We start from the raw sequence: 57,671 nt of genomic DNA, 5'->3' as shown, positions 1-57,671 counted from the left end.
CCTCAAATTTAGGTAACAAGCACCTTCTATTTTACACTTAAATGAGGTATAATTTGCTATAATAAAACTATTATATATAAAGCATTTTCAAAGAAATAACCGTCGCATCTTTGACTTGTTATTTTCTTTCAAATGCATAAAGTAAATTTGCTGAATGGAGGAATAATATGTCATACACCAAGGTTAAGTATGAAGATATAAAAAAGTTGTGTAATTTGGTTTTTGAGAAATTTGGATTCAACCAGGAAGATAGTAAAACCATAACTAGCGTTTTGCTTTTATCAGATCTATATGGAATTGAATCACATGGTATCCAAAGGCTAGTCAAATACTACAGTGAAATAAAAAGTGGCCTTATAAATATCAATTCTAAAATGAAAATAGTAAAGGAAACACCTGTATCTGCAACAATAGATGGCATGGGAGGTATGGGACAACTAATTGGTAAAAAAGCCATGAATCTGGCAATTAAAAAAGCTAAAACTTCAGGAATGGGTATGGTAGTAGTTAGAAATTCAAATCACTATGGTATTGCAGGCTACTATGCCAAAATGGCTGAGGAGGAAGGACTTCTTGGAATTTCAATGACCAATTCTCCAGCTGTAATGGTACCAACCTTTGGAAAAGATGCTATGCTTGGTACAAATCCTATTGCCATATCTTTTCCAGCTAAACCCTACCCATTTTTAATGGATATGGCTACTAGCGTAGTTACCAGAGGAAAAATTGAAGTTTATAACAAAAGGCATGAACCTCTTCCACTTGGTCTCGCTTTAAATAGTGACGGTGAAGATACTACAGATCCCCTAGATGTACTTCTTAATGTACGAAAAAATTCTGGAGGAGGCCTGCTTCCTCTTGGAGGATCAAAAGAATCAACTGGAGGACATAAAGGTTATGGATTTGCACTTGCAGTTGAAATGTTTACAGCAATTTTGTCTGGAGGATTTACTGCAAATAAAGTTAGCTTAGATAGAGAAAATGGATCTGGAACATGTCATTATTTCTTTGCAGTGGATTATGGTATATTTGGGGATAAACAATCCATTGAAGAGAACTTTTCCAGTTACCTAAATGAACTTAGAAATTCAAAAAAAGCAAAAGGCGCCACAAGAATATATACTCATGGTGAGAAAGAAGTAGAATCCTATAAGGATAAAATGGAAAATGGAATTCCAGTAAATGAGACTACTCTTAAAGAAATATACGACATATGTGACTACTTTAATATAAAAGCTAGTGATTATGTAACTAAAGTAATATAATTGTAAATTATTAAAAAGGGGGCAATATTTTTGAATTCAGAAATAATTGAAAATCTAAAAAAGATTACCGGTGCAGACTGGGTTACAAATGACCTATCACAGATGCAAAGTTACTTACAGGATGAAACAGAAGCTTTAATTCGTGTTGAATCCTCAAAAGATTGTGTAGTAGTTAAACCCGGTTCACCAGAAGAAATATCCAAAATACTAACATATGCAAATGAAATCATGATACCTGTAATTGCTAGGGGCGGTGGTACAGGTGTATGTGGTGCGGCAGTTCCCATAAAACCAAGTATAATCTTATCTCTGGAGAGATTAAATAAGATCGTGGAATTTGATAAAAAGAATCTAATGATTACAGTGGAATCTGGCGTAACTTTAGCAAATTTACTTGAAGAATTAAATAAACAGGATAAATTATTCTTCCCAATACATCCCGGTGATGAGGGAGCACAAATTGGAGGAATGGTAGCCGTAAATGCAGGCGGTACAAAGGCTGTAAAACATGGAATTATGAGAAATCATGTTAAAGCTTTAGAAGTAGTTCTTCCTACAGGAGAAATAGTCACTTTAGGTGGAAAACTAATAAAAAACAACATGGGTTATGATTTGCTTCAAATGATGATTGGCAGCGAAGGAACTCTTGGTGTGATCACAAAAGTAACTTTAAAATTATATGCAAGAAATAAATACACAGGTACACTCATAGTTTCCTTTGATTCACGAAGAGATGCCTGTGACTGCGTTCCTAAAATACTTCAAGAAGGAATTACACCTTTAGCTATTGAATACATGGACAGACCTATTTCAGAAAAAGCTGCAGAACACCTTGGAACTAAATGGCCTGCAACCAAAGGCTCTGTGGATTTAATGCTCATGCTAGACGCTAAAACTGAAGATGAACTTTATGATACTAGTGAACAAATTGTAGGAATATGTGAAGAACATAATGCAGTAGACAGCATTATAGCTGAAACTTCAAAGGATCAGAAGGAAATTTTAGCTATAAGGAGCAATGCCTATACTCCTTTTAAAGACCATGTAGCTGACGGACTTGACATGGCAGTTCCACCATCCGCAGTGCCTGATTTCTTTGATGATATATCGGCTTTATCTGAAAAATACCATACTGAAATCCCAGCAGTTGGCCATATAGGCGATGGGAATATTCATAATTTCATACTAAGTGACAATGGTAAATTGCCTTCTTACTATGAAGAGTTTAAACAGGAAATGTACAAAATTGCATTGAAATATGGTGGAACAATAACTGCAGAACATGGAACTGGAAAAACCAGAAAAGAATATATGCCTCTTCAATTTACCAAAAGAGAAATTCAAATTATGGAAGGCATTAAGAAAGCATTTGATCCTAATGGGATTTTAAATCCAGGTACTATAGTAGATTAAAAATAGGGGGACAGTATTCCCCCTATTTATTTTTCAAGCCTATCAATGTTTTGCAGATGTTGTTTACATCTTCATTAGACAAACTATCAAAGTCATCTAACTCTTCCTTAATGGTATCCAAAACCTTGTATTTAAAATTTTTACGTACTTTTTTAGCCTTTCTATCTATAAAATATGCAGAAATGGTACTTGTAAGCGTTCCTATAAATCCTATACCTGTAAGCATTAAAATGGACGCTATTATCCTTCCTGCTGTAGTGGAAGGAGAAATATCACCGTATCCCACTGTAGTTGTAGTTACAAAACTCAGCCAAATTGAGTCTCCCAGTGTCCTGCCTTCTGCAAAATGCATTCCCACTCCTCCCATAAGTATAGTGACTATAGTGAGTTGAAGTATATAATTAAATTTATTAGTTTTTATAAATTCATTTAAACATTTTTGAAACTTAAAGAAGAATGCCAGAGCCCGTAAAGATCTTAAAAAATTTATTAATTTTAAAGTTTTAAATAGTTTTGTACTTTCAACTATCCTTAAACTTTGAAATATCATATTAAATGGTATTATGGCAATTAAGTCTATAATATTTTTCTTTATGAAAGTCTTTTTATTGTCTGAAATTATAAGTCGTGTAAAATAGTCGACTACAAAAATCATCCATATTATATTATCTATTTTGTGAGCTGTATCCAGATCTCTAGCTGTAAGATTTCCTGCATCTTCAAATATAAGTATAATTATAATACTTAAAGACAGTATTCCTATAAAAACATTGTAAACTAATTTTAAGCTTTTTTTAGAAATTCTATGAATCATAACTTTCCCCCGGATAAGTTTCTCTTCTGTAAAAATATTTCTAATCTAGTGTATTCAAAATGTCCTTTATTTTTACCACCGCAAGTCCAATAGAATTATCACATATTCCATAATATATATATAATTCATCTCCACGCAAAACAACACCACAAGGGAAAATAACATCTGAAAAGAAACCCGATTTTTCATAATTTTCTTGAGGCTTAAGAATGGGATCTTTACTTCGTCCGACAACTTTTTCTGGGCAATTTGTATCAAGTAAAAGTGCTCCCATAGAATAATGTTCCATATCATCTACCCCATGGTATAATTCAAGCCATCCTTCATCTGTTTTTATAGGCGGTACCCCTGCTCCTATTTTTGCAGAATCCCAGGAGTTTTCTCTAGTGCATGCCACTATTTTGTGATTTCCCCAGTTGATCAAGTTATCCGATTCAGATATCCATATTACAGGATTGCCGGTACTCTTTGATACCGGCCTATTTAATGCAAAATACTTTTCACCTATTTTTTCTGGAAAAATCACTGCGTCTTTATTTTCAGTATTAAAAATATTACCTAATTTTTTATAACTTTTAAAATCATTAGTTACAGCTAACTCCACTACAATACCATACTTGGATACTGCGCTATAAGTCATATAATAATTATCGTCTATTTTAGTTATTCTTGGATCTTCAACTCCAAAACTTTCATATTTGTTTTCCGGGAAAATAAAAGGAACCTCGTCTATTTCAAAATTTACACCATCGCAGCTTCTTGCAATTCTTATATGTGACATAGAAGTAAGATAGTCAAAATCAACATTGCTACCTACTTTTTTTATAACTCTTGAATCACTAAAATCATAGTTTTCATCTTTTTTATTTATTGTCAGCAATTTAATTTTATTATTCTGATCTAAAAGGGGGATTCTCATATAACCTTCCATTTCCTGCTTAACTCTTTCAGCTATTCTCAAAGCTAAAACCACTTCTCCATTACACTCTGCTGCTCCTGGATTAAATACCCCTACAACCTGAAAATCTTTACTGGAGGGAGTTACCTCACTGCAGGTTATAATTGGATTACCTTTATATCTTCTTATATCCATTTTTCCTCCTATAAATTATCGAAGTATAATTCCGGATTTTTATTCATATAATCATAAAATGGATTATCTATTTCGAGTGTTTGTGCTTCAATGTCACTTATTCCTGCATATAAAATGGCCTTCTTGCCTTTAAATGTGAGTCCTCCACTAAATACTACATCATAAAGTGTTTCATTTTTACTAGGTCCTGGCAAAAAATCATTTCTACTTGCAATTATCTGTACATCTTTATATGCCATAGAATTTATATCAAGTACAAAAGTCATGGAATAATAGTGCTTCATTCCCTTCTCGTCTACTTTTGCTATATGCCCTAAAAGTCCTATATTATTTTGATCAATAGGATATATGCTATTGATTCCCCCCCATTCATCATCATTAAAAAAGTCATTTAAAATAGGGGCGTCTTCAATAACTCCCATACTCAAATCATTTAATCTTTTAATCTTTGCAAAGCCTATCTTTCCTCTTCCACCTTTAGCTCCTTGAGGGCGAGTTAATACACCTATGGTACCATCTTTTAGCTCAGTTATGCGTAAATCTTTCATTCCTTCAGGTCCTACAAAAAAAAGCTTAAGATGAAAAATGTCCTTACCTTTATATATCATAGTTCTCCATATAAGATTATTAGGATCATTTATATCATTAAACACTTCAACTCCACCTACTACCATTTCATTACCTATTTTTGTAAAAAATGGATCTTCCAAATTCATAATAGGTGATTCTATTATATGACACCACGCATCTTCATATTTTTCAAAAAAAAGAACCATGGAATCGTTGCTTCTCTTTGATTCAACTCTACCAGCTATTACTGTTCTACCATTGCTTAAAAAGGGAGCTGTTATATTATAGACATCCTTGTTAAATATTCCTACAAATTTAACTCTCTTGGCTATCTTTTTTGCTTTTTTATTATCATACTCCTTCAATAATTTATCGCAAGTAACAAGCATATTTTCACCTTCTTAGTTTTAATTAACCTAATTATATTATAATTCTTATTTTTTTAATTTTCTATATTTTTACCAAAATAAAACCAGAAAGCATAATTTCACTTCCTGGCTTCATAGAGTTTCTAAACGAAAAATCAAATTATACTCCGGATATTTTACTGTTAATTGATAAAAACATAATTAAAAATTAAGAGTTAATAATTAATAGTTATGGATGATTTTCTTCCGTTAGCACTTCAGAAAATCTAAACTATAACACCATTGAAGCTTTGCTTCAATGAGCTTTAAATTTAAGATTTTTCGCTGCTCTGCGAAAAAAATCTTCATTCACTATTCACTATTCATTTTTAATTATTAATTATTAAATTTGCTTCCCATATCATTTATATATTGAACAAAAGTTTGTCCAATATCATCCAGGGACCAAAGACCTGTAGCTTTATAACCATATTTACTATACGCAGTATAATCTTCATAATTTATGCTGTAAGTTTGTATTATAGGATACAATGGCTTGTCCAATCCGTAAGCTTTATAATCTGCAGCCATTTGATCCAAACATCTATTTACAGACCACTGCATTTCTCCCCAATAACACTGAGGTGCTGAAAAATCACAGTATTTGTTAAAAACTGAATAAGCTATATTCTGGTGATAGCTGGCTATTGGAAAAGACGTATATCCAATTATTGCATTAGGACACTGGCTTCTTATAAGCTCACATATTTCCTCTGTCTGCTCGGTTTTATTTTCTACAGCATCTTCTGCATCAAATACGTAGTAATCACTGTTATTTAACGCTTCTATAATTAAATTGCCCTCACCTTGAACATCATCAAAATGATTGTAACCCCATGTTCCTACTTTAAATCCTGCCTCTTTGAAATATCCAACATACTTCAAAAAATCATCTCTAAAATTGGTGCCTCCACCTGAAGGTCTCGATCCTTCGTTGTACTTAATACATACATTGTCTATTCCCATTGACTTCAATTTTGCTATTAAATTATCTATGCCTCCGTAGGCATCTACTTGATTTTGAAGTTCCCATATCCACATAGAAGTAGAAGCTATACTATCCACATTTTTAGTGGAAGGGTTTATAGTTAAGGACAAATCAACCTCTTTACTATATCCTTTTACTTGTCCTTCATAAACATAATTTCCCGGTGAAGCTAAGGTATTTACCTTTTTATTCCATTCAACTCCTACCTGCACTTTTCCTCCATCAGACATAACTGCAGTTACCTCATCAGGCAGCTTATAACTATCACCTTGATTTATTGACACACTGATATTATCTATATTCTCTATTTTTGCCCCAGTTTTAAAATTCATGGTAAGAGCAGTTTTTAAAACTTTATTATATCTACCCATTAAGTTATTATCAATTTTCAATATATAATAACTTTCAGGATCATAATCTGAAACTGTAGATACAGTCATATAACTATCGTAATTGCTTAAAGATATATTTATAGGCACTTCTGCATTAGTTTTTTTGTTTATAATTTTTACATTTTCTTTGGCTGAAGACAAATCTATAGGTTGGTTAAAGTGAATTATCCAGCTTTTATCCACAGGAACGTTGTCCACATTATCCGCATTTGCTGGCAAAAGATTACCGCTGCTTTCACTTACTGGAGAACTAGAATTACTTTCTGATATGTATTTAGATTCCTCTTGTGATGCTAAAATTTTAGATGTGTCTTGCAATGTTTGAGATTTTGAATTGTCTTTAGTCGATACTACTTGAGTTTGGGATTGAGTTGTATTAGAAATATCACTCGCTAGTACAATATTACACGGATTTAGCTGATACATTACAACAATTGATGCAAACATTAAAAGATTTTTTAAATTTTTAATCAATTTTTTCTCTCCTTTCAGATAAGCAAAAAAAATTTTCTATTTTTTGCAAATTTCTATTGACTTTTAATATACCAGTATATTACCATATTATCTCCTCAAAATCAACAATAGGTGCACAATGCATATTACACCACTTATTCCATATGATCTTTATAAATACATAATTTTCAAGGGAAAAATCAATGAATCTTACTTATTGGGAGTATTAGAGCAGGTAGTCATCAGATAAATAGTGGTAGCATTGTATTTTGTTATGAATATACTATAGGAGTAACCATACTATAGGAGGAACATAATGCACTTATTGCCTTCATTTTTATTTGCCTTATCCGCAAATATAGACAGTTTCACTGTAGGAATATCCTATGGTATTAAAAAAATGAAAATTAGTCCATTAAGTACTATTCTAATAGCCCTAATTGCTACTGCAGGAACATTTCTATCTATGGTTCTAGGTAAATTTCTAATTAAGTTTATGTCTGAAAATATAGCCAATATCATTGGCAGCGGTTTTTTGATAGTAATGGGCATATGGTTTATAATTGACGCTGTTATAAAAGAGCACTGTAATGAAAACGAAAAACTGTGTAATGCTGAAAATAATCTTTTACCCTATAAAAATCTTTTGGACAATCCAGAAATAGTTGACGCTGATAATTCAGGCTATATAGATGTTAAAGAATCTATATTTCTAGCCTTCGCCCTCACAATAAATAATGTTGGAGTAGGTATAGGCGCAAGTATAACCGGTATCAATATATTACTTGCAACTATATTTACCTTCATTCTCAGTACAACAGGCCTAGTTGCAGGATGTGTTATAGGCAGCAGCTGTTTGTCTAAATTTTTCGGGAAATATGCTCCTTTTGTGTCTGGCATTAGTATTATAATTTTAGGTATCTATGAACTAATCATTTAAATTTCCATTTTGCTTATTGGGATAGTCCCTTTCCTGTCCTATGGGTATTATATAGGGCTTCCCAGTAACTGGATTTTTTATTATGCATACATTTATTTTATACACCTTTTTTATGTTTTTTTCTGTGAGTACTTCCCGAGGAGCACCTTGCATCACAACTCTTCCGCTATTTACAAGTATTACATGGTCACTATACTGGGCTGCAAAATTTAAATCATGAAGTACCATTATAACTGTTATCTTTTTGCTGAGTGATTTAACATTATCCAAAATTTCAATCTGATGGTATATGTCAAGATTAGATATGGGTTCATCCAGCAGTATAATATCTGTATCTTGTGTAAGCGCCCTTGCTATTAAAACTCTCTGCTTTTCTCCACCGCTAAGCTGATTTATATACTTGTCATGGAATTTCCAAGTATTAGTCATTTCCATAGCATGTTTGGCAATCACATAGTCATTTTCTGATTCACTTTGAAGTTTCGAAAAATAAGGAGCTCTTCCCATCAAAACTATATCTTGTACGGAAAAATCCATATTCAAATCACTGTTTTGGGGAACTACCGCAAGTTTTCTTGCCAGTGCCTTATTTTTTAAATCAAGTATATCCTTATCTTTTATAAAAACCGTGCTCTTATAAGGCTTTAAAGTTTTAGCAATATTTTTGAGTAAAGTAGTTTTACCGGAACCATTAGGCCCTATAATCGAATAAAATTTATTTTTTTTAAAATCTATGTTTATATCATGAAGTATATCAACTTCATCAAAACTGTAATTTAAATTTTTAACTTCAACTGCACACAAATTTGAATTATTCATTATATCACTCTCTTTTTAGATTTTATTAAAAGATAAATAAAATATGGAGACCCAAATAAAGCAGTTACAGCGCCCACAGGTATTTCAGAAGGAGCAGCTATAGTTCTTGCCACCGTATCGCAAATAATCATAAACACAGCTCCAATTATCAATGAGAAAGGCAAGAGCACCCTATGGTCAGGTCCAAATACCATACGCACTGCATGAGGAATTATCAGTCCTACAAATCCTATTACACCACTTATAGACACACAGGCTGCAACAATTATTGAAGAAACAGCAAGTACTATTTTTTTTACATTTTCAACTTCTATGCCCAAACTTTTAGCAGTATCATCCCCTGTAAGCATTATATTTAAATCTCTTGAAAATAAAAGTATTATAATTATACCCAGGAATATGAAAGGTATTAGCATCAATATTTGATTATAGGTTGCTGCAGAAACACTTCCCATTGTCCAAAAAACAATTTTTTCAACCTGCTGTCTGTTGAATACCATTATTATAGATATTATTGAAGATAAAAGGAAGCTCACAGAAACACCTGCCAGAAGCAGTGTAGTTGGTGGTATCTTGTTTTTTACCCTGGCTATGTTATAAACCAAAACAGTAGTTGCAATAGACCCTACAAAAGCCATCATAGTAATGGCTGTAGACCCTAGAAGCAAAGTATCCAGCTGCAGCATAAATCCAATTGCAGCTCCAAGAGCAGCCCCTGAAGATACTCCAAGTACGTAAGGATCTGCCATTGGATTTTTAAATATTGCCTGAAAGGATGCACCTACTACTGATAATCCCATTCCAACTAATGCTGAAGTTACTATTCTTGGTAAACGTATCTGTAATATTATGAGCATGTGATTTTGTGACATACTTGCTGTAGAAACTAAATTTCCCACAATAGGTATTTTACTTAGTATCACATATAGTGTTTCCTTGAAGGATATGTCTGCAGAACCAAGCATAGCTGATATTACTGCCGAAAAAAATAATATTACTATGCAAATGCAAAAAAACAACTTAAAATGCTTTTTCCGGGAAAATTTCATAAGCACATTCCTCTCTTATATATACTTAAAATGCTTCAGGATGAATTATCTTTGCCAGGGATTCTAATCCATCTGCAAGTCTAGGTCCCTGTCTGCTTATAATATCTTCATCCATTTCAAAAAGTTTATTTTTCTTTACAGCATCTAAATCTTTATAGCCCTTTGTAGACTTAATTCCATTTTTGCTATTAAATTTATTGGAACATATAAGTATATCAGGATTTTTTTCAACAAGCTTTTCAAGGCTGTAATTCCAACCTGTAACATCAGAAGCAGCATTTTTGCCTCCTGACATTTCAATCATCTTGCCTATAAAAGTGTCTTTTCCCGCAGTAAAATCACCACTTGTACCATAGCTTACTACATAATATACTGTAGGGGTGCTCTTTCCTTTTACCTTTTCCTGTACAACTTTAACCTTTTCTTTCATATTTGAAACTATACTATATGCCTTTTTATTAGCATTCAATACTTTTCCTACATTTTCTATATTGTTATAAGTATTCTCAAAGCTTTCATTTTTTGAAATAGTTAAAACCTTTATATTAAGCTGCTGCAGCTTTTTTAAAATATCCGGTTTAGTTAAATTAGTAGCTATTACCACATCCGGTTTAAGCTGAACAATTTTTTCAAGACTTGGGTCAGTTATAGTACCCACAGATGGTATTTTAGAAGCTTCTGTAGGATAAGTGCAAAAGTCAGTTCTACCTACCAAAAGATTTTGTTTGTTTAATGCATAAATTGTTTCTGTAACATTAGGCGATAAAGATATCACCTTTTTAGGCTCACTTTGAATTGTAATTTCCGTATTAGTTGAATCTTTTAATTTTAAAGGATAAGTGGTATTTTTAACAGATTCACTTTTGCTGCTGTCTATATTAGAATTGCTTGTATTAGATGCTCCGCATCCTGCTAAAAACACCGTAATCGTAATCATAATTAGTAAAACAAATTTTTTGCTACTCTTAAACATTAGTTACTCCCTCCAATTAATTAAATAAACAGAGTTCTTAGTATCAGATGGAGTTTTAACTCCACCTGATGCTTAGAAATCGTTATCCAGAGACGTAGCTGCTCTTTTACTCCCACTTGGAAAAGTGGGTGTATTAGAGCAGGTAGTCATCGGATAAACTAAAAAAACTATTACCCATAGATAACAGTTTTTAAGTAAATTAATTTACTCTAAAGCCTATCCACGTAAGCTATCCGTAAATTTTAGGCAGGTCTCCTGGCTCTGATTCATTGTATATTTACGCCTTCCCTGTTCCCAAGTGGCAAATTCATAAATATACTCCTCATTACAGTGGCGGGACCGCATAAGCTCTTCACTTATTTCCCTTTTAAACTTAAAAATCAAGTACCTAAAATTTAATATTAAATTATAAAATAAGTATATCATTTCTCCTATTTTATATCAAATTCTACTTTTTATACCCCAAGCATTTTCAAGGAAATAACCAGCCTATTTTTTATAATAATCTGCATCATATCCAGGTGATACATATTTCCCACGACCTTCTGCTGTTAATATGACCTTTACATTATGTCTCTCAAGAGCAGAAAGTTCCTTGCCATCATTGGTATACTTAGAATTAGGCTTATACCAGGACTTACTTGCAAAATAACTCTTATATGGTTCTGTAGGAAATGTATAGCCATGCCTTGCAAATATTTCATTTCTAGCAAGTGCCAGCTGCTTTTTACTCATACCTTTCAGGTCATTACTAGTAAGTGCCCTTGTATTGCTGTAAGGTATCACGTATTCTCCTGAATTATTATTTGTATCATTTTCATCATTGTTATTTAAATCAGAAGAAACGTTTTGCTTGGATTCCACATTTGAAACATTTTTGCTAGAACCTTTATTTATAAGTGAGGATATCATCTTAAAGGCAACAACAAATACAATTATAGTTAAGATAGTTATACCTATCATTTTCAAATTTAACGGCCGCTTATCCTTAAGTGGAGTATCATCTAACTCCCTGGTAAATTCATCTTTATCTTTTCTATCTGTCTTTTTTGCTTCATGAGATGAGCCAAAATCAAAACTATAGCTGTCCTTTAAACTATCCTCATGTTTTTTATCTTCCTTTTTATAGTCACTATTTTCTTTATCATAGTACTTTGTATCATCATTTTTATCCTCTTCTCTTTCATGTCCCTTTTCCTGTTTTGCACCGCAGTATACACAAAACTTATCATTTTCATTAAGCTCTGTACCACATTCTCTACATTTAGCCATCTACTTGTCACCTCTAATCTTTATTTGAAAATAACTTCTTTAAAAAATACACTAGATTATGTTTATGTTCAACTTGTTTATTTTCCTTCATACATATAGGACTTTCTTTAACTTCTTCATTTTGAGAAGATGGGCACAAAATATTATCATACATATCAATCGTAAATTTTTCTCTAGAACAATCATTATCTGCCTGAATAAAAAATTCATTTAAAACCCGTTCATTTTCTATATTATTCATAACAAAGTCTATAAAAATATGATGTCTTTCATCAATTCCTTCAAGATAGAAATTATTATCTGCCATATCAAAAACATATCCTGCTTTTACATCTTGAGTAATCCTTTTTATACTTCCTTCAAGGAGAAATTCAATATTTATAAACTCCTTTATTTCAGGCTGCTTCACATAAGTTGTAAAACCAACCTTTCTCCTTACTGCAAAAGGAAGTGCCCTATACAAATATTTTAGTATTCCTTTTATAACTTTATCCATATTTTTATTATAAGAAACCACAATATATATCTTTTTATTAAAAGCAGCTGCATCAAAACAAGCTTTTACCATATTTATAAATATATTTTTATCTATGGAAGCAACTAAAAACAAGTCTTCTATAGAGTTAAAAACATCATAAGTTCTATCAACTTTCACTTCTCTCAAACTTTCTATGGAAGTTCCCTTATCCATATCATAATTTTCTACAAATCCTGAGGCGTATATTATTTTTTCAGGATTTTCTATGTATAACTTTCTTTCGTTCTCAGGTATTATATAGCAGTGAGTAAAATACCTATTCCTTTTTAAGGTATAGTCCTTCCCTGCAAAAGCTGACTGTCCTATTATAATTTCTCCATCTCCAGCATTTGCATAAAAAAGTGCCTTAGGATATTTACTTAAATCTTTTTCTCCGGCTAAAAATGCAGGAGCAGCATAAAAGCATAAACTGTGAATAGTGTCTTTTATGAATTCATCCTCAAGTTCGCTGCTTTTTGCAATAGTATCATAACCTGGAGTACTGCTAAATATTCCTCTTTTTTCCCTAGTATAATACTGCTGCTCTATCATATCTATTCCCTGCCCCCATCCAGATAATTCATTTTATAAAGCAGCCACAAAAAAGGCTCATCCACTCTAATAGGATTTATACTGCTGCTTCTATCTATTTCAAGATGATTGGAATTAGAACCCAGAGAAGATACTGCAAAATAACCTGCAGTTTTAAAACAAGCATCCACTGCACCTTTAAATGGGGCATCAGCTTTCAATAAAAATTTTCTAACTTCACCATCAATATTTTCAAATTCATTTAAATTAAAAAATCCTTCATGATTGTAATTTTTAAATATATTACTGTTCTCTCCTATATATTCTTCATCCTTTAAATTCTTAAGCATATCACTTTTAGTAACCACTACTGCCGTAGGTATATGCGTTTTTTCTTTAGATTCCTTGGATATAAAATTTTCAAACAAATACACTATTATATCCTTTGGTTCCTGATACTTTTCCGTAAAGTCACCTTTTTCCCTATTTACAATGCTTAACTTTTTCCTCAAAGTCCTCATTTGAAGTGGATCTACAAGAAATATTATTCCATCTGAATTCTTTATATGTTCTGCATGATTTTCCATATAGGTCTTATCTGTCATACCCTCACCTGGTATATCATAAAAAATAAGAGTCAAAGGTGGAATTTTATCCTCTTTAAATTTCAAATTTTCTATTAAAGGTTCTACATGCTGTTTGGGAGTAGGATCGAGCATTAAATTTTTCTCGAAAATTCTCTCTTGATTTTCTCTTATCTCATCATTATACCCGGAGTTTCCTGCAATAAGAGAGGCCCCTATTCTTTCACAAGTATACTTTTCAAGAACATAAAGAAGAGTTGTCATATATACGGACTTCCCTACTTGAGAAGCTCCTATAACGGATATAATTTTAGAAGGTCCTCTTCCTGAAGTTATAGGCAAATCATTGTGACAGTAAGGACATAATCTTTCATCTGTACTTGCATCGTATTTATCTTTAATTTCAACTAGTACTTTGTCCACTCTCGTCTTATTTCTTTCAGGAAGTGCCTGAGCCTTAACAATGGGATTCATTGGCCCTAATGTTCCTTTTCCTATCTTTTTATAGTATCTATTAAGAAGCTCATCCTCTACCTTTTCATATTCAGGATCTCCCTTTTCCGAGTGGGAAGCCCTAAATACTACATGATCTGATTTAAACTTTTTAAAGCAAAAAGGACATGTTATCATAAAAGGACCTCTTTCATAAGTTGCCTTCTCATAAGTATTTCTAGGTTCACTATTACCACTCCTGAAAAATTTAAAGATTTCCATAATCTCACTCCTCCATATTAAATCTTCTAAGTTGAAAATAAACACATAGTGCTTGCTATAAATATTTCTTCATATTTTCAAGAATAACTGAATATGCATTTGGCCACATATGTATACCTTCTATTGAAAATTCTTCTTTCAAGTTTCCTTCTTCATCCATTAATCCATCATTTACATTAATAAATTTGTAATTATGTTTTTTAGCTAATTTTTCAACATCTTCATTTGCTTCTAGAATAATAGCATTTGTACGTGTCTTAAATCTACTTTTTTTAAATTCTTCATCTACTCCAGGAAAGTCAGCTTTTGCATTCAGTGGATAATAAGCCATTAAATGCACTTCGCAATGAGGGAGCTTTTCACTTATTTGAGTTAAAATCTTATCATAGTTCTTAATTAAATTTTCCTTCTTATAATCTGGTGTATTCATATCATTTGTTCCTATATTAATAAATATTTTTGATGGTTCTAACTCAAAAATACATTCGTTCATAGAAGCTAATAATTCTGTTGTTACAAAACCCGCAATTCCGCGATTATAGATAATACAGTTTTTCTCTAAAGTTTGCTGCATCTCATTAATTGGGAAAAATTCCATTAATGAAGAACCAACAAACAAAATTTGTCCTTTCTTAACAGATTGATTAAGTATCTTATAACTTTTTAATTTGTTTCTCTTTTGCTCCTGTATATAATTATATAATATAGCCTCACGTACACCCTTCATATCTAGTTTCTTTAGTGTTTCCATAGTTTTTTCATCCATCACCTTAGTACCTCTATTCTATTGATTATTTTAACTATACTTTATTGTATATAACATCTTTAAACAAATTACTAAATTAAATTATAGACTTTATAAGAAAAATGAAATTTTAATTACAACACCAAAGATAAATATGCTGCATAAAATTAATAGTATCCCATCTGATTTTTTACCCTGCTTATAAAAGTGCAAACCATTAAAAATTTGAAAAACACCTAAACAAGTAAGCATATACGGCATTACTATTCTACTATCAATGTTGCCAATAAATATGCTTATGGCTAATATAATTATTAATATTCCAAGTATAAACCTAACTATTGAAAAATTTCTTTTCAAAGTCCTCCCCCTTTTGATATTTATATTTGGTTCGATTTGAATTCAAATATTGCTAATTATCAAATAGTTTCGGGTATAAGTACAATAGACATCCATCTACTATTCCAAGTATAATATAATTAATTAGATTACTTTTTAGTTTGATAACCTCAAATCCTATAAAAAATGTTAAGAAAATAATTACGAAATTTATTAATGCAAATAATTTATTCTTTTTCATATTTTACCACCTATCATCCATTAGTAGTTGAGAATCTAATATTGACTATTTATATATGTAATTGTAAGTAAAATTTTACTTAAAACCTACAAAGCTTTTGAAAAAAGCAGACTATTACCTAATTGATGTTTATTGGACTATTGGGTATATTTCCAGAAATAATTTCTAAAAAAAGATTGCCAATTTGCGGCGTGAAAAATTCTTCGTTCGATGATACTATCTCATCTACGCTCCACCATTTATAACCCTTTAGAGTTCTTACCTCATTGGGTGTCATGCTTTTAAAGGATATATCTGTATTCTCTGATTTAATAAGATAATACCTCTCATAACTAACAAAATCTCCTTTTTTGCCATTAAAGACTACTTCTCTTGTCCATATCCAAGATCCTATTGAATAGAATACCAAGCCTGTTTCTTCAAATAATTCTCTTCTTAATGCTTGTTCAAAGTTTTCGCCTTCCTCAACTCTACCACCAGGAGTCACCCATAAAACCTTCTCACTTTGATATTCCAATAGGACATGACACCATACAAAATCCACAAGAATGTTTTCTATGATGTGTTTTTATATAAAGGCTTCTTTTCTGATTACATAATTTATAGTTAATTAATTTTTCACGTTTTGTATCTATGTTCCATTTATAACCACTTAAAGCCTTATGAGGACAAGCATTAACGCATATATTACACTCTGTTGGACATTTACTCTTTGTAATTGGGCTTCCTATTGGCAAATCAAAATTAATTAGTATTGCAGATAATCTTACTCTTGGTCCATACTTTTCTGTAATCAAAACACCATTTTTACCTATCCACCCTAACCCTGCATTAACACTTGCAAATTTAAATGAGAATGGTGCAATGAGTGTTTCTTCATTTGATTGTGCAACGGGTGGTATATAATATTGAATTTTGTATTTTTTTAATACGGTGGTAATTTTTTCTAATAATAATTTAATCCTATCACTTGATTCCCGTATTAAATTTTCAAGTTTCTCTTCTTTATAACTATTTTTACTCAATAAATTCGTATGCGGAACACCAAAAACTAATGCACATTTATAATCTGATTTATATTCACTAAAGTCTATATTTGAAGTACCAAATAGAATATCAGAATTTTTCTTAAAAATCTCCAAAATATCATTGTATAAGTCGCTCATATATATTGCTCCTTTTATATAAAATATTTTTCTTCATCATATTTTACAAATGCAAACTCTCTCATAAATTGCTAATAAAAATATCTTATAGTAGTTGAGACGCTAATATTGACTATCTATATGTGATCTTAAGTAAAATTTGAACTTATACGAAGAGATATTTTACAATAATGAAGCACATTTAAATATTTTGTACATAAGTCTTAGTAAAAAATTTGTGAAAATCTTAGAACTTTTGAATTGTTTGAGGTACGAGTTTTCGAAAGCTCTTAGATTTTCTAGAATTTTTTGCTTAGACTTATCAAAATATTTAATAGGCTGAAGGTTGTAAAAATATCTCGTAGTATACTTCAAATTTTACTTACAACCTACAAAGCTTATAACTACCACCGTATTTATCAACATCCTTTATAAACACTTTTACATATTCATCCTTTTTTACTGTTATTTCCGGCATTTCATTTATGCCAACATGAATATCACAGATAAAATCAAAACTTATGCCATCCTTATTGTTCATAGGATAAGAATCTCTCTTTTTTACATAGCACAATACATCCTTATGAAGGGGAATTTCTGACTTTATAGTTATCTGCAGCTTTTTATCCTTGGAAAATAAACCTTTTAGAGATTTTACTTCTTTTATGTCATAGTATATGTCAGGTTTCCCTGTACTCACTACAATTTGATTTTTACCATTATCCTGTTTTACAAGCAGTATATCATCATCACTTTCAACCGCTGGAAAAACATAGTACCTATACTGATTTATTTCTTTAATGGTCTCACAATACCCATTGAATTCTTTATACTCTTCCATAGTATATAATTTTGTACTTTTCAACTCTGCATCATTCAAAGAAAAATCATCCAAGTTGTCAGTTTTCATTACATACACTATATCTGTATCTTTAGGCCATTTCCATCTTATATAAAGCCTGTCTTTTTCAACTTCGCAGCTAATTTCACATATTTCATTGGAGCTATCTTCAAATTCAATTATCTTCATTGCTATACCACCCAATTCTAAATATAATTAATAGTTAAGAATGAAGAATTAATAGTTACTGTGGATTTTTTCCGTTACACTACAAAAAATCTTTGATTAAGATTTTCATCAATGTTTTGCTAAAGCGAAACATTGATAAGTTATATAAATTTAAAGATTTTTTGCGATAGCTAAAAATCATCCTTCACTATTAATTTTTCATTATTAATTCTTAACTTGCGAGCTTTGACTCGCAAAGTCTTTATATTATGTGCAAAAGTTGAGTAATTACCTAAAAGTATTACCTTTAGTTTTGTCAAAACTAGTTCTCTGATTTCCCCTCAAATAACTACTTTTAGAATAATCTTTTATATCAACCATAACTGGAATAAGTGTAAATATAAGCGCAATCATAATAACTAAAAGTGCCCTATAAAGAGAACCATGGTCTGGGTAATTTAAAAATCCTACTTCCATAATAAGTCCTCCTAAAAATCCAGCTGCAATTCCACCTATTAAAAATCTCTTAAGTAAATTTTTATTATCAAATACAAAACTTATAGACATTGTTATAAGTCCAGATATAATTGTAATTAAAAGTACTCTAAGTATCATATATAAAGTAGAAGATTCAGTTAATCCATCTCTTCTGTCTACTAATAACCTCTGCTGAGTTGCATAATATATCTTACTAAAGGTTCCCTTTAAATCACTGGCATTTTTTACATTATAATATTCTCCATGAGTATCTTTTGCAATTTTCTTAAGGGTAGTAAAGTTATTTTCATTAGACATGCCTATTGTATAAATAGATATATTTGAATCTTTAAAAGGTTTAAGAGTCTCATCAAATTTTTTATTTAATCCAAAATTGTCTTCACCATCTGAAAGCAAAATTACCGCAGCCTTTCTTCCAGGTTTTTTAGTTGAATTTATTTCATCATAAGCACTGTTAATGGCTTCTCCCATGTTGGTATTTCCAGCTGGAGTTTCATATTGTTTCAACTCTTCCTCAGCATTTTTCTTAAGTGAATCTGAAACCTCTGTCATAGGTATTATTCTCTTTGAAGTATCATCAAACTTATATATTGAAACCCTATTTTGTGTGTTCATATTATCCATAAGATTTAAAACCGAAGAAAATCTCTCATTTTGAGGATCAGTATTTGCCATACTTCCTGAAGTATCTATTACAAAAACTATATCGTTCACCTTTTGAAACTTCAATCCGCTGCTTTCATATATAAATTGAAAAAGCATGCCAAATACAAAAATTGCAATAAAAGTACAGGGAATCAAAAATTTAAAAGAAGTCTTTAAGTAATTGTTTTTCCACGTAACTCCATTCAACCTTGGATTTATCATCTCTCCTACAAGGCAAAAAGTACCTATGCAAAGTGCTATGATTCCAAAATAAAACCCCATAAGTAAGCTTCCACTCATCTTATACTTATAAGCATTTATAAAAATTTCCCCTATAATAAATCCTATGATGCCTCCTATTAAACTCATAACAGTCATAGTTAAATTTACTCTTTTTTCTACCAACTGGATACCTCCTACTTGTTATATAAATATTCTAAGTAAAATTAGATTTATATATAAAAATCTTTTACTCTTAATGGATAAAAATACAATTAATAGTTAAGAGTTAAGAATTAATAGTTATGGATGATTTTCTTCCGTTAACACTTCAGAAAATCTAAAATGTAACGCCATTAAAGCCTCGCTTTAATGAGCTTTAAATTTAAGATTTTTCGTAACATAGTGGAGAAAAATCCTCATTCACTATTCATTCTTAATTATTAATTCTTAACTAATTTCTGGCAGCAGTTTTTCATCTACTCCATGGATCAAATATCCATTTTCCATACAATAATTATAAAATTCCATTGAATTTCTTACATAAATAATATCCTTTGCTCCAAAACCACCCATTAAATTCAACTTTTCAATACCACTGCTCTTTATTTCATCTATGTATCCTATTTTATAATTTCTGGTTTTCCTGTCAAAATCAAAAGCATACTTTATAAAATCACTGCTGTAATCTCCAAAAAAGTATTTTTCCATGTAGGGCTTTACATCATAATTCATTATATAAATTTTCAAAGCTGAATTTTTATCCAGCATGTCGTAAAGCTTTCGGTATAATTCTTCTTTTGAAAGCACCTTAGTTTCCAAATTAGGAACATTCACATTGGCCCTTTCATTAAATTCTTCTTCAAAAGATTTTTTAAACTGATCCTCACTTAAAATATATTTAGTGCAAAAATATATTACCTTCCCCAGAAATTTTTCATCCGATTTCTTTAAATTTTCTACTGTATTTCCCAGGTATTTATCTTCTAAATAAAATGCTTTTCCAAAATTTTTTTCAAGTTTATCCAATATATCATTTACTACATTTTCATAGTAAGCCCCTACATTTTGAGCTGTATATTTATCCTGTTTTTCTATAACTTCATTTTCACAACTTTTTATTGTCTGTCCTAGATCCTTTATCCTATTTATATAACTTGAAACTTCACTGTGAACCTTTAAAAGAACATCCTCGTAAATATCAAGAATTTTCTTTGATATATTTAATTTCAATATTTCTAATTTTCTCCCATATACATCCAAAAATATTTTCTCCTGAGCTTCTTTTACCTGAGCACCTTTTGAAAAAAAACTTTTAATACCAAAGCTAGGAGCAAATCTTGTCTCATATATATCCTCAATTTCATCATTTAACTTACTTACAAATTTCAAGATAGAATCTCTTCTATTTCTTATATAACTTACAGTTTCTCCTTCCTCCGAGGTCCAGTTAAAGGCACAATATAAATTAAGCTTATTGTCCTCAAGTATATTTTTTCTAATCAAAGTCCTCATATTATTTTCTAAATCACAGTTTTTCACCGATTCCTCAGAAGGCTTTTGAAAGTTTTCAAAGAAAAACTTTTCGCATCTATCATCGTATAACTTTTCTTCTATCTCCCTTAAGTTAAAGCTTGATATTTTTTTCTCTACCTGTTTCAAATTATCTGCCATAATCCCCTGCATGTCTTCTATTGTTACTCCCCCAGGAAGTATTTCTTCAACTTGAAGTTCAATACTTGCCTCATCAATTTTTAAAACTTCATTTATAAATTCCTTCTGCTTTTTAGAGAGTGTATTCATTTCATTTAACATTCTTCCATAAAATGCTCCAAGCACAGAAATAGCAATGGCACTATTAGGTCTTTTCACCTGTGAAAGTCCTGCTGAAATATACCTATTCATAGAATTATCATAACTTATGTTTGATTTAAATATATTGTTGTCATAATACTGATTTTCCGTATCCGAATAGGCATTTGATGATGCCTCCCTATTTTTTATAAGATTTATATAGGAAATTATTTCATAGTTGTTATCCATGGAACATTTAGGAATTATGCCCTTCTCATTTTTTTCCTCCAGAACATAGGTAAGATAAAATAGAGGCCCTTCCCAGGTAACATTAAGCTGTGTCTCATCTCCATAAACAGCTATGTCTTCTTTAAAGCTAAAGCTATCCTTTTGAAAATATTCCACTTCCCTAAAAAATCCTACTGTAACTGCCCCTTCATAGACCTCATCCTCTAAATTTTGACTTTTAATTAAAACATAGAGATCTGCAGAACTGAGTTTAAATACCTCCAGCATCCTCTTTTTTAAAAGTACAGTCACTTCTGTAAGTATTACATTCAATGGATCCTTAGACGTAGTAATTACAGAAATATTTATGCTGTCAAAGGAGTTAAACATGTCCCCCTCTGACAACAACTTATCTCTAGCTTCTGTAATTTTTCGATTTAAACTTTTAAGATCTTCCTTATTACTGTAAAATCTATCTCTTATATCTTTTCTCAACGTCTTTTTATTTTTAAAATTTTCATGGAGCTGGATGCTAAAAGAATTATCCGTATCTTTAACAGATTTTGTGGAAACATTTATAAAAACTGCACCTCTGCCATTGCCCCATTTTTTATTTATACTATTTCTAATATACTCATAGGCATCTTCAGTACTATTTCCTATAAAGAGAAAAAGTATGGGGTTATTCACATTCCTTTTAGTGTCACCATCATATATTGTTTTTTCCACCTTTAAATCATACTTTTCCACAAAATTTTTTAAAACTTCTTCCATGAAAATTCCTCCCAATTACAGATCCATATTATCTAAGCCAGCAATTTTTGTACTTCTTGAAGTCTTGAAAGTATGTCATTATAAAAAGCATACAATTCGTCACCATCTACCATCTGATACTTTCTAGTGTCCAGCTCTCCAACAGATGATTTAACTTCTTCTATAATAGAACTTACTTTTGATTTTAATATTTCAACTCCATCTCCTGTAGAAAGCTGTTCTAACTTTCTATCTGAAGTTTTATCTACAATAGTCTTTTCTCCCTTATCTAAAGTCTCATATTTATCAAATATTGCTTTATACTGATATTCCTTTTGTTTTAATACATTTATAAAAGGTTCTATATCTACTTTGCTATCTTCACTTCCATTATAGACATAAAGCAAACCCTTCTTTATTATAGTTTCCGTATAAAGTGCCCTTAAAAAACTATCTACATTAGCTTCAGCTTTGCTCAAATCTGATATTATATTTTCAAGCTCCTTTTTCTTATCTATTATTTTTTCATACTTTTCCACTTCTTTTTTTACGAGCTCTGTAAGCTCTGGAGTTCTTATCAGATCAATTTTAGCCTTTTCGCTGCTGCTGCTTTCATAAATATAATATTTCTGGCTGTCACTATCTTGTACAGGGGTCAGCTTATCCTGAATAAGTTTGTTCATATCCCCTATGGCCCTTTTTACCTCTCCTATATTTACCTTGTCACCCTTCATATCCATATTATAATTTTTCATAAAATCATCTATATTAAATTCTTCAGTAATAACACACTTGTATCTTTCATTGCTCCCCTTTTGGGTATCTACTATGCATCCAAGTTCTAAGGCTCTGTCAAAGAGATTCCTTACTTTTTCATTATATTCTTTTACTCTATCATTTACATAAGTTGTACCCCAAGCTTCTTCTGGAATAGGTGATGGAAGGTATACCCAATTTTTCTCTCCATTTTGATATAAATGCCTTCCTATTCCATCCCGTTCAAACATAGTCTTTTCGTAAATCTCTTCGTAATGTTTTATAGGAGCATAGGAATACAATGGAACTCCATTTTTAGTATTAAGCCAGAATATCCTATTTGTAACCATACTCTCCTTGATGTTAATGGCATTGCCTTTATTGGAGTTTTTCTTATATTCCCTAATTCCTTCAAGAATTTTCTTTGCATTTCTAGGCACTGAAACCATACTCCATGCTGGGAAATTCAATGCCTCCGTATTACTTAAATGGAAAATAGGCACTGCATCCCTATCAAGCTTTGGTGCAATTTCATCCTTAACTATATTTATTATGGATTTATCTTCTCCGTATTCTAATGCAAGGAAATCTTCCATGGATTTTGTTATTACATCTCCATATTCTTCTGAGACAAAACTTGAAATTGAGCCAACTACATCAATATGCATTTCATCAATCCATTTTTGGGATTCCTCTAAAAGTTTCTCAGAAAATCTCCTTACAATGTCATCTGCTTCTTCTTTATTCACAACTTTTTCAATATAATCTACTAAATCCGGAACTTTTACTACTGTCCAGGAATAGGTTCTTCCAAGAGCTCCTTCTATTTCCTCTCCCTTTACAAGTACATCTCCATCTTCTTTAAATATCCTGTTCAACTCATTTAATATTTCAGTATATACCCTATAAATACTGTTATTCAGTTTGCTAAGTTCTTCAATTACACTGCTATAAAAGTCAGCCATCCTCATTATTCTCTGTTCTTCAGATTTTAATAAATACTCCTCACTTTTAGCCTCTATGTAATCATTTTTCTTGCCTTCTTTAGTAAACAATAGGGCTTTTCTAGCTTCTACAAACTTATCCTCAGCTAGTTCTTCTGCAGACTTTATTTCCGTAGAAATATTCATAAGTCTTTCATTTAAAGAAGCTACCTGTGTCTCTAAAGTCCTTACAACACAAAATCCATCTGAAAACAATACTCTAGATGCATAAAAAGGTCCTTTTTTAGGGTCTTTAAAAATTTGATTCACCATATCCTTAACTAGTTTTAAAATTTCACCTGGATACTGTGTTTTCACTTTGTCATATTCGTTAGTGCAGTCCCTCAAGTACTCTTTCATCTCTTCATCTATATTCACGGACTGCTTTTTTATTACATTGTCGTAATTAAACTTTTCCCTGTTTTTATAACCTGTTAGTGGCTTTCTATTTTGAAGATGTTCTTCAAATCTGTCTATTACAGAATCCTCATCCAATCTTGCCTTCCTTATAAATTGGTCTATTTCCTGTTCTTTAGGTATGTTCTCAAACATATACTGTATTTTTTGAAAAAGTTTATAAGCCATATAGGTAGTTATTTCTTCAAGAGGAAGTACTGCAGAAGAGGCACCTATCATTACATATTTGTAATTGGCCATATATGGTTTTGCCATGTTGTCTGTATTCTGCTTCAAGTTGCTTATATAATCCTGTATTGCAAATACTCCTCCAGATTCTCTAACCTCATTTGACATGAAGTTTACAATATTTTCTGCAGTTACATTCATGCAGTAGTCATAAGCATTGCTCATAGGTCTGCCGTCTACATTTGTAGCAGAAATAAGATGACACAGATTAAAAGGAGGCATAGGTGAATCAACTGTAAGCCTGTTTCTGTATTTTTGAGTAAATCTCTCATGTCTGTCTCCAATACCCATAAGATAATCCAACTCTTTAAGTGCTGCAAATCCATTTTTTATAATATAGGATTGTGCAGATTGGTTGTCAGAAGTCTTAGATAAGTTAACATCTGGCATAAATAAATAGCTCATAATATTTACCTTGTCATCGCCTTTTGCTCCGTAAATATTATTCATTATTCCCCTTACTATATAGGCAATATCTATGAATGTTCCACTTCCAGTTCCTCCTGAAAGTCCAGAAAGTACAAACACATGTAAAATTTCCTCTGTATCTTCCTGAAGAAGTCTTATTTTCTTTTCTAAGCAATCCACAATCTCATTAATTTTTGTAAAAAGCAGCAATCTTCCAACCTGTCTAACTCCACCAGCACCATCAGTACCGCTTTCAGAAGATAACTCTGGTGCCAGCCACTCTTTTATACAATCATCCAGTATCTTACGATCGTTTAATATAGACCTGACTTCTGCATTTGAAAGCATGACAAGTTCACTTTGAGGATCAAGTCCTACCCCACCATTCATGGGATATCTCTTATTTTTTTCTCCCTGATTTGTTTCAAAACCTAAGAATTCAACTTTCTTAGGCTTATCTTTTCTTGTATTTGAAATACTGTCCTGCTCCAGCACAAATCTTTTATTTATTTGATATTTTAATCTCAGCATAGCATCTATACCTGTTCCTCCAAGTCCTATTACAAGAACTGGATTAGGTATTGTTTCTATACGTATCTTATCACTTATTATTCCTCCACCTTTGCTAACTTCAAGGTCTTCCAGGTGTTCCCTAACTCTAGTATTCATATTCTACCTCCCTTTGGCACTATTTTGAGTGAAATTCTAATGTTATACTTTTTGTTACTTTATTTAAAAACACTGTTACTTTATCTCTGTTATAAAGAACTAGATTAGAACTTTCCTCAAGCTTTCTACCAGACTTTTGAAGTACACAGCCTGACTTATTTACAATTTCTATGCTGTCATCTTCTTTAAATATAAATTTTATATTATCTGTTTCTGCATACTCTTCTTTTAATCCTAAGACTTCAAAAAGTGTAAAACTTCCATTGTAATTGTCCAAGTTTCTAAATTGAGGTGAAAGAACCTCACTAGTATTTTCATCCTTAATGTGAATTTCCAGTCTTCCAAATCCCTGTACACGTCTTTTCTTCATCAGTACAAAGGCTGCAAGGCCTATAATAATTAGTGCTGCAGCCACAGCTGCTCCTATGGCCTTTGGACTTTTAAGTGCAGACTTATTGCCTTCAATATTTCTATCTGAAGAATTTTGTTTTCCCTGATTTTTATAATTAAATACATAACTTATCTTTATATTGCTGCCGCTTACACCTTTTACCTTTAGATTCCACTGACCGCTTGCAGGTTTTACAATCTTAAGTACTGAATACTTCTTTGACTTTGTAAAAACCACATCACTTGAAGGTATCTGTACTTCCTTACTTGAAGGATTTATAAGCTTTAATTCTAAAGGTTTGTCTGTAACCATGGATATATTGGCTTCCAAAACATTTGACCCTGGTACATTTATTTTAAAATCCTGAAAGGTTCCATCAGCCACAATATTTCCCTGATCCTGAACTTTTACATTTGCGCTGTCTCCATATATATCCTTTAGTATGTCTGTAAGGTCTGATGCCTTATTGGTTATATAATTTTTTCCCTTTGTCTCACTGGCTATTTGAGTTAACTGTGCTTTATCCACAGTTCCATCATAGTTGAGTCCTATAGTGTACACAGGATAACCTTTGCTTTTGCATGTGCTTATTGCACTATTTAAATCCTTTAAAGATTCACTGGCACTCCTTTGAGAATCATTTTTACCATCGGACAGCAGTATTATAAGTGGTCTATTATTGCTATTATGTCCACTATCTAATACTTTTGCACCTTCCAAAAGACCTCTTCCAATATCGGTTTTCTGCCCAAGGGGTATATTAGAAGCCATTTCCTCTATTCTCTCTTTATCCGATTCAGAATTTATTGCATCCAGGTTATGTTCTTTTATTATGGTATCTGAATAAGCCACAAGTCCTGCCTTGTTTCCCTGTACCTGTCCCATATCCAAAAACATCTTTATAGCTTCTGTCCTTATCTCTTCTGGATCACTTTGTTTCATAGATCCACTTGAATCAAGCACAAAAACTACATCTACATTTGGAGATGATGTACTGGCATATACCTTTTGTGAAGGTATAAAACTCAATTGGAGAACATACACAAAAACTGCAATGAGAACCATCTTAGCTCTAGTTTTCACAGTAAATAACACCTCTTTAAATCATTTTTTAAAAAGATCAAGTATACCCTTTTTCTTGCCCTTTTCCTCTGCTTCTTTTTCAATTTCAAGCCACTTTTCTCTAATATAAACTTGACTTTTTAATTTACTTGTCTTATCAACAATATAGGCAGTATACTCTTTTAACTTTTTTTGAGAAATTTTTATAAGTATTTCTATTACTCTATTATATATAATATTTTCCCTTTCTTCACTTAAATTTTTCTTATTTTTATATAAGGTTATGAAAAAATCCAAAAATATTTTATACCTCTCATTATATCGAGAACCCATTAAGTTTTTATATTTTTTTGTAAAAAGTATATCCTCTATACCATTAAAATATACATTGTAAAAGGTATCTTCATATTTGGAACAAAAAAAAGTCTTTTTTACCTTTATATGGCCTGTAAATCCAGAAGACTGCACTAATATATTAGGTAAAAGCCAGCTTAAGTATTCTCTATACTTTTCCTCACTCATATATGAAAAGTTATATTTGACCTTCTTAAGAAGTCTTTCATTATAGTCCATATCTGGATTTTCAATTCTCTTACCAATATACAAAAGTTCTGATATATTACAGATGGTTGTAATATTATATTTTCTTTTTAATTTTAAAATTGTTTCAATAAGTGCATTTTCTTCTCCTGCATTATCTATACTTAACTTTTCTTCCACATCCGTTATAAACTTCTCCATTACTTTTTTATCCACAATGTGCATATTTAAGTTCTCAATTATATAATTCAGTATGCCTTTGTAACTTTCAAGGGCTGCGTCATCTCCATTATAAAATTCCAAATATAATTTAAAAGCATCTGAAAATTTTTCACTTCTGTATTCTTCAAAAGAATTGAATATTTCACTACAGTAATTTATAAAAAAGTCCTGATTTTCAGTATTTTCTTTTAGCTCAAAAACATATAGAGAAAATAAAAAATTATAGGAGTTTGGAAGGTTGTACATATTTAAATAGACTTTTTTCTTCCAATTGCCATCCTTATTTCCCTCGTCTACAACAAATTTCGCAAGCAAATCCAAAATAGCTTCGCTTCTACCTAAATAATAGTTTATGCAGTAAATTCTAATAATAATTTTTGAGATACACTCACAATCATTTTTAAAATAATTGAGCACATATAAAGTGTTGTCCTCAGATAATATTAAAAATTTTATGCAGTTATTTAAAAGCAAAGTAACATTTTTATCTCTAAAAGTGTAACCGGAGTAAATTATATCTGATATTGTAGAAATTGAATAATAAACCGGGTTTTCTTTTATATAATCTTGAATATTTTTTATTCTATCTGGACTCAGCGAGACTTCTAGAAATTCACCCATATTATCCACTTCATCCTGTGCCATTCTTTTACGCAAATTCAACATTTCATAAATATCAGTATCTTTGCTGTAAACTGCAATATAATCAAGAGAGTCAAAGAAAAATTTATAAGCCTTTACTATATAGTTATCATCATCTATGTCTCTGGACACTTTAAGTAAAAATGTAGTTATCATATAGCAAAGCTGTACATCTACCTGTGTGCTTATCTTTTCAAGTCTTGCATTAATCTGATGAAAGAGTTCCTCATAGGCATCTTCCGATTTATACTTAATTGCAAAACTAAGAGCCTTTTTCACATCTTCTATGCTGCATTTTTCAAGTCCCTTTTTTACTATATTATAAAGAGTTACACAATTATCCACTTCTTCATCCAGTTTATTGTACTCAAACTGATCTAAAAATTTTAAAAAAGGCAGAAATACTTCTTTTGAAACAGTGTATCCTACTTCAGCCCGCTTTGAAAAACTGCTTTTGCTCCTTGGACAATCTTCTGAAAAATTCATAGCACTGTACTCATACATCTTTCGATTGTCTGCAAAATTAAATTTGCTGCCATTTTTACTTATACCACAGAGTATATAGTCTGTATTGTCTGGGTTATAGCTGTAAGTAGTAAAACTAAATTGCAGCGCCAGCTTTTTAGGTAGTGACATACAAACTGCCCCAATCCAAAAAGGAATGTTTTCTTTTACATCTGCAAGTATAATTCTTTTTTTGGAACTATTATACATCACAACACGTTCTAAAAGACTTGTAAATTTCTTACCCTTATCTCCTCCACTGCCTTTTAAAAAATTACTTATTTCATCAAAATCAACTACATTACCTAGTGGAATCTCCGTAATTTCAGGAAGATAGTCTATTTCAACAGCATTTTTTTCTTCTTCACTCAAACAATATCTAAAAATAGGCGATTCATAAAGCTCTATGGGATAAAATTCCCAAGCATTATTCGATATAAGTACATGGCAAAAGTAATTTCCATATCTCTCTGAATAATCTTTTCCCACATATTTAATTTGTGAAATACAGTACTTTCCATTTTCAAGTCTAAAAGAAGAAAAAGATATAGGAAACAACCTGTCTATCTCTTCCTTGGTAGGTTGTGTTGGAAGATTAGAAGGCGGTATGTATATGCAGTGGCTTTCTATTTCCATTCTCTCGTTATCCGTAATGCCCTTTGACATGGAATAAGTTTGAAATCCCATTCCAGAGGACAAGCCTTTTTTACAGGACGTATAAAAAAGCTGCTGAACTGCCATTATCTATCACTTCCTCTTTTCTCCCTTAATAAATTTGTATTTATAGAGAAGCCACAAAAAAGGATCTTCTACCCTATGTGGTCTAAGCTTAGTTATTCTATTACTTTCAGGATTGCATCCAAGAGCTGTCAATCCAAAATAAGCGTACTCTTTAAAATTTGAGCTAAGCTGATTTGCAAAATTTTCTCCGCCCCAGCTCCTAACTAAAGATTCCATTGTTCCATTTACATCCTCAAAATCTGCCAAATCAAAATATCCCTTGCTTACATGGCTGCTTGGATAATTTATGCAGCTTGATGGATCAATCAGTGATTCCACTGCATCAATTTTTGAAAAAGCCACGGCCACAGGTATGTCTATAAGCTTATCCATTCCTATACCATTTGCCTTTCTAATGAGGTTTGCCGTTCTAGAAAGCAAGTCTTCTATCTCTGTATTTTGCTGCGGCAATTTAATATTTTTAGGCAGTTTCCTCCTAACTTCTTCCAGTTGAAGAGGGTCAAGCAAAAATATTATACCTGAAGAGTTATATATGTACTTATTTACAGTTTTCATAGTATTTTCAGAATCTAAATCCTCACCTGCAGTATCAAAAAAAGCAATAGTAACTGCATTGCTTATCCTCTTACTTTTTAAAAAGCTTCCAAATATTCCGTTATCCTTAAAAACAAGATTATATATAAGAGGCTGCTTTACAGAGGCATCAGTTTTAGCAGAATGAGTTACTCCTATAATTTCATTTCTCTTAAAAATAGGATTATAAAAATCATTTCTATATCTATTCATAGTAGCATCATCAACTGCTGAAAGACTATAATTGAAGGCCGAAGCTATCTCATTCATTATCTTTTGAATCAAAACTGCAATGTAATGGCTTTTTCCTGCCTCTTTTGCACCAATTACTGCAAATATTAAATTATCATATTCTCCAATTGAATATGGAAGTTCCTGGTTACAGGTTGGGCATACTTTTATATTGGTTTTCTGTCCACACTCATTGCAAAACACATAATCCGGCATTTCATTTTTGTCCTCAACGTTCTTTGGTTTTATGGGCGTTAGGTTTCTTGCATTTTCACATAAATCAGGATCATTTTTGCATATAAAATTCACTTCATTTAAAGCATGTTTAGAAAAACAATAGGGACATATATAATCATCTTTTTTTCTAAAGTTAAGTTTCACAGTTAATCCTCCCCTTATGTAATTAAAAATTAATAATTAATAGTGAAGAGTGAATGATAATTTTTCTCCACTATGTTACTAAAAATCTTAAATTAGAGCTTATTGAAGCAAAGCTTCAATTGCGTTATGTTATGATTTAGATTTTCTGTAGTGTTAACGGAAGAAAATCATCCATAACTATTAATTCTTAATTATTAATTCTTAACTAAAATATAATTTCTATTTAAAGTACAGCTTTTCCTTAGCTGGCGAAACTATCCTGTATAACTTACTGTTAGAGTCATCTACAAAGAATAATTTCACATACATATTTTTTTTTATATTTTCAATAGGCAAATCAAAGTCTATGATTTCATCATTTTTTAAAGTTTCATAATCTATATTAAACAAAGTTTCTCCATCAGATTTTTGAATAGGCATATTCCCTATCTTACTGATTAAAACAAGCTGCGGCAATTCTATTTCTCCCTTTGGAGAAGATTTAGAAGATGGCGCAGACAAGCTTATCTTAGCAGATTTTAATTTACCCAAGAGACTTCTTTTTAAGTCTATTTCATAAAATATTTCCTGAGGTACTTTATTTACCACAAGCCTTCTCTGACCTTCAGAATATAATGTCTTGTTTTCATATTCCACCACAGCATAAATACAGAAATAATAATTTCCTTCTTCTATTTTACTTATGGTATAATCTCCTGTTTCGAAATCTTCCTCTCTCTCTATGATTACATGAGAAGCACTGGAATCTGAAGGTGTCTCTGGAAATCTATCCATCCTGCAGCATAAAAGTACTTTGTCTATACCTTCTGGCCATCCCCATTCCAGAGACAGTTGTCCATATTTTATTTCTGCTCTTACAAAGGGTACATCCGGAATGTTTCCATCATCAAAAATGGGTTTAATTTTATTATCCTCTGATTTCTCAGGTAATTCATCTATATGTAATTGTAAATCATCATTTACATTTTCAATTTTATCTTCATCCAGTTCTTCTAGAGAATCTTCAACTTTTACTTCATTGACACTTTCAGAGTCTATATTTTCTGTGGAGTTTTCATCTTTTTGATCTGAAGACGAATCTTCTATATAGGAATTATCTTCAGTAATTTCTGATATTTTTTTTCGTATATCATCTTCAGATAACTCAGTAAATTTATTTAGGAAGTTATTTATTTCACTCTGAGAAATATTATCTTTAACTGAAAATATTATGTCGATTTCCTCAGCTAATTCTTCCATTTCCCTCTCCTTTTTTTCGTCCATTTTACTCATACTCCCTTCAATATTAGTATATACCATTGTATTAGGAGTTCAAAATTAAAATTTTGTAAATATAAAAAAGTTCCTTGTTGTAGTCATTTCAATATCTACAACAAGAAACTCTATATACATCTTACTTTTTAAGCATTATAGTTCACATAGTTAGAACAAATTACCTGTCGACCTGAACTCAAAAATTTTATTTCAGGTCTCATATACATGCAATCATAAGATGACTTTTCACAGTTCAAACAAAAAGAACATCCTGTTCTAGGCATATTATTAATGCTTTTTATATATTCTTTAATCTCAGATGATGCTTCCGCAAACTTCGAATTGTTTTTATAAAAAAGAATATATTTCGTATATGGGTGAATAGGATTTTTCAAAATTAAGTCCTTTTTTCCATATTCAATTACAGTTCCTCTATACATAATTGCTATATTATCTACAGCTTCAGCTACAACCCTAGCATTTTTGGATATGAATATCAAACTAGTGTTATTCTCTTCCCTTAACTTTTTAAGTTGTGCCAACATATAATTCTTTATTTTATTATCCAGTCTAAAGATAGTATCATCTAATATTATAAGTTTTGGTTTAACTAAAAACGCCATGGCAAACATAAGACGCTGTTTCTCATAAGCTTCTAATTTAAAAGGAAAAGCTTTAAAAATAGTCCCACTATTATCACAACCTAATGTGCTCAACATTTCTTCCAATTTAGATTTTGATTCTTCAATAGTCAATCCAGTGTACCTGGAAATAACTTCAAAGCACTGTCTTCCCACAGACTTTATAGGGTTTAAGGATGTTAAATAAACTTTTATCAAAGATATAAATATATTGTCTATTGTTTTAGTGTACTTTGTTGCAATATCTATAATGTTTTTACCTTCAAAAGTAATTTTACTGTTTTTAGATAATTTTTTCTTTCTATTTACAACTAACAATGCATCCCCAGGTTTTACATCAATATCAATGGTTTGTTTTGATAAAACTTCATTTTTTTCCACAAATATGCACCCCTTTTAATAACTATATATCATGTTATTATTTTAACATTTCATTTGTTACTATTTTAACATTACTTTTCAGAAAAGTCTATATATTTATAAAATTGTTTCTATTTTAATAAAAAAAATAACATTGCAAATTTATTTTACAATGCTATTTCCTATATAAGAGCTACGATCTTACTTGTCCATCTTTTATCTGTATTATCCTATCAGTTTTATTAGCTATACTTACATCGTGAGTTACAATAATAAAGGTAGTACCAAACTTATCATTTATTTGTCGAAAGAGTTTATAAATACTCTCTGCATTTGTAGAATCAAGATTCCCAGTGGGCTCATCTGCAAGAACTATGCTGGGATCGTTCATAAGTGCCCTAGCTATAGCAATTCTTTGCTGCTGTCCCCCTGATAAGTCATATACCTTCTTTTTCTTGCATCCAGAAAGTCCAACTAGTTCAAGAAGTTCTTCTGCCTTTCTCTTAGCACTTCTACCGCAAAAAAAATGCTTTATTCTGTAAGGCATAAGTACATTTTGTATTGCATTAAACTCGGGGAGAAGATAATGAAACTGAAAAACAAAGCCTATACTTTTATTTCTCACTGAAGCCCTTGAATTTCTTCCTATACTTTTTATACTTTTACCCTGTATGTACACTTCTCCTGTTGTTGGCTTATCTAGCATACCCATTATATTTAAGAGAGTGGTCTTTCCACTTCCCGATGCCCCTATAATGGAATTAAAAGATCCCTTTTCTATAGATATATTTACTTCTGACAAAACTTTATTTTTAACTCTTCTTCCATATATCTTATTTACATTTTCAAGTTGAATGATATTATCCATTTTTTATTACCTCCACAGGATTAAGTCTAAATGACTTAAATGCCGGAAAGAGTGCTGCAAAGGTTGACGCAGCTACATCAATAATAGATGATGCTAAAATAAATTTATGGTTCACAACTATATTAACTAGAGGCAATCCTTCAGAATTAACTATATATCTGTTAAACCCTTTTATATACAACCATGTAAAAAGCAGTCCCAAAGCCGTTCCCAATACTCCAAGTATAAAAGCTTGTACAAAAAATATAAAAGCTGCACTTCCATCCTTTATACCCATGGCCTTTAATATACCTATCTGTTTATATTTTTGAACTACACTTATACCCAGTATACTTATGATGCTGAGAACTGCTGCAAGAAGTACAAAGAATTGAATTATTATTGTACAAATTTTTTCTCCAACCATTCCACTGGCTAAAAATTTATTCTGATCTTTCCAATTCTGCACATTAACGCTGTTATCAGAAAGTATTTTAGTTATTTTCTTTCCTTCCAGGTCTGCATTATATATATCCTTAACTGCAATTTCCATAGAAGTAGCCTTGTTTCCAAAACCAATTAAATTTTGAACATCACTTAAATCTGTAATAACCCAAGCTCCATTTATTTTAGTAGCTCCAAGATCAAAGAAACCAACTATGTTTAAAGTCAACTTTTTTCCACCCATGGTAAACAAATCTATATTATCTCCAAGCTTTAAATCAAGCTTCTTCTTCAAATCTTTTCCTATAATAACTTGCCCACTATTTTCATACATTTTTCCTTCATATATACTGCCTTTTATGTTATAAAGTGAGTTAACATCTTCAGGCATAAATCCTCTGATCTGAACAGGTTGGTTAGTATCTTTTAATTTAATAAAAACCTGAGAATCAACTACAGGCGCTGCAGTCTTTACATTTTTATCTTCTTTTACAATTTTATTTTTTATATCACTCCAATTTTCTATGCTGCCGTTATTAGAATAAACCGTAACTTGAGCTGAATTTCCTGCAATTTTATTTAAAATAGTATTTTCAAGTCCACTGCTTAAAAGTCCTATAAATATTTGCACAGAAACTCCTACTGCAATTCCCAGTATTATAACAAAGGTTTGCAATTTACTGTGTTTTAAAAATTGAAGAGCCACTTTTGATGATATAAACAACAATTATCTCCTCCTTAGAACATATTATCCACAAATTTTATATTATTACTAATTTTTATTAAAGACAAGATAATTATTTTTTCTATACATAATTAGCTTTTACACATATAAAGTTTTTTTAATTAATAGTTAAGAATGAAGAATTAATAGTTAATGTAGATTTTTTTCGTTACACTACAAAAAATCTTTGATTAAGCTTTTCACCACTCGTTTCGCTAAAGCGAAACATTGCTGGTTTATATAAATTTAAAGATTTTTTACGACAGCTAAAAATCATCCTTCACTATTAACTTTTCATTATTAATTCTTAACTTGCGAAGCTTTGCTTCGCAAAGTTGAGTAATCAATAAACGTTAGTACAAATAGGTGCCTTTTTTAAATATTTATAAAGTCCATTCTCCATATTTAAATCCAGCATACCTTTTTCATTAAGATATCTCACATAGGATACTAAAATTGTTTCTGTTAATCCATATTTTACTCTGTTATCCAGGTTAATGTTAAAATCTTTAGTTACTGATCTAAAAATTTCTTCCATTGTCATGCTTCTATTTCTATCCATTACATCATATATGCTATTTGCCGTATCTTTATAAAATTTTATATTGTCCTTTATGAGCTTTGTAATATCATCATATATGTCTTTATGTGCCACAATATATTTACTGCATTTTAAGTCATAAAGTTTCTCTTTGCTTTTCAAATCATCCGTAAGGGAATAGGAATAAGGCATTTTAGCTTGCTCCATTAATTCATATCCAACAAGGGCATCTCCTAAATATGCCACATCATCAGGAGTAATAACACATATATGAGCAGCACTATGTCCTGGTGTATGAATAATTTTGAATTTGACACCACAAACATATATATTTTCTTGATCAGGTGTAATCATAATATCTGTTTTACAAACCATCTGTCCAAAATGTTTTGCAATTTCAGCCATGTTATAATTATTATGATAAAACTTCAAGTTAATAATTGAACTGCAAGTAACAGCTTCACATTCCGGCATAGCAATAATACAATTGTACTTTTCTTTCAAATATTCAGCATTGCCTATATGATCCATATGAGCATGAGTGCATATTATAGCAGCTACTTTTAAATTATTCGTTTTTAAAACTTCAGCTATACCTTCTCTTTCTCCTCCTCTTGGCCATCCAGAATCCATCATAATTATTTCTCTATAATTGATCTTATAAAAAGGTATGCATGCCATTTTAGTATCAATGCAAAATGTATTTCCCTTTATATTTTTTATTTCCATATATCATTTTAGCAGCAAAATTACTTAACATAAAACTGCTAAATACTCGCTTCCCTTCTTTATGATATTTTTCATTCAAAATTTTATTATAAAGAACCTTCCTAACATATAAAACCAATTTCATACATTAAGAAGGTTCTATTTGCAAATTAATAATTGCACATAGCCTTATTCTTCTTTTATCCGATGACTACCTGCTCTAATACTCCCACTCCTCCAAGTTGGAGTAAAGAGCAGCTACGTCCCTGGATAACGATTTCTAAGTATCAGGTGGAGTCAAAACTCCATCTGATGCCAAGAACTCTGTTTATGGTCTAAACTGCTGATCCATTTTCATTACTTTACCATCTTTAATGAATAAATTAAATACAGGCTTATCTTCGTATTGACCATTGACCATATCAATGAAATTAGGTTGGTTATAGAATATATTTCCATTACTATCAAAATGAATTAGTTTTATGCTCACATCACTATCTACCTCTAATTTTACCTTATCACTTATGGTCATGTCAAAGCCATCATCTAATATAAACCACTGTCCATTATCTTCTTCAACTACACTGCTATCTCCTGTTCTCTTTACATAATCTAAAGCTTCATTTATATCTGTAACATATTTTAAATAATTACCTTCTATATAATACTTTCCATCTTCACCTACATACTCATTGGTTACTTCAAATAGCTTCTTTTCTATTCCTTTTAATTCATTTTCCACATCTTCACTTACAGCACCACTTCCCCCAAGTATAATTTCATCTGTATACTTTGTGGTATCTATATACTCTTTTTGAGTTGATATATTCTTTCCATCAGTAAGCAAAATAGGTGCCTGAAGTTTTGCTGCTAAAGCACTCCCGGACAAAGCATCTGGAAAATTTTCTCCATTTGCAATAACTACAGTACTGCTGTCCAAATTAAAATATTTACATATGTTTAATGAAGTTTCATATCTATTCTTTCCCCATATTCTTATAATATTTCCATCCTCTATAGTTGTGTCCAATTTCTTTATCTCAGAAATAATATTATCACTTAATGCACCTTGTCCTCCTATTATGTACACAGAAGAAGGACTTATTGTGCTTATCTTTTCTTTTACTTCATCCGGTAGTGTATCTGTATTGCTTAAAATTATTGGATAACCTTTCATACCTGCTATGCTTGATATACTCAATGCATCTGGAAAATTACTGCCATTAACTACAACTAGAGGGGTTCCCTTACTTACATTCATATTTTCTACTATTACTTTGTTAGTTTCAAATCTATTTTTTCCACCAAGCCTTTTAATATTGTTAAACCCCAAAGATTTAATATAATTTATATATTCATCACTTACAGAAGCATATCCACCTAGAACGTATACAGTTCCACTTACATCCAAATGATCTCTTATATAATTAATAGAATCCTGACTGTCACTTAAAGACTTGTCTACCAAAAGAATAGGGGCATTTAATTGTTTTGAAAGCACACTACCAGCTAAGGCGTCGGGGAAATTGTTTCCACTGGTTACAATAACATTTTGTACCTTCCCGCTGCTAAAGTTGTTGCAAATATTTATTGAGGTTTGGTATCTACTTGATCCGTAAATTCTGCTCACATTATGGCTAGCAGCAGCAGATACAGTTCCAGGGAAAGCGAGTCCTAAAATTATTGCTTGCCCTAAAGCCAGTTTAAATATTTTTTTCATATGTTTTCCTCCAATATTATAGTTTGCTAATACTCAACTTTTGTACATATAAAATTTTTTTAATTAATAGTTAAGAATGAAGAATTAATAGTTAATGTGGATTTTTTTCCGTTACACTACAAAAAATCTTTGATTAAGCTTTTCATCACTCGTTTCGCTAAAGTGAAACATTGCTGATTTATATAAATTTAAAGATTTTTTGCGACAGCTAAAAATCATCCTTCACTATTAATTTTTCATTATTAATTCTTAACTTGCGAAGCTTTGCTTCGCAAAGCTTTTAAACTGCGACAGTTGAGTTAATAAAAAAAACAAATTATACTCCTTCTTGTCTCTAAAAAACTTTATTCTATGTTTACGTCCCTTACGTAAGGAATCTTCAGAAGACTTACCATCATATCCTTCATTTCATTTTGATTTCTGCTATAAACTTTAAATGTAATCCTTACTTCTAAATCCTTATTGGTTTTATTATGATGCCTGTTAACCTGAATATTAGATATTTTCATTTTTGAATTTTTTAATATATCCAGTGTAGAATTAATACCTTCTTCTGATAAATTTGCCCTTCCTATAGAATATACCTCGTTTTTTTGAAGTTTGTTGAATATTTCAAGTCCTATAACTATAAGCACTGTAGCTCCCACACCAGGTATATACATGCCTGCACCAATTGCTATACCAATACCTGCTGTAGCCCACAGTCCAGCTGCAGTAGTCAGTCCTCTTACAAATTGGTGTTCCACAATAATAGTTCCTGCTCCTAAGAAACCAACACCGCTTACAACCTGAGCAGCTACCCTACTTGGATCTAATGACACCGAATTCATACCAACTAAATCCCAAAATCCATATTTAGACACAAGCATAATAAGGGCACTTCCAACTGCTACGACAAAATGAGTTCTAAGTCCTGCTTGCTTAGAGTGGCTTCTTCTTTCAAATCCTATTAAAGCCCCAAGTACTCCCGAGAGTACTAGCCTGAGTATCATTTCCCATTCTCCCATAGTATCCCTCCGATTTTAACATTATAGATTTAATTATAATATATATGGCAGATAAAATACATATTTTTATAAAAACTTTTATAGAGTTTCTAAGTAGAAAGTTAACTTATACCAGCCATATACTAACAAATTTCATCACACTAAAAACTTTTTATAAGTCTAAAGCTCGGTATTTTGAAAATCTAAAGAAGCTTATATAAACTCGTACCTCAGACATATATAAGCTTCTAAGATTTTCTAAAATACCTCACTAAGACTTATAGAAAAAGTTTTTAAGTGTGATTTCCATTTTGTTAGTATATTTTATGTATAAGTTAAAATTTCAATTAGAGCTTTCTAACTTAAAAATCAACTTATACGCAGGCATATTTTTACAATAATGAAGCTCTTTTAAATATTTTGCATATAAGTCTTAGAAAAAAATTCGTAAAAACTTAGAACTTTTGAATTGTTTGAGGTACGAGTTTTCAAAAGTTCTTAGCTTTTTTAGAATTTTTTACTTAGACTTATCAAAATATTTAATGAGCTGAAGGTTGTAAGAAATATCCGGAGAATAAGTTGATTTTTTTGCTTAGAAACCACTATATTGAAACTCTAATCAGTCTTCTACTTGTCTGGAATTTATTGTATAAGACGTATACTTGTTGTCTGTATAAATAATAGATACATTTGAAATTATGGTACAAGTTTCAGAGCCATAATTTCCTTTGGAATAGACATCAAATGTATAGGTCTTTATATAATCACTATCTTGCGGCATTGAGATATTATGCATAAGTCCAGCTTTATATACTTCCATATTGTCATTATAAAGACCAGCTTTGTTATAATTATTAGTTATAGAGTTTCCTGAAGATATATCAAGTTTATTGTTCTTAATATTGTTTTCAATATCATCATTGACATAATTTATAAAATCATAGATACCTGTCTCAGCACTATAATATGCTCTAGTTTTATCAGAAGTATCTGAAGCTACTCTATTGCTTTTTATACTAGTATCTACCATAAATGCAGCCAATAAAAAAGTTACTGTCATAATAATAATAACAACTATAAGGGCAGAACCTCTTTTTTTCATCAATATCCTATTTCTCCTTACAAATTAATTTGCCTGAACATTAACGGCAGTAGAACTTTTAATCTGTATATTCCCCTCTGAAGCTGAAACACTTATAAAAATCAATCCATTTTTATATGAAAAATCAACTGAATCTATATTAAAGCATTTATTGCCATCATTATCCTGAAGAGTTTTACTTTTTATATCATAATATATATTAGAAGGAGGAACATTAGATTCTGTTGGATTTAAAATCAAATTAATTATATCCTTATTAGCTGCACCAGCATTACTAACAGAACTAACTTCAATTTTGCCATCCTTGTCTTTAGATCCTAATTTAAGAATGTTGTTTCCATCTGAAGATGTTAAAGTTTTAGTATCATTAGTTGAGCTATAATTTCTTATTTGATCCGTAAGCATATTTAAAGCCTTATTTGCATTATATTGAATATCTATATTATTCTTAAAGTTAAAAGATTGTTTTATCTCGGAAAAAAAAGTTTGATAAAGGTATATTGAAAATATGGAAAATATAGCCAAAGTTATCATAAGCTCTACTAAAGTAAATCCTCTTTTTTTCATACTGAAAACCTACCACCTTATTTTTTTAAAAAATGTGACTTTAACACCACTTCATTTTCCTCATCATCAATATTATTCCTAACTTTTACTGTAATCTGAAAAAGATTGGGTGAATCAGCCTTAACCGGTACTGAACTTATATTAATATAATAACCGTCCATCTTTTTATAACTGTCATTTTTATATTCACTACTATCCGGATTATTTTTACTTTCCTCAAGACACTTTTGTGCTTCCATCATCATATTTTGCTTTAAAACCTGTTTGTTTACATTTTTATTAGCTGTAATATTAAGTCTAATAACAAAAGCAGATAACATTATAAATACACCGATGGCCATCATTACTTCTATATAAGTAAATCCTCTTTTCTTCATTTTGATCCCTACTTCTAAATATTTTAGATATATTATTTATCCGATCCCTACTTTTGCTAACACCCCCATCACACTCTGTGAAAGCGACTATAAGCAAACTCCATCTGAACCTAAGAACTACTTGATTCTAGCTTAGTATAATCATACTTACTTCCTGTATAATCTATACCATAGACTTCATAACCCTTTGCATCTGAAAGTACATCTACAATAACTGTACCCTTGTAATCAGTAACATAATTTCCCGGGGTAAGTTCTATAACTAATGAATTCCCATTATCCTTGTCAAAATTATAGGTATCTGTCCTTGTGCCAGTCCAATCTGGTATATAGGAATTTTTTAAATTCAACTGCTGAAGTTGACTTTTTGCCAGAGACTGCAACTCAGTAGTTCTGTGGTAGGTGTCCCAAGGGTAATTATCCTCAGCCAATTTAACATTTGCAGCAAGATTATTCTTTAGTATACTAGCAACAGAATTTACATTATTTTTTAATACAGCAGTCATATCTCCTGTTACTTCTGTAGAAAGATTAATTGGCTTTTTATAAACCGTTTTGCCGCTCTTATCGACTCCGTACACTACATATCCCATTGGATTTTTGCTCATATATGCAACTACAGTACCCGGGTGATCAGAATATTTACTATCTATATTTGAATAATCTGAAGGATTAGCATTAACTATTATAGAATAATCTCTATTTATGCCAGGATCTCCATTAGTATGATACCCATCATCATCAATTGCATCCTTATTCAAATAATATGGATTGACAATATGATTTGAAGCATTTCCTGGAGTAAATTTATTGCACAAACCCTTATATAACGGTTCCTGGATTACTTCATAAATTTTGTTTTCAGGCACTCCCATTATTATCCTTCTTATTGCATCAATTCTTATATAGTTAATTACTTTATTTACATTTGTTTCCATGTCAGAATCAGTATTTGTGTTTTCATTAATAACCGTGGAAGCTTTAAATTTAATGATATATGGATTAACTATCTTACCAGTGTTGTCTATTCCATATAACGCATAGCCTCCAACTTTATCCTGGGTACTTCCATAGACAACAACTACCACATTTCCCTTCTTATTCTCTCCACTAGGAAGAGTACTATCACTTGCTATCTCATTATCTTTTGGTAAAGCATTAGAAGAATCGGAAAGTAAAACAGATGAATTTCCAGACAAATCTTTAGTAATAGACTTGCTGCTATTAAAAGGATTTATCAAAGAATTACTTCCTGAAAAATTAGAATTCATATCTGTTTCAATATTGTTTAAAATAACAGTAAGAGCTTGATCTTTTGTTTGATTTTGATTTACAGCAGTTTTATATGCACTGCTGTCTTTTGCACATCTATTTTCAAGATAAGTTCTAACTAAAAGCACATTGGTGCTTACACTGTTATTTTTTGATTGCAGCTTAAGAGCTCCTACCTTGGGCACCAAGATTATGGAAAGCAATCCTATTATTGATACTACTATCATAATTTCTATTAATGTAAAACCTTTTTTCCTATTCACAATCTGCACCCCTTACAATCAAAAAATTTTACTTGAACATATCAGCTATACTGTTAAATCCCTGTTTTTGGCTATCATAAAAAATATAATTATCGGGGACTTTTGTATTGCTGCTTCCGCTGCCCTGTACATATTGATAAAAAATAATTTCTCCGGGAAGTTCATCTCCATTTTTTTTAGCATTATCAATAGATTTACTACTATTATCCTTGCTAACTTTTTCATCAGAACTCTTTAATTCACCATTGTTCAGTTCTTCATCATCACTAGAACCAATAGTAATGCTTTTTACATTAAGCTTTCTTTTAGTAACAGTATTTAGATTTCTTATAAAATTCTCTATATTCGCCTTGTTTCCTGTAATCTTTAAGTCTATTATAAGAGTATGAAAATTGTTACTATTTGAACTGCTATCCCCATTCAACAATTCAAAAGAGATATTTTCTCCATTTACTCCAAATAACTTGCATCCATTATAGAAATCATATATAAGCTGGGGTGTATCTATTTGCTTAGGAACCATACTATCAAAACTAGAAGTCTCCTGTCTCAACTTTTTTAACTCCTGCTGCTTAGTCTCAATAGATTTTTTCTTAGCCTTAAGAGAATTTAATTCTTTTGTTTTTAAAGCATACTTATTTTTAGCCTGCTTCACCGTATCTAATTTATAAGTTATAAAATATGTATAAATCACATAATTAAATCCTATAAACAATATTGCTATTAAAATCATCAAATCCCTTTTATTTTTTTCCATCTTTATTCACGCCTTTATATGATTCTAATAATTTCAATTTAAGTTCAACCTCTTTTACATCATCATTAAGATCTACCTCGGGAAGCTCAACAGGCTCAAATGCATTCATAGAATTTATTGCCACAATAAGTCTCGCCGCATCTATTGTATTTTTATTCACATCAAACACAACATTTATATTTTGTTTATCCATGGTAATCCCTTTTATAGTTACACCTTTAGGTAAGCCGTTCCTCAAAGTTTCTAGTACTCCTATGTAGTCGAAATCATCACCTTCAATTTTCTTTATATAATTAGCTTTATCCTCATAAGCTTTGTTTTCCTTATCTAATTTATTCACATCATTTTGTACACCACTTAAAACAGCTATCTGTGAATCTATGTCCCAAGTATCATACTTTAATAAATTTAACTTTGTATATATAAGTGCTGCTCCTATTATAATAATAGTTATTAAAAAAAATAATTCTATTTCATGTATAATTAACTTATTTTCAAATTGTTTCTTCTTATTTTTTCTATAAAACCTATCAAGAAAGTCTATACTTTTATTATATATATTTTTTACCGGTATAGAATCTCCAAGTATATCAGGATATATGTTTTCATCTACTGTACTCTTTTTAATTAATTTTGATGCTTTAATATTGAATCCTATATTAGTTTCTATTGAAGTTTGAGTACTAATAAGCTCACAAAGCTTTGAATTTGTATAAAGTTCTCCTAATACATATATCTTGTCAATCTTACTCCCGAAATGCCTTGTTGAATAAAAATTAAAAAAATAATCAAGACTTCTCATTAAGTCATTAAAATCTTCATCCTCTGTTTCATTTAATATATTGGAATAAAGAAATATTTTCCCCTTATCCAGTATAGTTAAAGTAGTCTTTTCTACATTTGCATCTATGACAGCTATACTGCAATAATCTTCATCTAAAAACAAATTTGATACGGAATCAGGATATATCCCTATTGACTGTGGGACCAATCCACAATATTTTATAAAATCCAATACCTGTTTTAATTTTATTCTAGGCACAACTGCAAGCATAATGTCCATTTTTTCCTTATTGGTTAAGGAAATAACTTCATAATCATAAAGATATTCATTCATGTTAACAGAAAAGTACTCTTCTATATTATTCTTTATAAAACCTGCAAGTTCCTTTTTATTCATAACTGGAGTTTCTATTATTCTTGTTATAATACTTTCCCAATTCAATATTATTCTTACATTTTTATTTTTAATCTTTAACTTTTCTCTAATACTTTTGATCTTATTTAAATTATATTCATCAGCATAAGGTTTTCCCCCAGAAATAAATTCATTCTTCTCATATATTCTACTTATTTTTTTTATTTTTGTTTTGTTTATTATCTTTGACGCAACAGCTACATCTGCATAATTTTCCTTAAAACTAAATATAATTTTTATTTTATTTCACCCCCTGTGCCATTTGAACTATAGGTAATGCTACTCCTAATATAACTACCCCAACAATTAAACCTATAACCAGAGTTAAAATAGGTTCCACAAGTGACATAATTCTAGCAACTCCTGTTTCTACTTTCTCATCATAAATGTCAGCCAGTTTAAACATAATCTCATCAAGCTTACCTGTTTCTTGTCCTACTCTCATCATCTGCGTCACAAGCGGCTTGAAAATATTCTCACTTTCAATGGAATCAGCAAAAGTTGTACCCCCAATTAGCTGGTTTTTAACTTTATCTATTTTTTTCGATATAAACACATTTTCTACAACAAGCTGCACATTATCCATTATAGTTATAATAGGAATTCCAGACTTTAAAAATATTCCCATACTTCTGGTAAACCTAGCTGTTATAATATCTAGCTTAACATCTCCTAAAATAGGAATTTTTAACTTAAACTTATCAACAAAATATGCAACTTTAGAAATTGTATTTATATATTTTAAAAAAATTACTGCTATAATCGTACAGATAATTATATACATATAATTATTATCAAAAAAATTCATAATACCAAGTACAATTACTGTTATAGCAGGTAATTTCATGTCTTCAAATAGACCTTTTATTTCAGGAAATACAATAAAATTAAAGAATACAAGCATTCCTAGTGCTACAATTAAAATCAACATGGGATACACAGCTGCACTTTTAATCTTACTTTTTATACTGGCCTCTTTTTTATAAAAACTCTCCATGTTATATAGTACGGTATCTAAATTTCCACTGATTTCTCCTGTTTTGACCATATCAATTAATAGTTTTGGAAATTTACCACAGCTTTCCATAGATACATCCAAACCATTTCCTTTTTTTATACCATCCGTTATATTTAAAATTATTTTCTTCATATTCTTATTTTTAATTTGCTGCTCCATTATTTCAAGTCCATTTAAAAGACTTATTCCTGAATTTAAAATCATAGCAGTTTGCCCACAAAAATTAGCCAAAATTTCATTATCAAGTTTCTTATCTAAAAACTTAAATCTAGATAAACCAAATTTTTCTTTTACATATATTACTTTCAACCCTTTACTTTTTAAATTTCTAAATGCTTCATCAGCATCATTATCTTCAATTTCTTCCTTTATTACATTAAATTCATCATCCCAAGCTTTATATATAAATTTTTTCATATATTATCTCCATAAGTAGCCCTTAACATTTCTTCAACAGTAGTTACTCCATTTAAGACCTTATTTATACAGGATTTCCTTAAAGTATTCATGCCCTTATCCACAGCTAATTTTTCAATTTTATTTTCAGTATAATCTGTATCTATAATATTTTTAATGTCATTATCTATTTCAAGTATTTCAAATATACCTATCCTTCCTCTGTAACCTGTATTATTGCACAAGCTGCATCCTTTACCTCTCTTTAGTTTAACCGGTTCTTTAAGTCCAAGTATTCTCATTTCTCTCTCATCACTCATATATTCCTCGGCACAACTTGGGCATATCTTTCTAACCAGTCTCTGAGCTATAACGCCTGCTAAAGTAGAAGATATAAGAAAAGGCTTTATGCCCATATCAAGAAGTCTTCCAATAGTTCCTACTGCATTATTGGTGTGGATAGTTGATAGTACCAAATGTCCTGTAAGTGCAGATCTTATAGATATTTCCGCCGTTTCATTATCCCTTATTTCTCCTACAAGAATTATATCAGGATCTTGTCTTAGTATGCTTCTTAAGCCGCTGGCAAAATCAAATCCTATTTTAGTATTTACCTGCATCTGATTAATACCTTTTAAATTATATTCCACGGGATCTTCTATTGTTATTATATTTTTCGATACATCATTTAATATGTTTAATATAGAATATAGAGTTGTAGTTTTACCACTTCCGGTAGGTCCTGATACCATTATTATACCATAGGGACTTGTAATCATTCTCTTTAGTTTCATTAATTCATCATTTTCAAGGCCAATTTTTTCAAGATTCATTGAAAAGCTGCTCTTATCAAGCAGTCGCATTACAATTTTTTCACCTAAAATAGTTGGAATGGTAGAAACTCTAATATCTATTGTATGCTGCTTAACTTTAAAGTTAATTCTGCCGTCCTGGGGTATCCTATTCTCAGCTATATTTAAACTGGCCATTATCTTTACCCTGCTTATTACAGCAGAAAGCATATCTATATCTGTTCTCATAATTTCCCTAAGCATACCATCTACTCTAAATCTGACTCTCATTTCTTTTTCATCCGGTTCTATGTGAATATCCGAAGCATTGTATAACATTGCATTTTCAATTATAGTATTTAGAAATTTTATAACTGGTGCAGCTGTTTCGTCAGCTAACTCCTGGTCATTTTCCACTGTCCTATTTGCAAAGTTTTTTCTATAATCCTGTACTGCTTCTTGTGCCTTACTTTTTCCATAATATTTATCAATATTTTTCAATATACTATTTCTAAGTGCTATAGCTGTTTTAACATGATAGCCTGTTGCTACTTTTATATCCTCTATGGCAAAGTAATTTAAAGGATCACTCATAACTACAAGTAAAGAGCCATTTACAATGTCTATGGGAATAGCCTCACGTTTTTTTGCAGTACTTACAGGTAAAATATCTATAATACTCTGGGATACATTGATATTATCTAAATTTATCAAAGGTATTCCAAGCTGTTCTTTTACTGCATTAACTATCTGCTCATCTGTTGTAAATCCCATATTTACAAGTACTTCTCCAAGTTTTTCACCTGATTCCTTTTGCATTCTGAGAGCCTTCTCCATAACTTCTTCAGTTATAACTCCCTCATCTACAAGTATCTGTCCCAGACGTTTTTTTATTTTTGGCATAATAAACACCTCCTTAAATCATTATATTAACTTTCACACATATAAAATTCTAACTTAATATAAAAATATTGTGAAGCAAAACTTCGCAAGTTAAGAATTAATAATGAAAAATCCACATTAACTATTAATTCTTCATTCTTAACTATTAATTAAAAAAATTGAGTCATTATATTATAAAGAACATGGAAAAACCATGTTCTTTAATTGCTTTATTTAACTTTAAATGTTTGAGTAAGATCTCCACCTTTATCAACACCAAAAACAACATATCCATCCTTACATACATAAATTACAACTTCACCATCGGCACCATCACTAGCGCTTGTCTCTACGGTATCTACTGTATTATTTGTTGCACCTGATGATTTATCAGCAACTGCAACTGATGCTTTAGTTTTATCAAAAGGATTAACTAATTGTTCACTTGAGCTTGAACCGGTAGGTACAAAAGTTGATGAATCTAAACTAAAATTTGATGCTATTGCTGTTTTCAAGGTAGCCGCATTCAAGTAACTATCAGCTCCTCCGTTATTGGTAACCTTCGTTTCCAGATAGCCCCTTACAGTATTTACATTAGTAGTTACACCTGCATTTTTAGAATTGTTCTTAAATATTTGAGATTTAGGAATTAAAACTACAGCAAGTATGGCAATAATAGCAAGTACTATCATGAGTTCAATAAGTGTAAAGCCCTTTTTCTTTTCTAATGTCATTACATTTTCCACAGACATCCCATCCCTTCATTAAAATAACTCAATAGCTCAACTTTCCATATATGGAATTTGGGCTTAATATAAAAAAATTGTGAAACAATTTTTTAAAGAACAAAGTTCAAAGTTCAAATATCAAATAAGGATAATTTTCTTCCTAACGTCAGAAAATATTAAAATTATAGATTTCCTGAGGTACGATGGAAATCATCTTTATATGTTCTTTGTTATTTGAACTTTGTTATTTTCAAAAGCTTTGTTTCGCAATATTTTTAAACTATGAAAGTTGATTTAAAATAACATATTATAAATTAATATATGTCTTACATTACCCTTTTGCTATAAATACCAATTTACAATATTTTGTCCACAAAATACTGTAATAATAGATGCTAGTACAATAAATGGTCCAAAAGGTATGTAGTCTTTTCTTGACTTCTTTCCTGACAGAATAAGTATTACTCCTGCAGTGGCTCCTATAATAAAGGATAAAAACAACATTAGGAAAGTAAGTTTAAGCCCGAGAAACAAGCCGCACACAGTACAAATTTCTGCATCTCCCCATCCCATGCCACCTTTTGTTATGAGAATGATAAGAGCTAAAAGTCCACCGCCTACTATACCTCCATATACATATGTCTTTATAGGCAGGCCATTATAATAATATATTCCTAAAAATATAAATGTAGAAATCAGACCTACTACTGTGGTTTTAAAATAAATGTCAGTGGTATTCAAATCTATCATTCCTACCACAATTAAAATACTTATAAATACAATATATTTTACAATATCTATGCTAATTCCAAATTTAACATAAAGCATAGTGTACAACAAACCAGTTGTAAATTCTATAATAGGATATCTTGCAGATATCTTCTCTCCACAATTTCTACATTGTCCCTTTAAAATAACATAGCTTACTATAGGAATTAAGTCATACCATTTAATCCTGCTGCCACAATTTGTACAATGAGAAGGTGGATACACAATAGATTCCTCCATTGGTATTCTATATATGCATACATTTAAAAAACTTCCTATTATGGTTCCAAAAACAAAAACAATAATACTACAATAAATATACATATGCACTCCATTTTTAGGGTTAAATAAAGCCTTATGATTATAAAAAAGCTCTATAATCATAAGGCCGGTTGCATCATTAACTCAATACACACCAGATGCCCATATAAAGTGCGTATTTCATTGTTTCCCATTAATATATTAAATCATTTATTATGATTTTACCATAAACTTCACCAAAATATAAGTGTTTTTAAAACTTTGTACTTTATTTTTTACTTTCTGAAAAGATGCTATTACCTGGCTTACTAAAGTTTGATGTTTTCATAAAATTTACAAGATCATTGGAACTAAGAGGTTTTCCAAAGAAAAAGCCCTGTACATTAATGCAATTAGCTTTTTCTAAACATTTAAGCTGCTGTTCTGTTTCCATACCTTCTGCCACTACCTCCAAATTTAAGTCATTTGCAAGATTGATAAGATGTCTTACAATAGTAAACTTTTTTTCAGATTTATCTATACCATTAATAAAAGATCTATCTATTTTTATTCCATCTATAGGCACACTGTATAGGTAATTTAAAAATGAATATTGAGTTCCAAAATCATCAACAAATATTTTTATTCCCATATCTTTTATATTTCTCAAGGCAGATGTAATTTTTTCAGTAGAATTAATAGCCGTCCTCTCAGTTATTTCAAAATTAATATATTCAGGCTTAACCTGCGTTATTTCCAATATATTTTTAATAAAAGTAATAAAAAAATCATCTTCAAATTGTCTTATAGACAAATTAACAGACATAATTAAATCGGAGTATCCAAGGCTATGAAGTCTTTTTGCCTCAAGACATGCCATATAAAAGACAATTCTGCCTACTTTCTTTATTTCGCCATTTCTCTCTATTCCATCAATAAAATATGAAGGTGTTAGTATCCCAAACTCTGGATGATTCCATCTGATAAGAGCTTCCACTCCATAAATCTCACCGCTGTTAACGTTTACCTGTGGTTGATAATATAATATGAACTCATGATTAATCAAAGCATCTTGTATATCAGTTCGAATTTTTTCTTCCATAGCATTATTTTCATACATATTAACATTAAAAAATTCATATGTGCTGCCGCGTTCTTTATTTGCACAATTTAAAGCTATACTTGCATATTTAAATACATTACCAAGCTTCATATCATCATAGGGATATAAAGAAATTCCTAGTTTTATTTCCAATTTTAATTTTTTATCTGCCAATAGAAACGAATCATCACTTATTTCCATTATTCTTTCTACAATCTCTACAGAACTGCGTCTAGATTTTATATTAGGTACTATAATAAGCAATATGTTCCCGCCAAACTTATAAATATATGATTTTTGATTAATAAGACGTTTTATCCTGTTCACAATATTATGCAATAAAACATTGCCGTATTTGTACCCTAATATATAATTGCATAAACCTAAATTAGACATATTAAGAAGACATATTGAGAAGCTATCTTTTTCCTGTACATATTTATACATAAATTCATCAAAATTATAGATAGAATAATTTAAGTCATAATTGTAAGGTAAGAAATCCTTTTTCATGGACAATATATCACCGCCCTTATATTTTGATAAATGCTCCAAAATATAATTAATTTCATATTTTAATAACTTATTATATCATACATTTAGATTTAATTCAAATTAATAGGATAATTGTATAAAATTAACTTGTATAAATAATACCTTGAATAAAATTAAAACCACCAATTAGCTATCATATAACTAACTGGTGGTTAAGCAAATCCTAACTCTTTTGAGTACTCTGATCTTACCTGAATATTCATCACCCTTTTTCAATTACCATTACAATGTATTAATACACTATAAAAATTTAATTTATTATTTTTCTTCAAACACACTTCTAAAAACACACTTCTAAAAAACTTCAATTAACTTTCTACCAAAAGACTTACCTTTAAAACTATACTGCTTTATTACATAACACTTTAATCTAAACTTACCAAATTTCATACATTCTTGTTGAACATTCTTACAAATTAAATATTCACAAGTATTTTTCAGATATTCCTTATAACTTATTCCAGTGAATATTTAATCATATTTACTTTCGTTCTAAATAAGTGTATTAATATCTGATTTTTTAAACTTTCTACTGCTTTAAAACAATTTCCTTAGTACTCTTTTTGAGTTAGGATTGCTAGAAGAAGTTGTATCTTTCTTCTTGGTTTTATTATATAGTAAACGTTTAAATAAGTCAACACTTTTTTATATTATTTTTGCACTCCTTCAGTGTAGGCCATAACTTATCCCTTTCAGAAAAAATAATATTGTCAATTTCCTCAAGAGGCCATTTTATATTTATATCAGGATCATTCCATATAATACCGCCTTCATCTTCAGGATGATAAAACTCAGTACATTTATAGCAAAATTCTGCTTCGTCTGAAATAACTAGAAATCCATGGGCAAATCCCTTTGGAATATAAAATTGTTTCCTGTTTTCTTCAGATAATGTAACCCCTATCCATTTCCCATAGGTAGAGGATCTCTCCCTTAAATCTACAACAACATCAAATACCTCCCCTTTTTCTACTCTCACCAATTTTCCTTGAGAATAGTTTTTTTGAAAGTGAAGTCCCCTTAAAACGCCCTTCTTAGATTTAGATTTGTTATCCTGAACGAACACCTCATTAAGACCTGCTGACTTAAAATCATTATAGTTATACGTTTCCATAAAATAACCTCTGTTATCCCCAAAAACACCTGTTTCTATTATGTACACACCTTCGATATCTACCGGTTTAAAATTAAATTTACCTATTTCAATCATATCCCTTCCTGTTCAATTCACAATTCACGATGCACAATTGAAAGTTCAAATAACAAATATCAAATGTGGAAAATTTTCTTCCTGTGTCACAAAATAATTATATTCATTTTGCCTATATCAAAATTTCATTATTTGTTCTTTGATATTTAATCTTTGTTATTTATTTTCGTATAAAGGATTTAAGTGCATCTTCCCACTGTCTCATGCCATCACCAATGCTGCACCGGAGCATCATATTATCAAGAGAAGAAAATTCCGGTCTTTTAGCTGCCCTGTTTAGTTTTTCCGAAGTCATAGAAGATACAGTGCAGTCTATGCCAGCATACTCCACAATTTTGCAGGCAAAATCATACCAGCTGCATTCACCCTTACCACTGCAGTGGTATATACCATATTCACAAGTAAGAGCAAGCTTTAAAATATGATAAGCAAGATCTTCTGCATTAGTAGGATTACCTCTCTGGTCATTTACCACATCTAAATGTCCTTTTCCCTTTGCAGCTTTTAATATAGTATATACAAAATTTTTACCGTATAAACCATAAAGCCAGGACGTCCTTATTATAAAATACCTGCTAGAATTTTCTCTAATATACTGTTCTCCTAAAAGTTTAGTCTTTCCGTAAACACTAACAGGATCAGGCAAGTCATATTCCCTAAAAGGTATAGTACCCCTGCCGTTAAAAACATAATCAGTAGAAATATGTACAAGTTTTATTTTTGTATTTTGTGAAGCTAATGCTAAATTTCTAGCTCCTAAGGAATTTACTTTAAAGGCACTTTGAAAATCAGTTTCGCACTTATCCACATTAGTATAAGCAGCACAATTTACAACTATGTCCGGTGCATAATCAGTTATAAAGTCTTTGACATCATTTAATTTTGTTATGTCCAGTTCTTCCCTGCTGGTGAATCTTACTTCAGCATCAGAATAAACTTTATCAAGTGCTCCTATTTCAGATTTTCCTCTGATTAAAATTTCTCGCAGCTGCCCAGCAAGCTGTCCTTTTCCTCCTGTAATCAATATCTTCAATTGTATTCACTCCTAAAATATGAATGATGATTTTTATCAAGTAAGCCTAAAATATATTTCCCATAAGCAACTTTTTTAAGAGGCTCTGCCAGCTTTATCAGTTGATTGTCATCTATATATCCTTCTCTATAGGCAATTTCCTCTATACAAGCTATATAAAGTCCCTGCCTTGTCTGAACAGCCTCTACAAAATTAGCGGCATTTAGAAGTCCCTGGGGAGTTCCAGTATCAAGCCAGGCCATTCCTCTTCCAAAGAGCTCCACTTTAAGTTTGCCTCTTTTTAAATACTCATTATTTATGTCTGTAATTTCAAGTTCTCCCCTTGAAGAAGGTTTGATATTCTTTGCTATATCCACCACATCATTTGTGTAAAAGTAAAGCCCTGGTACTGCATAATCGGACTTTGGCTTTGAAGGTTTTTCCTCTATGGAAATAACATTGAAATCATCATCAAATTCCACTACACCAAAATTTTCAGGGTTACTTACATGATATCCAAAAATAGTTGAACAGTTATGTCTGTCTGAAGCAGCCCTTAACCTTTCGGTAAAGCCATATCCATGAAATACATTATCCCCTAAAACAAGAACTACATCGTCATTCCCAATAAATTTTTCTCCAACTATAAAAGCCTCAGCAAGTCCCTTTGGCTCATATTGCACTTCGTACTGAAAGTGAAGTCCAAGCTGACTTCCATCACCAAAAAGTTCTTTAAAAGCACCTGTATCCCTTGGTGTCGATATAATGAGAATATCGCGTATTCCAGCTAGCATAAGTACAGAAATTGGATAATAAATCATAGGTTTATCATATATTGGAACAATCTGCTTTGATATTGCCTTAGTCATTGGGTAAAGTCTGCTTCCAGAACCACCGGCGAGTATTATGCCCTTTCTCAAAGTTTAACACCACCTTTTTTAATTAAGAATTAATAGTTAAAAATTAATAGTTATGGATGATTTCCAATTGAAAGTTTAAACATCAATTAAAGTTCAAAGTTCAGATAACAAATATCAAATTAGGAAGATTTTCTTCCTGCGTCAGAAAATAATTATATTTATTTTGCCTGTAGCAAAATTTCATTATTTGTTCTTTGATATTTGAACTTTGTTATTTATTTCTGTACATTTTCTCATAGTATTTCTTATACTCCCCTGAAGTCACATTATTCATCCAATTTTTATTATCTAAGTACCATATTATAGTTTTTATTATTCCGTCCTCAAATTTTGTTTCAGGATACCAATCGAGTTCATCTTTGATCTTTGTAGGATCAATGCCATATCTTCTGTCATGCCCTTTTCTATCTTCTACATATTTTATAAGATTTTCATCTACAGAAGAATCTACATTGTCATGTATATATGAAATTATTGTTTTAACTATATGAATGTTTGTTCTTTCATTATGGCCGCCTATGTTATAAACCTCTCCTAGTTTTCCGTTATTAATAACCATATCTATAGCCCTGCAATGATCTACTACATAAAGCCAGTCTCTTATGTTAAGTCCATCACCATATACAGGAATATCTCTTTTATTTAGACAGTTGTTTATGACAAGTGGAATGAGTTTTTCAGGGAATTGATAGGGGCCATAGTTATTGGAACACCTAGTTATATTCACAGGCATTTTATAAGTATCAAAATAGGCCTTTACCATCAAATCAGCAGACGCTTTACTTGAAGAATAAGGGCTGTGAGAATCCAGTGGAGTTTTTTCCGTAAAGTAGCCTTCCTTTCCAAGCGACCCATAAACCTCATCTGTGGAAACCTGAAGATATTTTTTGCCCTGTTTAAATTCACCTTCTATAGTCCATGCATTTCTTGCAGTATCCAAAAGTGCGGCAGTTCCCATCACATTCGTTTTTACAAAAGTTTCAGGGTCTTTTATGCTCCTGTCTACATGAGATTCTGCTGCAAAATTTATTACATAGTCTATATCATACTTTTGAAATAGACTATGCAGCTTTTCTCTATCACATATGTCTCCCTGGATAAAGCTGTAGTTAGGGTTTTTAGATATGGTCTTTAGGTTTTCAAGATTACCTGCATAAGTGAGTTTATCATAATTTATTATTTTTACATTTAAGTATTTTTTTAACATATAATGAATAAAGTTAGAGCCAATAAAGCCTGCTCCTCCTGTCACCAGGTATGTTTTCATATAGGTATCCCTCACTTTTTTAACTTATTTAAAGTTATATAACTCAACTTTCACAGTTTAAAACCTTTGCAAAACAAAGCTTAGCAAGTTAAGAATTAATAATGAAGAATTAATAGTGAAGGATGATTTTTAGCTATCGCAAAAAATCTTTAAATTTATATAAATCGGCACTGTTTCGCTTTAGCGAAACAAGTGGTTAAAAGCTTAATTAAAAATTTTTTGTAGTGTAACGGAAAAAAATCCACATTAACTATTAATTCTTCATTCTTAACTATTAATTAAAAAAATTGCTTCGCAATATTTTTAATTTTCACATCAGTCATCATCAAATCTTACAATATCATCTTCTTCTAAATAGTTCCCCATCTGAACTTCAATAATCTCAAGAGGTATCTTCCCTGGATTTTCAAGTCTGTGTTTTTGTCCAGGTTTTATAAAAATACTTTCTCCTGCAGGTACCAGCTTTTCTATATCATCTATTGTAACTTTTGCCATACCATTAACAACTATCCAATGCTCACTTCTATAATAATGCATCTGATAGCTTAACTTTTTACCCTGGCTTACTTTAATCCTTTTAATTTTAAATGAATTTTTCTCTTGCTCTAGAACTTTATAATTCCCCCAGGGTCTGTAATCCTGGACATGATATTCTACCCTACTATCATTTCTTTCTTTTAAAGCTTCTACAATTTTCTTTACCTTTTGTGACTGGTCTTTTTTACAAATAAGCAAGGCATCTCTATTATCAACTACAATTAAATCATTAATACCCACAGCTGCAACTAACTTGTCTTTTTCCGAATATATGTAATTTTCCTTTGAATCAATAAGTATACTATCAGCATGAGATATGTTATTATTTTCATCTTTATCAAAAACTTCATAAAAAGAATCAAAACTGCCAAGATCATTCCAGCCTATATCTACGGGTTTAACTGCAATATTTTTACTTTTTTCCATAATGCCGTAGTCCATTGAAATTTTTTTATCTATTTTTCTAAAAGCTTCCTTTATGGTATTACTACTTTTAAAAGCATTATATATATTTTCAGCATAAAGCTTTACTTCATTTATAAATATCTGAGTATTAAACATAAATATTCCTGCATTCCAATAATATCCCCCATTAACATATGTAACAGCTGTCTCATACTCCGGCTTTTCTTTAAACTCTTTTATTTCATATCCATTTAATTTTTTATTTCCCGGTGCAATATACCCATATCCGGTATTCGGACTATCCGGTTTAATTCCAAAGGTTATAATTGAATCTTTAGTTAACGGTTCTGAACTTTTAATAATATTTGCAAATTCCTTACCTTTTATAATCATATGATCAGAAGGAAAAACAACTACTGTATCATTACCTTTTTTAGCTATTTCATAAACACCTGCGTAAATTGCAGGGAGAGTATTTTTAACTTCAGGTTCAACAATTATATTAGATTCATTATATTTATAATCTAATTCTTCAACTTCACCCATTACTAAAAATTTATACTTTTCATTGGTTACTACATATATATTATCTAAATCTGCCAATAATAAGCTTCTCTTAAAGGTTTCCTGAAATAAGGATGGTTTATTACCTTGCAATTTAATAAATTGTTTTGGATACCTGCCACGACTCAGCGGCCATAGTCTTGTTCCACTTCCACCTGCCAGGATTATTACTTTCATTACATCAATCCTCCCTTTAATTCAGCTTCTTAATTTAATACATTTGTTACTACTATAGGGTTTCTAAGTGATAATTTAACTTATACTAGGAAACTTCTAGCATAAGCTAATGAATGAATCTTAGCAAAATTAGAATTAAGTTCGTCAAAAAGAATTTTAATATCTGATACTAATTCCCAT

General features: G+C 30.8%; 48 protein-coding genes and 2 riboswitches. Of the genes, 3 read left to right on the top strand and 45 right to left on the bottom strand.

Annotated features, from left to right (window positions below; genetic code table 11):
• Positions 1-167: 167 nt before the first annotated feature.
• Both CLRAG_RS03500 and CLRAG_RS03495 read left to right on the top strand, forming a co-directional pair.
• Positions 168-1,265 (top strand): Ldh family oxidoreductase, encoded by a 1,098-nt coding sequence (locus tag CLRAG_RS03500; protein WP_065077106.1) that lies wholly within the window; start codon positions 168-170, stop codon positions 1,263-1,265.
• 30 nt (positions 1,266-1,295) lie between these two features.
• Positions 1,296-2,678 (top strand): FAD-binding oxidoreductase, encoded by a 1,383-nt coding sequence (locus CLRAG_RS03495; protein WP_065077105.1) that lies wholly within the window; start codon positions 1,296-1,298, stop codon positions 2,676-2,678.
• A 22-nt stretch (positions 2,679-2,700) separates the two neighbouring features.
• Here CLRAG_RS03495 and CLRAG_RS03490 read toward each other — a convergent pair whose 3' ends face one another.
• The 4 genes from CLRAG_RS03490 to CLRAG_RS03475 all read right to left on the bottom strand — a co-directional run bounded on the left by CLRAG_RS03490 (position 2,701) and on the right by CLRAG_RS03475 (position 7,416).
• Positions 2,701-3,492 carry a potassium channel family protein gene (locus tag CLRAG_RS03490; RefSeq protein ID WP_065077104.1) on the bottom strand — a complete coding sequence of 264 codons (792 nt, stop codon included), beginning with the start codon at positions 3,490-3,492 and terminating at the stop codon, positions 2,701-2,703.
• 40 nt (positions 3,493-3,532) lie between these two features.
• Positions 3,533-4,585, bottom strand: coding sequence for a glycoside hydrolase family 130 protein (locus CLRAG_RS03485; protein WP_065077103.1), 1,053 nt, complete (start codon positions 4,583-4,585; stop codon positions 3,533-3,535).
• Between the two features lie 8 nt (positions 4,586-4,593).
• On the bottom strand, positions 4,594-5,544 hold the full coding sequence (locus tag CLRAG_RS03480; protein WP_065077102.1) for an MTP-1 family protein: 951 nt from the start codon (positions 5,542-5,544) through the stop codon (positions 4,594-4,596).
• A gap of 354 nt (positions 5,545-5,898) precedes the next feature.
• Positions 5,899-7,416, bottom strand: coding sequence for an Ig-like domain-containing protein (locus CLRAG_RS03475; protein WP_065077101.1), 1,518 nt, complete (start codon positions 7,414-7,416; stop codon positions 5,899-5,901).
• A gap of 295 nt (positions 7,417-7,711) precedes the next feature.
• On the opposite strand from CLRAG_RS03475, the gene ytaF reads away from it, so the two are divergent.
• Positions 7,712-8,335 carry a sporulation membrane protein YtaF gene (gene ytaF, locus CLRAG_RS03470; RefSeq protein ID WP_065077100.1) on the top strand — a complete coding sequence of 208 codons (624 nt, stop codon included), beginning with the start codon at positions 7,712-7,714 and terminating at the stop codon, positions 8,333-8,335.
• Here the strand turns inward: ytaF and CLRAG_RS03465 are convergent.
• The 41 genes from CLRAG_RS03465 to CLRAG_RS03270 all read right to left on the bottom strand — a co-directional run bounded on the left by CLRAG_RS03465 (position 8,324) and on the right by CLRAG_RS03270 (position 57,491).
• Positions 8,324-9,154 carry a heme ABC transporter ATP-binding protein gene (locus CLRAG_RS03465; protein WP_065077099.1) on the bottom strand — a complete coding sequence of 277 codons (831 nt, stop codon included), beginning with the start codon at positions 9,152-9,154 and terminating at the stop codon, positions 8,324-8,326. The genes ytaF and CLRAG_RS03465 overlap by 12 nt on opposite strands.
• Positions 9,154-10,203 carry a FecCD family ABC transporter permease gene (locus tag CLRAG_RS03460; protein WP_065077098.1) on the bottom strand — a complete coding sequence of 350 codons (1,050 nt, stop codon included), beginning with the start codon at positions 10,201-10,203 and terminating at the stop codon, positions 9,154-9,156. The genes CLRAG_RS03465 and CLRAG_RS03460 overlap by 1 nt, the downstream gene beginning before the upstream one ends.
• A gap of 25 nt (positions 10,204-10,228) precedes the next feature.
• The gene (locus CLRAG_RS03455) at positions 10,229-11,176 is read right to left on the bottom strand and encodes an ABC transporter substrate-binding protein (protein WP_065077097.1); all 948 of its coding nucleotides are present in this window, start codon (positions 11,174-11,176) and stop codon (positions 10,229-10,231) included.
• Between the two features lie 228 nt (positions 11,177-11,404).
• Positions 11,405-11,583: riboswitch (cobalamin riboswitch) on the bottom strand.
• Positions 11,584-11,665: 82 nt separating this feature from the next.
• Positions 11,666-12,448 (bottom strand): YARHG domain-containing protein, encoded by a 783-nt coding sequence (locus CLRAG_RS03450; protein ID WP_065077096.1) that lies wholly within the window; start codon positions 12,446-12,448, stop codon positions 11,666-11,668.
• Positions 12,449-12,461: 13 nt separating this feature from the next.
• Complete coding sequence (locus CLRAG_RS03445) at positions 12,462-13,517, bottom strand: GAP1-N2 domain-containing protein (RefSeq protein ID WP_065077095.1); 1,056 nt, start codon at positions 13,515-13,517, stop codon at positions 12,462-12,464.
• A gap of 2 nt (positions 13,518-13,519) precedes the next feature.
• Positions 13,520-14,794, bottom strand: coding sequence for a TRAFAC clade GTPase domain-containing protein (locus CLRAG_RS03440; RefSeq protein WP_065077094.1), 1,275 nt, complete (start codon positions 14,792-14,794; stop codon positions 13,520-13,522).
• Positions 14,795-14,849: 55 nt separating this feature from the next.
• On the bottom strand, positions 14,850-15,560 hold the full coding sequence (locus CLRAG_RS03435; protein WP_242872083.1) for a GDSL-type esterase/lipase family protein: 711 nt from the start codon (positions 15,558-15,560) through the stop codon (positions 14,850-14,852).
• Positions 15,561-15,650: 90 nt separating this feature from the next.
• The gene (locus CLRAG_RS03430; protein ID WP_065077093.1) at positions 15,651-15,899 is read right to left on the bottom strand and encodes a hypothetical protein; all 249 of its coding nucleotides are present in this window, start codon (positions 15,897-15,899) and stop codon (positions 15,651-15,653) included.
• A 52-nt stretch (positions 15,900-15,951) separates the two neighbouring features.
• Positions 15,952-16,119: a hypothetical protein gene (locus CLRAG_RS20400; protein WP_154104929.1), complete on the bottom strand. Its 168-nt coding sequence runs from the start codon at positions 16,117-16,119 to the stop codon at positions 15,952-15,954.
• A gap of 118 nt (positions 16,120-16,237) precedes the next feature.
• Positions 16,238-16,606, bottom strand: coding sequence for an NUDIX hydrolase (locus tag CLRAG_RS03425; RefSeq protein ID WP_065077092.1), 369 nt, complete (start codon positions 16,604-16,606; stop codon positions 16,238-16,240).
• A 13-nt stretch (positions 16,607-16,619) separates the two neighbouring features.
• Positions 16,620-17,285, bottom strand: coding sequence for an epoxyqueuosine reductase (locus CLRAG_RS03420; protein WP_065077091.1), 666 nt, complete (start codon positions 17,283-17,285; stop codon positions 16,620-16,622).
• Positions 17,286-17,646: 361 nt separating this feature from the next.
• Positions 17,647-18,294, bottom strand: coding sequence for a hypothetical protein (locus tag CLRAG_RS03415; RefSeq protein ID WP_065077090.1), 648 nt, complete (start codon positions 18,292-18,294; stop codon positions 17,647-17,649).
• 267 nt (positions 18,295-18,561) lie between these two features.
• Positions 18,562-19,821 carry a vWA domain-containing protein gene (locus CLRAG_RS03410; protein WP_065077089.1) on the bottom strand — a complete coding sequence of 420 codons (1,260 nt, stop codon included), beginning with the start codon at positions 19,819-19,821 and terminating at the stop codon, positions 18,562-18,564.
• Positions 19,822-20,085: 264 nt separating this feature from the next.
• A complete protein-coding gene (locus tag CLRAG_RS03405) occupies positions 20,086-22,431 on the bottom strand; it encodes a hypothetical protein (protein ID WP_065077088.1) in 2,346 nt (781 codons plus the stop codon).
• Positions 22,432-22,463: 32 nt separating this feature from the next.
• Positions 22,464-25,871, bottom strand: coding sequence for a tubulin-like doman-containing protein (locus CLRAG_RS03400; protein WP_065077087.1), 3,408 nt, complete (start codon positions 25,869-25,871; stop codon positions 22,464-22,466).
• Positions 25,872-25,890: 19 nt separating this feature from the next.
• Positions 25,891-27,345: a vWA domain-containing protein gene (locus tag CLRAG_RS03395; RefSeq protein WP_065077086.1), complete on the bottom strand. Its 1,455-nt coding sequence runs from the start codon at positions 27,343-27,345 to the stop codon at positions 25,891-25,893.
• 21 nt (positions 27,346-27,366) lie between these two features.
• On the bottom strand, positions 27,367-29,973 hold the full coding sequence (locus CLRAG_RS03390; protein ID WP_065077085.1) for a GAP1-N2 domain-containing protein: 2,607 nt from the start codon (positions 29,971-29,973) through the stop codon (positions 27,367-27,369).
• Between the two features lie 6 nt (positions 29,974-29,979).
• Positions 29,980-31,158, bottom strand: a complete 1,179-nt coding sequence (locus tag CLRAG_RS03385) for a zinc ribbon domain-containing protein (RefSeq protein ID WP_065077084.1) — start codon at positions 31,156-31,158, stop codon at positions 29,980-29,982.
• A gap of 219 nt (positions 31,159-31,377) precedes the next feature.
• Positions 31,378-32,421, bottom strand: coding sequence for a hypothetical protein (locus CLRAG_RS03380; protein WP_065077083.1), 1,044 nt, complete (start codon positions 32,419-32,421; stop codon positions 31,378-31,380).
• A 137-nt stretch (positions 32,422-32,558) separates the two neighbouring features.
• On the bottom strand, positions 32,559-33,434 hold the full coding sequence (locus CLRAG_RS03375) for an oligopeptide/dipeptide ABC transporter ATP-binding protein (protein ID WP_065077082.1): 876 nt from the start codon (positions 33,432-33,434) through the stop codon (positions 32,559-32,561).
• Positions 33,435-33,606: 172 nt separating this feature from the next.
• A complete protein-coding gene (locus tag CLRAG_RS03370; RefSeq protein WP_065077081.1) occupies positions 33,607-34,281 on the bottom strand; it encodes an ABC transporter ATP-binding protein in 675 nt (224 codons plus the stop codon).
• Positions 34,274-35,431 (bottom strand): ABC transporter permease, encoded by a 1,158-nt coding sequence (locus CLRAG_RS03365; protein ID WP_338030825.1) that lies wholly within the window; start codon positions 35,429-35,431, stop codon positions 34,274-34,276. Before CLRAG_RS03365 ends, CLRAG_RS03370 begins: the two co-directional genes overlap by 8 nt.
• Before the next feature lie 340 nt (positions 35,432-35,771).
• Positions 35,772-36,698, bottom strand: a complete 927-nt coding sequence (locus CLRAG_RS03360) for an MBL fold metallo-hydrolase (protein ID WP_065077079.1) — start codon at positions 36,696-36,698, stop codon at positions 35,772-35,774.
• Between the two features lie 307 nt (positions 36,699-37,005).
• Positions 37,006-38,397 (bottom strand): cell wall-binding repeat-containing protein, encoded by a 1,392-nt coding sequence (locus CLRAG_RS03355; RefSeq protein ID WP_065077078.1) that lies wholly within the window; start codon positions 38,395-38,397, stop codon positions 37,006-37,008.
• 344 nt (positions 38,398-38,741) lie between these two features.
• Entirely contained in the window at positions 38,742-39,404 is a 663-nt protein-coding gene (locus tag CLRAG_RS03350; protein WP_065077077.1) for an MgtC/SapB family protein, read from the bottom strand.
• 598 nt (positions 39,405-40,002) lie between these two features.
• The gene (locus CLRAG_RS03345; RefSeq protein ID WP_065077076.1) at positions 40,003-40,485 is read right to left on the bottom strand and encodes a pilus assembly PilX N-terminal domain-containing protein; all 483 of its coding nucleotides are present in this window, start codon (positions 40,483-40,485) and stop codon (positions 40,003-40,005) included.
• A gap of 24 nt (positions 40,486-40,509) precedes the next feature.
• The gene (locus CLRAG_RS03340; RefSeq protein WP_065077075.1) at positions 40,510-41,052 is read right to left on the bottom strand and encodes a PilW family protein; all 543 of its coding nucleotides are present in this window, start codon (positions 41,050-41,052) and stop codon (positions 40,510-40,512) included.
• 17 nt (positions 41,053-41,069) lie between these two features.
• Complete coding sequence (locus tag CLRAG_RS03335) at positions 41,070-41,429, bottom strand: type II secretion system protein (protein ID WP_065077074.1); 360 nt, start codon at positions 41,427-41,429, stop codon at positions 41,070-41,072.
• A 110-nt stretch (positions 41,430-41,539) separates the two neighbouring features.
• Positions 41,540-42,964: a type II secretion system protein gene (locus tag CLRAG_RS21210; RefSeq protein ID WP_065077073.1), complete on the bottom strand. Its 1,425-nt coding sequence runs from the start codon at positions 42,962-42,964 to the stop codon at positions 41,540-41,542.
• Positions 42,965-42,992: 28 nt separating this feature from the next.
• Positions 42,993-43,721: a type 4a pilus biogenesis protein PilO gene (pilO, locus tag CLRAG_RS03325; protein WP_065077072.1), complete on the bottom strand. Its 729-nt coding sequence runs from the start codon at positions 43,719-43,721 to the stop codon at positions 42,993-42,995.
• On the bottom strand, positions 43,708-44,946 hold the full coding sequence (pilM, locus tag CLRAG_RS03320) for a type IV pilus biogenesis protein PilM (RefSeq protein WP_242872082.1): 1,239 nt from the start codon (positions 44,944-44,946) through the stop codon (positions 43,708-43,710). The genes pilO and pilM overlap by 14 nt, the downstream gene beginning before the upstream one ends.
• 214 nt (positions 44,947-45,160) lie before the next feature.
• Positions 45,161-46,354, bottom strand: coding sequence for a type II secretion system F family protein (locus CLRAG_RS03315; protein WP_065077070.1), 1,194 nt, complete (start codon positions 46,352-46,354; stop codon positions 45,161-45,163).
• Entirely contained in the window at positions 46,351-48,027 is a 1,677-nt protein-coding gene (locus CLRAG_RS03310) for a GspE/PulE family protein (RefSeq protein WP_065077069.1), read from the bottom strand. The genes CLRAG_RS03315 and CLRAG_RS03310 overlap by 4 nt, the downstream gene beginning before the upstream one ends.
• Before the next feature lie 209 nt (positions 48,028-48,236).
• On the bottom strand, positions 48,237-48,752 hold the full coding sequence (locus tag CLRAG_RS21205; protein WP_420808090.1) for a type II secretion system protein: 516 nt from the start codon (positions 48,750-48,752) through the stop codon (positions 48,237-48,239).
• Positions 48,753-49,076: 324 nt separating this feature from the next.
• The gene (locus CLRAG_RS03300; RefSeq protein ID WP_065077136.1) at positions 49,077-49,826 is read right to left on the bottom strand and encodes a prepilin peptidase; all 750 of its coding nucleotides are present in this window, start codon (positions 49,824-49,826) and stop codon (positions 49,077-49,079) included.
• Between the two features lie 53 nt (positions 49,827-49,879).
• A riboswitch (cyclic di-GMP riboswitch) is annotated at positions 49,880-49,963 on the bottom strand.
• A gap of 68 nt (positions 49,964-50,031) precedes the next feature.
• Positions 50,032-51,357 (bottom strand): putative bifunctional diguanylate cyclase/phosphodiesterase, encoded by a 1,326-nt coding sequence (locus CLRAG_RS03295; protein WP_242872085.1) that lies wholly within the window; start codon positions 51,355-51,357, stop codon positions 50,032-50,034.
• Positions 51,358-52,033: 676 nt separating this feature from the next.
• Positions 52,034-52,600 (bottom strand): dTDP-4-dehydrorhamnose 3,5-epimerase, encoded by a 567-nt coding sequence (gene rfbC / locus CLRAG_RS03290; RefSeq protein ID WP_065077135.1) that lies wholly within the window; start codon positions 52,598-52,600, stop codon positions 52,034-52,036.
• Positions 52,601-52,769: 169 nt separating this feature from the next.
• Positions 52,770-53,642 (bottom strand): dTDP-4-dehydrorhamnose reductase, encoded by an 873-nt coding sequence (gene rfbD, locus CLRAG_RS03285; RefSeq protein WP_065077067.1) that lies wholly within the window; start codon positions 53,640-53,642, stop codon positions 52,770-52,772.
• Positions 53,639-54,541, bottom strand: a complete 903-nt coding sequence (rfbA, locus tag CLRAG_RS03280; protein WP_083985525.1) for a glucose-1-phosphate thymidylyltransferase RfbA — start codon at positions 54,539-54,541, stop codon at positions 53,639-53,641. The genes rfbD and rfbA overlap by 4 nt, the downstream gene beginning before the upstream one ends.
• Positions 54,542-54,752: 211 nt before the next feature.
• Positions 54,753-55,808 carry a dTDP-glucose 4,6-dehydratase gene (gene rfbB / locus CLRAG_RS03275; RefSeq protein WP_065077066.1) on the bottom strand — a complete coding sequence of 352 codons (1,056 nt, stop codon included), beginning with the start codon at positions 55,806-55,808 and terminating at the stop codon, positions 54,753-54,755.
• Between the two features lie 315 nt (positions 55,809-56,123).
• On the bottom strand, positions 56,124-57,491 hold the full coding sequence (locus CLRAG_RS03270) for a mannose-1-phosphate guanylyltransferase/mannose-6-phosphate isomerase (RefSeq protein WP_065077065.1): 1,368 nt from the start codon (positions 57,489-57,491) through the stop codon (positions 56,124-56,126).
• Between the last annotated feature and the right edge of the window lie 180 nt (positions 57,492-57,671).

This window comes from Clostridium ragsdalei P11 (assembly GCF_001675165.1).
GTDB lineage: Bacteria > Bacillota > Clostridia > Clostridiales > Clostridiaceae > Clostridium_B > Clostridium_B ragsdalei.
The sequence above is the reverse complement of the archived record's forward strand: the minus strand, read 5'-3'. Positions and strand labels throughout refer to the sequence as shown.

Coding starts and splice junctions, on each gene's coding strand:
- pilO (WP_065077072.1), bottom strand. CDS start 43,721: ATGGAAAAAAATAAAAGGGATTTGATGATTTTAATAGCAATATTGTTT.
- CLRAG_RS03455 (WP_065077097.1), bottom strand. CDS start 11,176: ATGTTTAAGAGTAGCAAAAAATTTGTTTTACTAATTATGATTACGATT.
- CLRAG_RS03380 (WP_065077083.1), bottom strand. CDS start 32,421: ATGGACGAAAAAAAGGAGAGGGAAATGGAAGAATTAGCTGAGGAAATC.
- rfbB (WP_065077066.1), bottom strand. CDS start 55,808: ATGAAAACATACCTGGTGACAGGAGGAGCAGGCTTTATTGGCTCTAAC.
- CLRAG_RS03490 (WP_065077104.1), bottom strand. CDS start 3,492: ATGATTCATAGAATTTCTAAAAAAAGCTTAAAATTAGTTTACAATGTT.
- CLRAG_RS03415 (WP_065077090.1), bottom strand. CDS start 18,294: ATGAAGATAATTGAATTTGAAGATAGCTCCAATGAAATATGTGAAATT.
- ytaF (WP_065077100.1), top strand. CDS start 7,712: ATGCACTTATTGCCTTCATTTTTATTTGCCTTATCCGCAAATATAGAC.
- CLRAG_RS03355 (WP_065077078.1), bottom strand. CDS start 38,397: ATGAAAAAAATATTTAAACTGGCTTTAGGGCAAGCAATAATTTTAGGA.
- CLRAG_RS03295 (WP_242872085.1), bottom strand. CDS start 51,357: ATGAAAAAGGATTTCTTACCTTACAATTATGACTTAAATTATTCTATC.
- CLRAG_RS03270 (WP_065077065.1), bottom strand. CDS start 57,491: ATGAAAGTAATAATCCTGGCAGGTGGAAGTGGAACAAGACTATGGCCG.
- CLRAG_RS20400 (WP_154104929.1), bottom strand. CDS start 16,119: ATGAAAAAGAATAAATTATTTGCATTAATAAATTTCGTAATTATTTTC.
- CLRAG_RS03465 (WP_065077099.1), bottom strand. CDS start 9,154: ATGAATAATTCAAATTTGTGTGCAGTTGAAGTTAAAAATTTAAATTAC.
- CLRAG_RS03450 (WP_065077096.1), bottom strand. CDS start 12,448: ATGGCTAAATGTAGAGAATGTGGTACAGAGCTTAATGAAAATGATAAG.
- CLRAG_RS03500 (WP_065077106.1), top strand. CDS start 168: ATGTCATACACCAAGGTTAAGTATGAAGATATAAAAAAGTTGTGTAAT.
- CLRAG_RS03405 (WP_065077088.1), bottom strand. CDS start 22,431: ATGGAAGAAGTTTTAAAAAATTTTGTGGAAAAGTATGATTTAAAGGTG.
- CLRAG_RS03370 (WP_065077081.1), bottom strand. CDS start 34,281: ATGGATAATATCATTCAACTTGAAAATGTAAATAAGATATATGGAAGA.
- CLRAG_RS03315 (WP_065077070.1), bottom strand. CDS start 46,354: ATGAAAAAATTTATATATAAAGCTTGGGATGATGAATTTAATGTAATA.
- CLRAG_RS03335 (WP_065077074.1), bottom strand. CDS start 41,429: ATGAAGAAAAGAGGATTTACTTATATAGAAGTAATGATGGCCATCGGT.
- CLRAG_RS03440 (WP_065077094.1), bottom strand. CDS start 14,794: ATGGAAATCTTTAAATTTTTCAGGAGTGGTAATAGTGAACCTAGAAAT.
- CLRAG_RS03360 (WP_065077079.1), bottom strand. CDS start 36,698: ATGGAAATAAAAAATATAAAGGGAAATACATTTTGCATTGATACTAAA.
- CLRAG_RS03460 (WP_065077098.1), bottom strand. CDS start 10,203: ATGAAATTTTCCCGGAAAAAGCATTTTAAGTTGTTTTTTTGCATTTGC.
- CLRAG_RS03480 (WP_065077102.1), bottom strand. CDS start 5,544: ATGCTTGTTACTTGCGATAAATTATTGAAGGAGTATGATAATAAAAAA.
- CLRAG_RS03445 (WP_065077095.1), bottom strand. CDS start 13,517: ATGATAGAGCAGCAGTATTATACTAGGGAAAAAAGAGGAATATTTAGC.
- CLRAG_RS03400 (WP_065077087.1), bottom strand. CDS start 25,871: ATGAATACTAGAGTTAGGGAACACCTGGAAGACCTTGAAGTTAGCAAA.
- CLRAG_RS03435 (WP_242872083.1), bottom strand. CDS start 15,560: ATGGATGAAAAAACTATGGAAACACTAAAGAAACTAGATATGAAGGGT.
- CLRAG_RS03485 (WP_065077103.1), bottom strand. CDS start 4,585: ATGGATATAAGAAGATATAAAGGTAATCCAATTATAACCTGCAGTGAG.
- CLRAG_RS03350 (WP_065077077.1), bottom strand. CDS start 39,404: ATGGGAGAATGGGAAATGATACTCAGGCTAGTACTCTCGGGAGTACTT.
- CLRAG_RS03345 (WP_065077076.1), bottom strand. CDS start 40,485: ATGAAAAAAAGAGGTTCTGCCCTTATAGTTGTTATTATTATTATGACA.
- CLRAG_RS03420 (WP_065077091.1), bottom strand. CDS start 17,285: ATGAGCGACTTATACAATGATATTTTGGAGATTTTTAAGAAAAATTCT.
- CLRAG_RS03310 (WP_065077069.1), bottom strand. CDS start 48,027: ATGCCAAAAATAAAAAAACGTCTGGGACAGATACTTGTAGATGAGGGA.
- CLRAG_RS03340 (WP_065077075.1), bottom strand. CDS start 41,052: ATGAAAAAAAGAGGATTTACTTTAGTAGAGCTTATGATAACTTTGGCT.
- CLRAG_RS03390 (WP_065077085.1), bottom strand. CDS start 29,973: ATGGCAGTTCAGCAGCTTTTTTATACGTCCTGTAAAAAAGGCTTGTCC.
- CLRAG_RS03300 (WP_065077136.1), bottom strand. CDS start 49,826: ATGTATATTTATTGTAGTATTATTGTTTTTGTTTTTGGAACCATAATA.